This window comes from Galactobacter valiniphilus (genome assembly GCF_003575975.1).
GTDB classification, from domain to species: domain Bacteria; phylum Actinomycetota; class Actinomycetes; order Actinomycetales; family Micrococcaceae; genus Galactobacter; species Galactobacter valiniphilus.
Window position 1 is genome coordinate 55,509 of sequence record NZ_QQXK01000012.1, and the last position, 47,285, is coordinate 102,793.

Annotated in this window: 38 protein-coding genes and 1 pseudogene (1 of these 39 only partly in view); 19 read left to right on the top strand and 20 right to left on the bottom strand. The window is 71.0% G+C overall.

The genetic code is table 11. The annotated features are described in order from the left end of the window. Positions 1–366, top strand: partial view of a sigma-70 family RNA polymerase sigma factor gene (locus tag DWB68_RS07525; protein ID WP_119424526.1) — the 3' portion only. 231 nt of this gene lie to the left of the window's left edge; 366 of the gene's 597 nt are visible here — the last part of the coding sequence; its start codon lies beyond the left edge, outside the window; the stop codon is at positions 364–366. A gap of 1 nt (position 367) precedes the next feature. Beyond that, positions 368–1,171 (top strand): anti-sigma factor, encoded by an 804-nt coding sequence (locus DWB68_RS07530; RefSeq protein WP_119424527.1) that lies wholly within the window; start codon positions 368–370, stop codon positions 1,169–1,171. 2 nt (positions 1,172–1,173) lie between these two features. On the opposite strand, the gene DWB68_RS07535 is transcribed toward DWB68_RS07530, so the two are convergent. The 4 genes from DWB68_RS07535 to DWB68_RS07550 all read right to left on the bottom strand — a co-directional run bounded on the left by DWB68_RS07535 (position 1,174) and on the right by DWB68_RS07550 (position 7,741). Further along, positions 1,174–1,962, bottom strand: a complete 789-nt coding sequence (locus tag DWB68_RS07535; protein ID WP_119424528.1) for a heme ABC transporter ATP-binding protein — start codon at positions 1,960–1,962, stop codon at positions 1,174–1,176. Then, positions 1,959–3,122: a FecCD family ABC transporter permease gene (locus DWB68_RS07540; RefSeq protein WP_233548672.1), complete on the bottom strand. Its 1,164-nt coding sequence runs from the start codon at positions 3,120–3,122 to the stop codon at positions 1,959–1,961. The genes DWB68_RS07535 and DWB68_RS07540 overlap by 4 nt, the downstream gene beginning before the upstream one ends. Beyond that, entirely contained in the window at positions 3,119–4,237 is a 1,119-nt protein-coding gene (locus tag DWB68_RS07545; protein WP_158588247.1) for a heme/hemin ABC transporter substrate-binding protein, read from the bottom strand. The genes DWB68_RS07540 and DWB68_RS07545 overlap by 4 nt, the downstream gene beginning before the upstream one ends. A gap of 105 nt (positions 4,238–4,342) precedes the next feature. Continuing rightward, positions 4,343–7,741, bottom strand: a complete 3,399-nt coding sequence (locus DWB68_RS07550; RefSeq protein ID WP_119424530.1) for an HtaA domain-containing protein — start codon at positions 7,739–7,741, stop codon at positions 4,343–4,345. Between the two features lie 158 nt (positions 7,742–7,899). Here DWB68_RS07550 and DWB68_RS07555 point away from each other — a divergent pair, with 158 nt between their 5' ends. Next, positions 7,900–8,568: a biliverdin-producing heme oxygenase gene (locus DWB68_RS07555; protein ID WP_119424531.1), complete on the top strand. Its 669-nt coding sequence runs from the start codon at positions 7,900–7,902 to the stop codon at positions 8,566–8,568. Next, entirely contained in the window at positions 8,568–9,188 is a 621-nt protein-coding gene (locus DWB68_RS07560; RefSeq protein ID WP_119424532.1) for an HtaA domain-containing protein, read from the top strand. Before DWB68_RS07555 ends, DWB68_RS07560 begins: the two co-directional genes overlap by 1 nt. Positions 9,189–9,299: 111 nt before the next feature. Here the strand turns inward: DWB68_RS07560 and DWB68_RS07565 are convergent, their stop codons facing one another. From DWB68_RS07565 to DWB68_RS07580, 4 genes are all read right to left on the bottom strand, one after another. Beyond that, a complete protein-coding gene (locus DWB68_RS07565; protein ID WP_325048552.1) occupies positions 9,300–9,686 on the bottom strand; it encodes a hypothetical protein in 387 nt (128 codons plus the stop codon). Between the two features lie 10 nt (positions 9,687–9,696). Next, the gene (locus DWB68_RS07570; RefSeq protein ID WP_147391619.1) at positions 9,697–10,869 is read right to left on the bottom strand and encodes a YihY/virulence factor BrkB family protein; all 1,173 of its coding nucleotides are present in this window, start codon (positions 10,867–10,869) and stop codon (positions 9,697–9,699) included. Between the two features lie 118 nt (positions 10,870–10,987). Continuing rightward, the gene (locus tag DWB68_RS07575) at positions 10,988–12,121 is read right to left on the bottom strand and encodes a VanZ family protein (RefSeq protein ID WP_119424534.1); all 1,134 of its coding nucleotides are present in this window, start codon (positions 12,119–12,121) and stop codon (positions 10,988–10,990) included. A 23-nt stretch (positions 12,122–12,144) separates the two neighbouring features. After that, entirely contained in the window at positions 12,145–13,734 is a 1,590-nt protein-coding gene (locus tag DWB68_RS07580) for a PucR family transcriptional regulator (RefSeq protein WP_158588248.1), read from the bottom strand. 118 nt (positions 13,735–13,852) lie between these two features. Here DWB68_RS07580 and DWB68_RS07585 point away from each other — a divergent pair, with 118 nt between their 5' ends. The 5 genes from DWB68_RS07585 (at position 13,853) to purN (ending at position 19,774) form a co-directional block, all read left to right on the top strand. After that, the gene (locus tag DWB68_RS07585) at positions 13,853–15,355 is read left to right on the top strand and encodes a CoA-acylating methylmalonate-semialdehyde dehydrogenase (protein ID WP_119424536.1); all 1,503 of its coding nucleotides are present in this window, start codon (positions 13,853–13,855) and stop codon (positions 15,353–15,355) included. Between the two features lie 22 nt (positions 15,356–15,377). Beyond that, complete coding sequence (locus DWB68_RS07590) at positions 15,378–16,748, top strand: aspartate aminotransferase family protein (protein ID WP_119424537.1); 1,371 nt, start codon at positions 15,378–15,380, stop codon at positions 16,746–16,748. 109 nt (positions 16,749–16,857) lie between these two features. Beyond that, positions 16,858–17,616 carry a sulfite exporter TauE/SafE family protein gene (locus DWB68_RS07595; protein WP_119424538.1) on the top strand — a complete coding sequence of 253 codons (759 nt, stop codon included), beginning with the start codon at positions 16,858–16,860 and terminating at the stop codon, positions 17,614–17,616. Positions 17,617–17,721: 105 nt separating this feature from the next. Then, a complete protein-coding gene (locus tag DWB68_RS07600) occupies positions 17,722–19,140 on the top strand; it encodes a cell division protein PerM (protein WP_233548673.1) in 1,419 nt (472 codons plus the stop codon). Between the two features lie 49 nt (positions 19,141–19,189). Next, positions 19,190–19,774, top strand: coding sequence for a phosphoribosylglycinamide formyltransferase (purN, locus tag DWB68_RS07605; RefSeq protein ID WP_119424539.1), 585 nt, complete (start codon positions 19,190–19,192; stop codon positions 19,772–19,774). Positions 19,775–19,871: 97 nt separating this feature from the next. On the opposite strand, the gene DWB68_RS07610 is transcribed toward purN, so the two are convergent. Beyond that, a complete protein-coding gene (locus DWB68_RS07610) occupies positions 19,872–21,221 on the bottom strand; it encodes an MFS transporter (RefSeq protein ID WP_233548674.1) in 1,350 nt (449 codons plus the stop codon). A gap of 114 nt (positions 21,222–21,335) precedes the next feature. Between DWB68_RS07610 and DWB68_RS07615 the strand changes: the two genes are divergently transcribed. The 4 genes from DWB68_RS07615 (at position 21,336) to DWB68_RS07630 (ending at position 25,563) form a co-directional block, all read left to right on the top strand. Further along, positions 21,336–22,658, top strand: coding sequence for an Nramp family divalent metal transporter (locus DWB68_RS07615; RefSeq protein ID WP_119424540.1), 1,323 nt, complete (start codon positions 21,336–21,338; stop codon positions 22,656–22,658). A gap of 55 nt (positions 22,659–22,713) precedes the next feature. Next, complete coding sequence (locus DWB68_RS07620) at positions 22,714–23,400, top strand: DUF4303 domain-containing protein (RefSeq protein ID WP_119424541.1); 687 nt, start codon at positions 22,714–22,716, stop codon at positions 23,398–23,400. A 93-nt stretch (positions 23,401–23,493) separates the two neighbouring features. After that, positions 23,494–25,164: a bifunctional phosphoribosylaminoimidazolecarboxamide formyltransferase/IMP cyclohydrolase gene (gene purH / locus DWB68_RS07625; RefSeq protein WP_119424542.1), complete on the top strand. Its 1,671-nt coding sequence runs from the start codon at positions 23,494–23,496 to the stop codon at positions 25,162–25,164. A 192-nt stretch (positions 25,165–25,356) separates the two neighbouring features. After that, a complete protein-coding gene (locus DWB68_RS07630) occupies positions 25,357–25,563 on the top strand; it encodes a hypothetical protein (RefSeq protein WP_119424543.1) in 207 nt (68 codons plus the stop codon). A gap of 3 nt (positions 25,564–25,566) precedes the next feature. Here DWB68_RS07630 and DWB68_RS07635 read toward each other — a convergent pair whose 3' ends face one another. Further along, positions 25,567–26,499, bottom strand: a complete 933-nt coding sequence (locus DWB68_RS07635; RefSeq protein ID WP_119424544.1) for an N-acetylglucosamine kinase — start codon at positions 26,497–26,499, stop codon at positions 25,567–25,569. Between DWB68_RS07635 and DWB68_RS16190 the strand changes: the two genes are divergently transcribed. Beyond that, the gene (locus DWB68_RS16190) at positions 26,498–26,665 is read left to right on the top strand and encodes a hypothetical protein (RefSeq protein WP_158588249.1); all 168 of its coding nucleotides are present in this window, start codon (positions 26,498–26,500) and stop codon (positions 26,663–26,665) included. The genes DWB68_RS07635 and DWB68_RS16190 overlap by 2 nt on opposite strands. 29 nt (positions 26,666–26,694) lie before the next feature. On the opposite strand, the gene DWB68_RS07645 is transcribed toward DWB68_RS16190, so the two are convergent. After that, positions 26,695–27,321, bottom strand: coding sequence for a LysE/ArgO family amino acid transporter (locus DWB68_RS07645; RefSeq protein ID WP_233548675.1), 627 nt, complete (start codon positions 27,319–27,321; stop codon positions 26,695–26,697). A 97-nt stretch (positions 27,322–27,418) separates the two neighbouring features. On the opposite strand from DWB68_RS07645, the gene DWB68_RS07650 reads away from it, so the two are divergent. Then, positions 27,419–28,318 carry an ArgP/LysG family DNA-binding transcriptional regulator gene (locus tag DWB68_RS07650; RefSeq protein ID WP_119424546.1) on the top strand — a complete coding sequence of 300 codons (900 nt, stop codon included), beginning with the start codon at positions 27,419–27,421 and terminating at the stop codon, positions 28,316–28,318. Between the two features lie 6 nt (positions 28,319–28,324). Here DWB68_RS07650 and DWB68_RS07655 read toward each other — a convergent pair whose 3' ends face one another. After that, positions 28,325–28,834 (bottom strand): GNAT family N-acetyltransferase, encoded by a 510-nt coding sequence (locus DWB68_RS07655; protein ID WP_119424547.1) that lies wholly within the window; start codon positions 28,832–28,834, stop codon positions 28,325–28,327. A 147-nt stretch (positions 28,835–28,981) separates the two neighbouring features. Here DWB68_RS07655 and DWB68_RS07660 point away from each other — a divergent pair, with 147 nt between their 5' ends. The 3 genes from DWB68_RS07660 to DWB68_RS07670 all read left to right on the top strand — a co-directional run bounded on the left by DWB68_RS07660 (position 28,982) and on the right by DWB68_RS07670 (position 36,185). Beyond that, complete coding sequence (locus DWB68_RS07660; RefSeq protein ID WP_119424548.1) at positions 28,982–31,201, top strand: NADP-dependent isocitrate dehydrogenase; 2,220 nt, start codon at positions 28,982–28,984, stop codon at positions 31,199–31,201. 145 nt (positions 31,202–31,346) lie between these two features. Continuing rightward, positions 31,347–33,173: an HSP90 family protein gene (locus DWB68_RS07665; protein WP_325048553.1), complete on the top strand. Its 1,827-nt coding sequence runs from the start codon at positions 31,347–31,349 to the stop codon at positions 33,171–33,173. Positions 33,174–33,353: 180 nt separating this feature from the next. Continuing rightward, entirely contained in the window at positions 33,354–36,185 is a 2,832-nt protein-coding gene (locus tag DWB68_RS07670; RefSeq protein WP_119424549.1) for a tetratricopeptide repeat protein, read from the top strand. A gap of 41 nt (positions 36,186–36,226) precedes the next feature. Here DWB68_RS07670 and DWB68_RS07675 read toward each other — a convergent pair whose 3' ends face one another. The 6 genes from DWB68_RS07675 to DWB68_RS07700 all read right to left on the bottom strand — a co-directional run bounded on the left by DWB68_RS07675 (position 36,227) and on the right by DWB68_RS07700 (position 43,945). Beyond that, positions 36,227–37,693: a glutamate--cysteine ligase gene (locus tag DWB68_RS07675; RefSeq protein ID WP_119424569.1), complete on the bottom strand. Its 1,467-nt coding sequence runs from the start codon at positions 37,691–37,693 to the stop codon at positions 36,227–36,229. Between the two features lie 202 nt (positions 37,694–37,895). Then, complete coding sequence (locus tag DWB68_RS07680) at positions 37,896–38,990, bottom strand: substrate-binding domain-containing protein (RefSeq protein WP_119424550.1); 1,095 nt, start codon at positions 38,988–38,990, stop codon at positions 37,896–37,898. A gap of 65 nt (positions 38,991–39,055) precedes the next feature. Then, positions 39,056–40,402, bottom strand: coding sequence for a multiple monosaccharide ABC transporter permease (mmsB, locus tag DWB68_RS07685; protein ID WP_119424551.1), 1,347 nt, complete (start codon positions 40,400–40,402; stop codon positions 39,056–39,058). 43 nt (positions 40,403–40,445) lie between these two features. Further along, entirely contained in the window at positions 40,446–41,996 is a 1,551-nt protein-coding gene (gene mmsA, locus DWB68_RS07690; protein ID WP_119424552.1) for a multiple monosaccharide ABC transporter ATP-binding protein, read from the bottom strand. An 86-nt stretch (positions 41,997–42,082) separates the two neighbouring features. Next, complete coding sequence (locus DWB68_RS07695; RefSeq protein ID WP_119424570.1) at positions 42,083–43,318, bottom strand: ROK family transcriptional regulator; 1,236 nt, start codon at positions 43,316–43,318, stop codon at positions 42,083–42,085. 105 nt (positions 43,319–43,423) lie between these two features. After that, positions 43,424–43,945 carry a gamma carbonic anhydrase family protein gene (locus DWB68_RS07700; RefSeq protein ID WP_119424553.1) on the bottom strand — a complete coding sequence of 174 codons (522 nt, stop codon included), beginning with the start codon at positions 43,943–43,945 and terminating at the stop codon, positions 43,424–43,426. A gap of 57 nt (positions 43,946–44,002) precedes the next feature. On the opposite strand from DWB68_RS07700, the gene rlmC reads away from it, so the two are divergent. Then, positions 44,003–45,136: a 23S rRNA (uracil(747)-C(5))-methyltransferase RlmC gene (rlmC, locus tag DWB68_RS07705; protein ID WP_119424554.1), complete on the top strand. Its 1,134-nt coding sequence runs from the start codon at positions 44,003–44,005 to the stop codon at positions 45,134–45,136. A gap of 126 nt (positions 45,137–45,262) precedes the next feature. On the opposite strand, the gene DWB68_RS07710 is transcribed toward rlmC, so the two are convergent. Next, positions 45,263–46,720, bottom strand: coding sequence for an ArnT family glycosyltransferase (locus DWB68_RS07710; RefSeq protein WP_147391621.1), 1,458 nt, complete (start codon positions 46,718–46,720; stop codon positions 45,263–45,265). A gap of 36 nt (positions 46,721–46,756) precedes the next feature. Continuing rightward, positions 46,757–47,285, bottom strand: a pseudogene (locus tag DWB68_RS16195) (hypothetical protein); the annotation flags it as partial.

Consider the following 47,285-nt stretch of genomic DNA (forward strand, 5'->3'; position numbering starts at 1 on the left):
TCCAAGTCGGCTGGGTACCGGCCGGAGCGGGGCACCGTCTTCGCGTGGGCCGCCACGGTGGCCCACCGACGCTCCGTCGATAGGGTGCGCAGCGAGGTCTCGAGGCGGCGCCGCGAGGCGGCGCTCCCCGAGGAACGTGAGCTGGACGGCACCGACGAGGCGCTCTTGCGCGAGGAGGACGGGCGGCGGGTGCGTGACTGCCTCGAAACCCTCACGGAGCTCGAAAGCCAGGCCGTGGTCCACGCCTACTACGACGGGCTCAGCTACACCGAGGTGGCTACGCGGCTCGCTTCGCCCCTGCCCACCGTCAAGAGCCGCATCAGATCGGGATTGATCCGCCTACGAGGATGTTTGGAGGGGAACTGACATGAGCGCCATGAGCAATGAACGCCGCGACGAGCTCCTCGTCGGCCTGGCCCTCGACGCCCTCGACACCCCGGAAGAGGTAGCGGAGGCCCGCCGCCTGCTCCACCAGGACCCGACGGCCGCCGCCGAGGTGACGCGCTTCCGCGAGGCAGCGGCGGAGCTGGCGCGGCTGAGCGCCGTGCCCCCGCCGGCGGGCGGCCTGGACGACGCGCTGCGACGCATCGACGCCCTCGAGGAGGGCGCCGATGCGTCGCCCGGCTCGGCACAGCCCGGCAGCTCATCCGCGCCGCCCGAGGCTGGCACCGCCCGGGCCGAGGACCCCACCGCGGTGCCAGAGGGCGTGCTTGCCTTCCGGCCCCGCCGCAGGCTGGCCCCGTGGATCGCCGCGGCGGCCGCCATCGCCATCGCCGTGCCGTCCATCGGCCTCGCCGTCGCGCAGCACCAGCGCGCGGCCGTGGCGGAGGCCGGCACCGCGCGCATCATGGAGCTGCTCAGCCAGCCGGGGGCCAAGCTCTCGAGCGCCACCCTGGCCTCGGGGCAGGGCAGCCTGATCGTGGTCTCCGGCGGCAACGGCACCGACATCATCACGCGCGAGCTGCCGGACGCCGGCACCGACCGCACGTATCAGCTGTGGACCATCCAGGCCGGCGGGGACCCCGTGTCCGCGGGACTCGTGGGCGGGGGAGACGCCGTGAACAGCGCTGGCTCCCAGTCCGCAGGGACCGTCGTCGCCATCACGCTCGAACCGGCCGGCGGTTCCCAGCAGCCCACGCAGAAGCCGATCGCGGCGGTGACGCTGGGCTAGCCTCAGGCCGCCCGCGCGGGGCGGACCGGGCCCACGCGAAGCCGCCCGGCGACGTCGAGCACCTCCACGGGGGTGCCGTAGACCTCGCTGAGCACCCCGGCGTCGCACACGGTGGAGACCGCGCCGGAGGCGCGGACCCGGCCGCGCTCCAGCAGCACGAGCGAGTCGGCGTAGGAGGCGGCGGCGTCGAGGTCGTGCAGCACCACGCCGACCGCCGCGCCGCGCGAGGCGAGCGTGCGCATGAGCCCGAGCGTCGCCTCGGCGTGCGCCACGTCCATCGCGGAGGTCGGCTCGTCGAGCAGGATGACCGAGCCCTCGGCCACGGGGGTGGCCTGGGCGATCACGCGGGCGAGCGCCGCGCGCTGTCGCTCGCCGCCGGAGAGGGTCGTGATGTCGCGCTCGGCCAGGGCCGTGAGGCCCGTCAGCTCCAGCGCGTCGTCCACGGCGGCGGCGTGATCCGAGCGGACCTTGCGCCACGGCGTGCGGCCCATCTCCACGACCTCGCGGACGGTGAAGGCGAAGGCCACACCGGAGTCCTGCGGCATGACGGCCCGGCGCCGGGCCGCCTCGGCCGCCGGCACGCGGTGGGACTCGCGGGTGCCCAGGTGCACGGTCCCGGAGCTGGGCTTGAGCTGGCCGGAGGCCACGGCCAGGAGCGTCGACTTGCCCGCACCGTTGGGGCCGATCACGGCCGTCACGGTGCCGGAATCGAGGCGGAGGTCCACGGCGTCGATGAGCTTGCGCCCCTCGATCGCCACGGTCGCGGAGGAGACGGTCAGTGCGGTGCTCATGCTGCGGCTCCCGGTCGCTTGAGGGTCCGGCGCAGGAGCACCAGGAACAGGGGACCGCCCACGAGGGCGGTGAAGATGCCCACCGGCAGGTCGCCGAAGGGGATGACGGTGCGGGCGGCGATGTCGGCCAGGCCCAGCAGCACGGCGCCGCCGAGCGCCGAGAGCGGCACGAGGTAGCGGTGCGACGGGCCGACGATGAGGCGCAGGGCGTGGGGGACGATCAGGCCCACGAACGCGATGACGCCGGCGAAGGCCACGGCCACGCCCGTCATGAAGCACACGAGCAAGATGGCGACGACGCGCAGCTTCTCCACGTCGATGCCGGAGGCGGCGGCGGAGCGATCGCCGAGTGCCAGCACATCGAGGCGGGAGCGCAGCGCGAGACAGCCGATGAAGCCGAGCGCAAAGACCGCCGCTGTCACGCCGACGCCCTCCCACGTGGCCCCGGAGAGGGTGCCCATCTGCCAGAAGATGATCTGCTCACGCGAGCTCGTGTCGCCCATGAAGACGAGGAAGCTCGTGGCGGCGCCGGCCACGGCGTTGATGGCGATGCCGGTCAGGACCAAGGTGAGGACCACGGCACGCCCGCCGGAGCGGGAGAGCGCCCAGACCACGCCGGTGATGACGAGGGCGCCGGCAAACGCGCCGGCGGGGAGCGTCCACGGCGCGGCGGCGGAGAAGCCGAAGACGATGGCGACGCACGCGCCCACGGACGCGCCGGAGCTCACGCCGATGATGCTCGGCTCGGCCAGGGGGTTGGCGAAGAGGCCCTGCATCACGGTGCCGGCCACGGCCAGGCACGCGCCGACGAGGAGCGCCAGGAGCGTGCGCGGGAAGCGGATGGTCCACAGCGCCGCGTCGACGCGGTTCTGAAGCGGATCGGCCCCGCCGAAGAGGACGCGGCCGATCGATTCGATGACCTGGGCCGGGGTGGTGGAGAACTGGCCGAGCGAGGCCGAGACGAGCACGACAGCAAGCAGCGCGGCGGTCAGGGCGCCGGCCGCGATGGCCGCACGCAGGCCGCGGCGGGAGCGCCGGGCCGGAGCCGAGGACCCAGCGCCCGACGGCGCGGGGGAACCTTCCCCGGCCCCGGCGGAGGCCGGCGCGGGGCCGGAACCCGGCCCCGCGGCGTCGGGCACCGTGGCCTGGGCCGCGGTCACTGGCCGCCGTCCTTCGTGTAGATGGCCTGAGCGAGGGCAACCAGGTTGCCCGGCGTGCGCGGACCGTAGGCGAGGAGCTGGCCGTCGGCGGCGGTGATGACGCGCTGCGTGGAGCCGGCCGTCGTCGCGGCCATGCCCGGGCGCTTGAGCAGGCCCTCCACGCCGCCGGCGGACTTCACGCCGTCCTCCATGGCGAGCACGATCTGCGGGTCGAGGCTCACGAGCGCCTCGGCGTTGGCGGGCTTGAGCTGTGTGATGCCGTTCTCGGCGGCGGAGTCCGCGAGGCCCAGGGCGCCGATGATGTCGGAGGCGCCGTAGTCCTTGCCCAGGATGAAGAAGACGCCGGCGGTGCCGCGCACGTAGAGGACCACGGCGCGCGGGGCCTGCGGCGTGTTGGCCTTCAGGGCGTTGACGGTGGCCTTGGCCTCCTCGAGCTCGGCGTCGGTCCGCTCGGCGAGGGTGTCGGCGGCCTCGGGCAGGCCCACGGCGTCGCCGACCTCCTCGATCGTGTCGTCGATGGAGTCCAGCGACGGGGTCTGCTCGAAGCGGACCACGGTCACGCCGGCGTTCTCCAGCTGCGCGTACTTCTCCTCCGAGCCGATCGTGGTGTTGGTCAGGATCAGCGTGGGGTTGAGATTCAGCACGGCCTCGGTATTGAGGTCGTGGCCCGACTGCGTGACGACGGGCAGGTCCTTGATGGCCGCCTGCGTGTCCGAGTTGGAGCGGCCCACGAGGTTCTTTTCGAGGCCCAGGCCGATCACGGTGTCCGTGAGGGTGCCGTAGAGGTCCAGCGCCAGGATGCGGTCGGTCGATGCCACGGTGATGGTCTTGCCGTTGGAGTCGGTGACCTTGGCCGGCAGCTGCGGCCTCGGGTCCTTCACGGCGGCCGTGACATCGGGAACGGTCGCGGCCTGCGCGGGGCCGCTGAGGCCCAGGGCGTCGACGCCGGCCGGACCGGCCGCGGTGCCAGCGGTGCCGGCGGTGGCCGGGGCGGGAGACGACGATGCCGTCGTCGGGTTCTGCGACGACGGCGCGGTGCTGGCCCCCGCACAGGAAGCGAGCGAGAGGGCGGCCACGAGGGCCACGGCAAGGGTGGCTGGCTTGCGATACAACACGATGACTACTTGCTCTCTGTGTGGGTCAGCGAAGGCAAAACGAGGGTGAGGGAGAACGGGGGCGACGGCGCCCGCTCGAGGTGAGCGGGCGCCGTCGGGCCGTGACTAGCGCTGGTCTGCCGCGGACTTGCGGCGGGCGGCGAGGGTGATCGCCGCGGCGCCGAGCAGGGCCAGCAGGCCGGCGGTGCCGACCAGGTTGGCCGTGTTGTCCACGCCGGTGGCTGCCAGATCGCCGCAGACAACCTGGGTGGTCGCGGCGGAGGCCTTGCCGACGGACAGGGTCATGGAGTCCATGGCCTGGCCGGCGTTGTAGAAGCCGGCGAAGGCCTTGGCGCCCGCGGCCGTCAGCGTCACCGACGCACCGGAGAAGCCGGAGGCGGAACCGCCGGAGAACTTCACGGTGGCGAAGGTGATGTTGGAGGCCGAGAGGTCCTTGCCCTCCATGTCCTGGCTCTTCACATTGGCGATGAGCGCAGCGGTGCCCGAGCCGGTGACCTGGACCCGCAGACCGGAGAGCGTGGTGTCCAGGAGGCCGTCGTGGCCCGTGAAGTGCACGCTGCCGGGGAAGGACACGGTGCCCGTGCCGTTCGCGGACAGGGAGCCGGAACCGGCGCCCCACGTGAAGCCGGAGCCCGAGGCCGCGGCGCCGTTACCCGTCGTGACCTGGCCCTTGGCGATGCCGCCCTTGACGTAGGAGACGAAGGAGGACTTCACGCCCCAGCTGAGGGACACGCCGCCGGCGGTCGCGGGGACCGTGACCGTGCGGCACTGCTGCTTGGCGGCGCCGGAGTTGGCGGCCGTGTTCCCCGAGGTGGTCTTCTCGCCGTCGGTGGAGCCGGCCGTCGACTCGTTGTCGGCCTCGTCGTCGCCTGCCGTGGTGGTGCCGCTGTTCTTGGCGTCGGCGTTGACCGACACGGCGTCGAGGACGGTGCCCGCCTCGTAGAAGCCGGCCAGGGCCGGGACACCGGCCTTGGTCAGCGTGGCCTTGGCGTCGCTCAGGACGAGCAGCTTGGAGGCGGAGACGGCGGCCTTGAAGCCGAGCGCGGCGTTGTTGAACGTGAGGTTCTTGGCGTCGAAGCTCAGCGACGCCAGCACGACGTCCTTCAGGTTGATGGCGTCCGTCATGGACGTCTTCGGCGCCGTGACGCTCGCGATCAGTTCGGCCTTCGTGGGGCCCGTAACCTTGACGCGCAGCTGGGAGAAGGTCAGGTCCATCTCGCCCTCGTGGCCCGTGACGTTCACCGTGCCGTTGAAGGAGATGGTGCCGAGGCCGTTCTTGAGCGTGCCGGAGCCGCCCGTGAAGGAGAACACGCCGTTCTTGGCGGCCTGCTTCGCGCCGTCTGAAACGGTCAACTTGCCGCCGCCGATCGGGCCGACCACGTAGTCGCGGAAGGACTTCTTGAGGCCCCAGTTCAGGGTGGCGTTGGAGATCGTCAGTTCCTCGTCGGACCCGTTGTCGGTGCCGGGAGTCTCCGGGTCGACCGGGGTTTCCGGGCCCTCCGGGTCAACGGGCGCCGGCTTGCCGGGACCGGTCAGGGCCACGGAGGTGGCGGTGGCGGGCAGGGCCTGGCGGTCGATGACCGTGGCGGCGGTGGCCTTGCCGTGGGCTGACCAGGTGATGACCTCGAGCGCCTCGGCGGCCTTGACCGCGGGAACCGTCAGCGTGGTGACGAAACCGCCGTCCTTGATCCGGGAACCCATGATCCAGTCCTGGGCCACGGTGGTGCCGTCGGCGATGTCCTCGGCCTTGGTGCCCTGGGGAACGATGGCCACGTACAGGCCGTTGGCGGTGCCGCCCATGGTGGGGGAGGGCAGGCCCGTGAACTTGGTGCCGGTGATGGAGATCTTGCGGTCCTTGGCCTCCGGAGTTTCGGGATCCGTGGTGCCCGTGCCGAAGAGGGCGGTCTTCTGGGCGTCGGTGAGGTTGATGCCCACGCGGCTGATGATCGTTGCCTCCGTCGCCGAACCGTGTGCAGCCCAGGTCAGGACCTCGTAGTCCGTTCCCTTGACGAGCTGCGCCGTGCTCAAGCCGAGGCTCGTGGAGAAGCTGCCCGTGGCGATGGCGGACTGGCCCAGCCATTGCGTGCCCGGGGCGGAGCTCGACACGGCGGAGCCGGCGCCCTTGACGACGATCGCGGCATAGATGCCGTCGGCCATAGGCGAGGAGGGCTTCGGCAGGTTGGTGTAGTTGCTGCCGTCGACCTGCAGGGCGAGACCGTCGGTGGCGGTGGCCTTCGTGACCTGCACCTTGGTGTCCGGGGCGGTGAGCTCGGGCGTCTCGGGCTCGCCGGGGCCGGTGAGGGTGATGCTCGTTGCGTCCTGGGCGAGGGCCTGCTTGTTCACGACGATGGCGTCGCCGACGGGGAGTCCGTGCGCGGTCCAGACGGTGACCTCGAGGTCCTGCGCGGCGGCTGCCGCGGGGATGGTGACCTTGCTCGTGAAGTTGCCCTTGGTGTCGATCGAGGCTGCGGCGACGTAGGCGGTGGCGACGGCCTTGGTGCCCAGATTGGCCTGGGTGACGGTGCTGAGGTCGGTGCCCTTGGGGAAGAAGCCGACGTAGGCGCCCTTGCCGTTGTAGCCCATGGAGGAGGCGGGGAGGTTGATGAAGTCCTTGCCGGTGACCGTGATCGTGCGATCAACAGGGGACGGGAAGAGGGCTTCCTTCTGCGCGTCCGTGAACTCGAGGTTGGCACGGTAGGCAACGTTGGCGGCGCTCGGGTTGGTGCGGCGCGGCCAGACGATGACGTCGTAGTCCTTCGACTTGTCGAGCGCCGTGGCGGCGATGGCCAAGGTGGAGACCGAGAAATCGGTGGCGACGCTCGCCACGGAACCGGTGCCGAGGTACGAGGACTGCGGCGGGGTCGGGCTGTAGGCGAGCTCGCGGTCGATCACGGCCACGTGCACGCCGGCCGGGTACTTCGTGGTGTCGTAGTCGCTGCCGGCCACGTTGACCGTGAGGCCGGCGGCTGCGTCCACCTTGATCGAGTGCGAGGACTCGTTCTTTGGCGGGAAGAGCGCATTGACGTTGGCGGCGGTGAGCTTGATGGGCTCGAGGTCCATGACAGCGTCGCCCACGGCGAGGCCGTGGGCGCGCCACACGACGATGTCGTAGTCCGTGCCCTTGCTGAGCACGCTCGTGGGAACCGTGAGCTCGGTGCTCCACGCACCATCCGTGATGGCGGCGGTCTTCACAAAGGACGACGGGGCGCCCTGGGCCAGCGCGCTCGGGTCGGAACCGTGCACGATCGGCGCCACGTAGAGGCCGGCGTTGTAGCCGATCGAGGAGTTCGGCATGTCGAGATAGCCGGTGCCGGAGATGTTGAGCTTGAGGCCGTCGGCAGCGGAGGCCGAGACGACCGAAACGGCCGTGGCCGGGGCGAAGTTTTCGCCTCCGGCGGCGTGGGCCGGGGCGGCGGTGCCGGCGAGACCGAGGCCGGCGACGGCCAGGGCCGTCAGGGCACTCAGGGCGCGGCGCCAGCCCTTGCGGGGCGGGGTGGATGACATGACGAACTGCTCCCACTATCGATAAAAAGACGTGCGCGGTTTGCGACGCTCACAGCACACCCTAAGATGTAGCCAAGCAATAAAGCAAAGCGAGTGTGACCTAAAGCCAGCGAGGCGACTTAGACACACCTCAATGACTACGGAAAGGTCACCCTGCCGTGAATACCGACCTCTCGACCTTCTCGGCGCGGCTGCGCCAGGCCACGCGCCTCGACCATGGTGAGGCGGAGACCTCCGCCTTCATCACCGAGCTGATGCAGGGTGAGCGCACGGGGGCCGACTACGTCCTGCTGCTGGCGCAGTACCGCCCGCTCTACGCCGCGTTGGAGGCCGCCACGGCCGCCCGCCGCGACGAGGCCTGCGTGGCCGAGCTGTTCGACCCGGCGCTTGACCGCCTCGCGGCGATCGACGCCGATCTGCCCCGGCTCGTCGAATGGGCCGGGCTCGAGGAGATCCCGGCGGTCGTGAACTCGACGCTCGCCTACGCCCGTCGGATCGAGGAGGTGGGCCGTCACGAGGATCCCTCGCGTCTCGTGGCGCACCACTACCTGCGCTACCTGGGCGACCTCTCCGGCGGCCTGGCCATCGGTTCCCTCGTGGCCCGCCACTACGGCGTCCCCACCGAGATGCTCTCCATGTGGTCCTTCCCGCAGATCGAGAAGCCCAAGGTCTACAAGGATCGCTACCGCGAGCTCCTGGACCAGTTCGCGGAGCCTTCCCGCGAGGACGCCGTGGTGGAGGAGGCCTCGCTCGGCTTCCGCCTGAACCGCGAGGTCTTCGGTGATCTGGGTCGTGTCTCGCCGATGCCCGTGGTGGAGCTCGCCTGATGCGCGCGTCCAAGCCCTTCAAGGCGCTGACTGCCCTCGCCGCGGCCGGCGCGCTCTTCGTCTCCGGCCTCGTTGCGGCTCCCTCCGCGCAGGCGGCCCCGGTGGTTAACGGGAAGGTCAGCTCCGCCACGTTGAGCTGGGGTGTCAAGAAGTCGTTCCGCACCTACGTCAAGGGCGGCATCGCCAAGGGCTCGATCAAGGTCACCGGCGGCGCCAAACAGGCAGCCAAGAACGGTGCCTTCAGCTTCACGTCGGGCACCGGCACTTTGCGTTCCGGCAAGGGCACGATCACCTTCAAGGGTGCCGTGAACTTCAAGGGCCACGGCGGCAAGATGAACCTGACCTTGAGCGACATCAAGGTGCAGAAGACCTCGGCGAGTGCTGGCTACCTGGTCGCGGACGCGAAGGCGCCCGCGTTCCTGGGCAAGAAGGCGATCTCGCTCAATAACAAGCGCATCGCGACCGTCAAGATCACCACCACCAAGGCCTCCGGCGGCAAGGTCCAGCTCAAGATCAGCAATGTGAAGCTGACGGCCGACGGCTCCAAGGCCCTGGGCAACTTCTACCCGAAGGGCACGGTCATGGACACTGCCTCGGTGAACGGCAAGCTCAAGAAGTAGCTTCCCGCCGTCGGGCACAGTCATGGATGCGCGACGGCGCGTGAAACGCCAGGTGCCCCGGTTCGTCTCCCGTGAGGGAGGCGAACCGGGGCACCTGTGCGTGAGCAGAAATCAGACGCGGGCGGCCGCGGCTGCCGCCTTCAGCGCCTGCTTCTCGGCCTTCTTGGCAGCGCGCTTGGCGCCCTGGACGGCGCGGCTCGTGTCGGAGCCGCCGAGCAGGAGGGCCAGGCCTGACATGCCGGCGGTCACGACGCCCACGGACTCCCAGGCGCCGATCTTCTTGGCCAGCGGGTGGGAGCCGCCGAAGGCGCCGACATAGGCCGCAGTCAGGGCGACGGCGCGGGCCGTACCGGCGTTGCGCTTCCACACGGCAAAGGCGGCGGTGCCGGCGGCGGCCAGGACGGCGCCGCCGAGCTGGCGATTGCCGGTCTGGCGGGCCGTGGCGTAGCCGCCGACGAGGCCGGCGGCGGACAGGATTGCGGTGGACGGCGAGGCCATGTCCCACTCCTCAGTGATCGTTGGGGGCCTGGTTCCCAGACTCGTTCTTCAGCCTAGCCTCCCTGCGGCGCAGCGCCGTCAGGGCGGCAATGCCCGCACCCAGGCCGAAGACCCAGCGCCAGGGATGCCGATCGGGGACGTCGTCGTAGGTGATGGGGTTGGCCAGCGCGCGCAACTGACGCCCGGTCAGGACATCCTCCTCGAGCTTCTCCTGCTTCTTGGTCGACGCCGCCACGGAACGGGCGGGGAGCTGTAGCTCGCGCTCGGCAGGAAGGCCGCTCTGCAGTTGCTTGGCGCGTTCCGTCTCCGCGTCGATCTCGGCCCCGAAGAGCAGCACGGAGTTCGCGATCCAAATCCAAAGGAGGAGCGCAATGAGACCGCCGATGATCCCATAGGTGGCGTTGTACTTCGCGAAGTTCGAGAGGTACCAAGCGAAGCCGGCCGTAGTCACGGCCAGGGTGATGAGAGCCACCACCGCTCCGACCGAGAGCCACGGGAAGCGATCCCGGCGCACGTTGGGAGTGAAGTAGTACAGGCTCGCGATCATGAGCACCACGATGATCACGAGGACCGGCCACTTGGCGATGTTCCAGACGGTCACCGACGCCTGGCCGAGGCCCACGAGGTCGCCGATCCAGTGGGCGACGGAGCCAGAGACGACCAGGAGCACCACGCACAGCAGCACACCGACGAGCAGGGCGAGGGTGAGGAGGTACATCGCCGGTCGCAGGACGAGGGCCGGGCGTCCTTCCTCCACGTCGTAGATCCGGTTCATGGCGCGGCCGAAGGAGGTGACGTAGTTCGAGGCCGTCCAGACGGCACCGAGCACGCCGATGAGGAACGCCCAGCCCGCCCCCGAACCGTTGGTGAGCTGCTCAATGGGATTCTTCAAGACCGCCGCGAGGTCGGCGGAACCGTACTTCGCGACGGTGTCGAGGATCCATTGAGCAGTGGTGTCGCCCGCCCGGCCCTGGCCCACCATGCCAAGGATGGAGAAGAGCGCCAGGAGCGCGGGGAAGATCGCGAAGACGGAGCGGTAGGTCAGGGCCGCGGCGAGGTCCATGCAGTTATCGCGTGAGAACTCGCGCACGGCGCGGCCGAAAAGGTAGCGCCATGCGGTTCCGGGTAGCCTGCGGACGGGCTCGATGTCGTCAGCGTCCGTCGGATCCTTTGTAGCGCTCACGCGTTCGTCCCCCTTCGCGTCCGGGGCCCGGTGGTGCCCCGCTTGCCGCCAGGGTATCCGAGCCGAGGTGGCAGCGGCAGGCGACGGCCCGGAACGACGACGGCGCGGTTGGAACGATTCAGCGCGGTGCGGGCTCGTTGCGGGAGGCCCGCGGCGAGGGCATCAGGGCGGCCACGCGGTAGGAGAGGCCGCGCGCCGAGCGGTCGAAGAGCAGGAAGAGCAACGTCGCGAGGATCCAGACGCTCGTGGCGGTGTCCATCCACGCCGGTGCTTGCGGGTCCGCGGCTTGCGCGCACACGAGTGCCGTGTACCCGCCCAGGCCAAAGAGCACGCGCAGAAGCGCCTGCCAGAGCGGGGCGCGGGAGCCGTCCAGGCGCGCGGCGTCGAGCCACACGCAGCGCTGGCCCAGGGTGGTGCGGCGCGGGCCCAGGACGGGAAGCACCGCCACGAGCAAGGGCAACAGCCAGGCGAACTCGGACACGAGCCGCAGCGCGGGGGCGGCGGGGGAGAGGACCCGCAGCACGAAGGGGTCGACCGCGAACTGGGCCAGGAGCGAGGCCACCAGGGAGGCCGCGCCGATGAAGGCCAGGTCGAACACCATGCCCCAGAGCCGCCGCCCGCGCGTGACGGGGCGGCGCTGGGCCAGGCTCTCCAGCTGCCGCGGCGTCTTGATCCAGCCGAAGAGTGGGGTGAGCGCCAGCAGCACACCGATCAGCGCGCCGAGGGTGTTGGTCTCGAGGTCGCCGACGTCCGCCACGCGGTAGCGGCAGAACAGCCCGAAGATCCCCGAGTATTGCGTCGCCTCGATGGCGAGCGAGACGCCGAAGCCGAAGAGCACCGTCGCGACGGGGTGCCAACCCAGCAGGCGCACGCCCAGGATGCCGAGCGGGATGAACAGGACCACGTTGAGGACCAGCTGCCAGAACTCGCCCGAGTGCAGGGCCCCGGAGGCGCCCTGGGCGAAGGCCGTGCGCAGATCGTGCAGCGGCCCGAGCGGATCCAGGGCCAGGCCCCCCGTTCCCGCAGCGCAGGACGCCGCCTTGGAGGTGGGGAGGGGCAACATGGTGTAGGCGCCCACGGCCGCCGCGTAGATCACGAGCGCCCCCGTCGCGAGCGTGCGCGGCAGGCTCAAACGGCCGAAGCGACGATACTGCAGCGCCAGGAGGAAGACGCCTCCCACGGCCAGGGCCAGGCCGCCGAACAGGACGGCGATGAGGGCGGGCCAGAGCACTGACGAGTTCAGAAGATCCATCGCCCGCCAGTGTATGCGGCGCGTCAGCCGAGGTCGTTGACCAGCAGCGCCACGGCGAGCGAGGTGAGCGAGGCGGGGTCCTGCAGGCTCACCCCGAGCTCCTCCTCGAGCCGGGAGATGCGGTGATACACCGCCGGCCGGGAGAGGAAGAGCCGCTGGGCCACCCTGGCCTTCGCCCCGCCCGTATCCACCATGGCCCGAAGCAGCTCGAGGTCGCCCTCCCGTCCGGGGGACGTCAGCGCGCCGAGCTCGGAGGCGGCGAAGCGCCGCACGCGGGCGTCCTCCGCGAGCACGGCGACGAGGCCGGGCAAGCGCACATCTGCCGCGGTGAACCACGGGCGGCCGGGATGGGCGCCGCGCCCCAGGCGCTGAGCAGCGGCCGCGACGTGCGAGGCCTCGGCGAGCCCGGCCACGGCCTCGAGCACGCCGGCCCCGGCCGGGCCCACGCCGATGAAGCGCCCGTGGGCGCCGCCATCCGCCCCGGCCGCCCCGGCCGCCCCAGCCGCCGTGCGCCCGCCGGCCAAGGCGCTCGCCACCCGGTCCAAGGTGGCGCCGCGCTGGGCCTTGGCGGAGGGGGCGAGGAGGACGGCAAGGGCGTCCACGCCGGCGTGGCCCACCAGGGCGGTGGCCCCGGCCTGCCCGACGGCGTGACTCAGCTCCGCGCGCAGCTCGCGTTCGAGCCGCGAGAGGGCAAGCGGATCGCCGTCGGCGCCCTCCATGCGAATGACGAGGGGGACCACGCGCCCGGCGGAGGCGAGCCCGAGGGAGGCGGCGCGCTGCTCGGCCGCGTCCTCGCCGGCGCTCCACGAGGCGAGCTCCGTGAGGAAGGCGGATTGCGCCAGTTGGGCCAGGTCGCGGGCGTCGCGCTCGGCCATGAGGTGCAGGGCGAGGGCCTGCGCCGCGCGCTGGGCCACGTGCCGGGCGGAGGCGTCCTCGCGGCCGGGCACCACGAGGCGGCCCCACGCGCTTTCCCGCACCGAGACCAGCTCGCGCACGCCCACGCCGTCGCGCCGTGCCAGGGCCGCCGTTACGGCGGCGGGGGCCGACCCGGCCCCGGGAACGTGGACGTGGAGCACCCGCCCGCTCGGGTCCTCCAGGAGCACGGCGGCGTCGAGCTCGCTTGCCGCGGCCCTGACGATGTCCTCGGCCGAGGCGTCGTTGAGCACCAGATCGGTGAAGAGCTCGTGAATGCGCCGGCTCGCCTCGAGCTGTTCCATCTGCTCGGCCACGATCAGGCGGTGGACCGCCTCGGTCAGCTCCACGAAGCGCACGCGCTGGTGCAGGATCACGACGGGCAGGGCGGCACCGGCGGTCGCACGGCGCAGGGCGGCCTGCGTGGGTTCGCGCCCCGGCGGCAGCTCGACGATGACGCCGGCGGCGCCGGCCCGCTCGAGGTCCCGCAGCTGGGTCTCGGCCGCCTGCGGGTCGGCGCCGACGAGCAGGCCCGTGCTGAGGATGAGCTCCCCGCCCTGGAGAAGATCCGTGAGCTCGAGCTGCTCCGAGACGTGCACCCACCGCACGGGGGTCTCGAGGGCCTCGGCACCCGCGATGATCTCGGGGGCGCCGGCCCGGACCACGGGGAGTTCAAGGATGGAGGCGACCGTGATGAGCATGAGCACACTGTAAAGGAGAGAGGGGTAAGAGGTGGCACTGTGCACGTGGCAGGCCTGTGGCCCAGGCCACCAAGATGGAGGCAAGAACCCCGATTCCCCCTTCAGGAGTGAACCAAACATGAGCACCACGCAGCACTGGATCGACGGCGCCGAGGCCTCCGAGGCCGGCGCCCGTCTGGCCGACGTCACCAACCCGGCCACGGGCCGCGTCACGGGCCAGGTGGCCCTCGCGACCACGGATCTTGTGAACACCGCCGTGGCCTCCTCCGTGAAGGCCTTCCAGACCTGGGGCACCACGTCCCTGGCCAAGCGCACCTCGATCATGTTCAAGTTCCGCGAGCTGCTGAACGAGCGCAAGCCCGAGCTGGCCGCCATCATCACCGCCGAGCACGGCAAGGTCCTCGACGACGCCCTCGGCGAGATCTCCCGCGGCCAGGAGGTCGTGGAGGTTGCCTGCGGCGCCCCGCACCTGCTCAAGGGCGGCTACACCGAGAACGCCTCCACGAACGTCGACGTGCACTCCAAGCGTCAGGCCCTGGGCCCCGTCGCCATCATCTCGCCCTTCAACTTCCCGGCCATGGTGCCGATGTGGTTCTTCCCCGTCGCCATCGCCGCGGGCAACACCGTCATCCTAAAGCCCTCCGAGAAGGATCCCTCCGCCGCCATCTGGATGGCCGAGCTGTGGAAGGAGGCCGGCCTGCCCGACGGCGTCTTCAACGTCGTCAACGGCGACAAGGAGTCGGTCGACGCCCTCCTGGATCACCCCGACGTGCAGTCGGTCTCCTTCGTGGGCTCCACCCCGATCGCCCAGTACGTCTACGAGCGCGGCACCGCCGCCGGCAAGCGCGTGCAGGCCCTCGGCGGCGCCAAGAACCACATGCTGGTGCTCCCGGACGCCGACCTGGACCTCGCCGCCGACTCCGCGATCAACGCCGGCTTCGGCGCCGCTGGCGAGCGCTGCATGGCCATCTCGGCCGTCGTCGCCGTGGGCGATGTGGCCGACGAACTCGTCGCCAAGATCGCCGAGCGCGTCAAGAAGCTGCGCACGGGCGACGGCACCCGCGGCTGCGACATGGGCCCGCTCGTGACCTCCGCGCACCGCGACAAGGTCGCCGGCTACATCGACGCCGGCATCGCCTCCGGCGCCACCCTCGTGGTGGACGGCCGCCCGGGCCAGGGCGCCGGTCAGTTCGACGCCGACGGCGAGGGCTTCTTCGTTGGCCCCACCCTCTTCGACAACGTCACCGAGGACATGAGCATCTACCAGGACGAGATCTTCGGTCCCGTGCTGTCGGTTGTCCGCGTTGACTCCTACGATGAGGGTCTGGACCTGATCAACCGCAACAAGTACGGCAACGGCACCGCCATCTTCACCAACGACGGTGGCGCCGCGCGCCGCTTCGAGGCCGAGGTGAAGGTCGGCATGATCGGCATCAACGTGCCGATCCCCGTGCCGATGGCCTACTACTCGTTCGGCGGCTGGAAGGCCTCGCTGTTCGGCGACACCCACGCCCACGGCACCGAGGGCTTCCACTTCTTCACCCGCGGCAAGGTCGTGACCACCCGCTGGGCCGACCCGAGCCACGGCGGCATCAACCTCGGCTTCCCCCAGAACGACTGAGCGCACGGAAGGCACCCACACCATGACGGCATCGATCGACACCGGCGTCAGCGAGGAACTCCTCGCCGAGGGCCGCCGCGCCTACGAGCTGGACCGCGAGCACGTGTTCCACTCCTGGCAGGCTCAGGGCCCGTTCAAGCCCATGACCATCGTCAAGACGGAGGGCTCCTTCGTCTGGGACGGCGAGGGGCGCAAGCTCATCGACCTCTCCTCGCAGCTGGTCAACACCAACATCGGCCACCAGCACCCCAAGGTCGTCGAGGCGATCCAGGAGCAGGCAGCGCAGATCTGCACCATCGCCCCGCAGCACGTGAACGCCGCGCGCTCCGAGGCGGCCCGCCTCATCGCCGAGCGCACCCCGGGCGACCTCAACCACATCTTCTTCACCAACGGTGGCGCGGATGCGGTGGAGCACGCCGTGCGCATGGCCCGCCTGCACACGGGCCGCCAGAAGGTGCTCTCGGCCTACCGCAGCTACCACGGTGGCACGCAGCTGGCCGTGAACATCACGGGCGACCCGCGCCGCTTCGACTCGGACTACTCCTCCGAGGGCGTGGTGCACTTCATGCCGGCGTACACCTACCGTTCCTACTTCGGCTCGGAGACCCCCGAGCAGGAGACCGAGCGCGCGCTGCGCCACCTGGAGGACATGATTACGCTCGAGGGCCCGCGCAACATCGCGGCGCTGATCCTCGAGTCCGTGCCGGGCACCGCGGGCATCTACGCCCCGCCGCCGGGCTACCTGGAGGGCGTGCGCGAGCTCACCGCCAAGTACGGCATCGTCTACATCGCCGACGAGGTCATGGCCGGCTTCGGCCGCACGGGCACCTGGTTCGCGGTGGAGAACTTCAACGTGACCCCGGACCTCATGACCTTCGCGAAGGGCGTGAACTCTGGCTACGTGCCGCTGGGCGGCGTGGCCATCTCGGACGCCATCTTCGAGACCTTCCGCGACCGCGTCTACCAGGGCGGCCTGACCTACTCGGGTCACCCGCTCGCCTCGGCCGCCGCCGTCGCCACCATCAACGCGATGGAGGACGAAGGCATGGTCGCCAACGCGCAGCGCCTCGGTCGCGACATCATCGGCCCGCGCCTGCAGGAGATGAAGGCCAAGCACCCGAGCATCGGCGACGTCCGCGGCCTGGGCTGCTTCTGGGCCATCGAGCTCGTCAAGAACGCCGAGACCAAGGAGCCCATGGCTGCTTACGGCGGTTCCTCCCCGGAGATGAACGAGCTCGTGGGCGCCATCAAGGCCGCCGGCGTGCTGCCGTTCGCCAACTTCAACCGCATCCACGTGGTGCCGGCGCTGAACATCTCGGACGAGCTGCTGATCCAGGCCCTCGACGTCATCGACGAGGCCCTGACCATCACCGACGGTTACGTCACCGCCTGAGTCGCTCTTCAGCACGACGACGCCCGCCCCAGGTGAGCCTTGATGCTCACCTGGGACGGGCGTCGTCGTACGCTCCGTGCCGCCGGGACGGCGGCGCTACGCTGGCTGGGTGTCGCTCTCCCTGTTGCTCCTCACCCTCGCGCTGCTGATCACCGGCGCGCTGGCCCAGCGCATCGCCGGGCTTGGCTTTGCCATGGTGGTCTCCCCGTTCCTGGTGCTCGTCATGGGACCGCACCACGGGATCGTGCTCGTGAACCTCTGCGGCGTCTTCTCCTCGCTGCTGATCATTCATCACGTGTGGAAGGACATCCGCTGGCGGCCCTTCATCTGGCTCATCGTGCCGGCGCTGATCGGTTCGCTACCCGGTTCCTTCCTCGCCAACGCCCTGCCCTCCGGGCCACTCAGCATCATCGTGGGCGGCATGGTGCTGCTCGCGCTGGGCGTCACGGCGGTGCTGACCCGCAAGGGCCACGTCCTGGGGGACACGGGCCCGCATCGCGGCGTGGCCGGGCTCTTTGCCGGCTTCACGAACTCCCTCTCCGGCGTGGGTGGGCCCGTGTTGACGGCCTACGCGGAGCTCACGCGCTGGCCCCAGCGCGACTTCGCCGCGACGCTGCAGCCCTTCTTCATCATCACGGGTTCCTTCTCCGCCGCGACCAAGGTCATCGCCGATCCCAGCACCATGCCGGTGTTCGACTGGTGGCAATGGTTGTTGCTCGCCGTCGCGATCGTGCTCGGCGTGCAGATCGGTAACCGTTTGGCCCCCAAGGTCCACGACAAGCTCGCGCGCCAGCTGGTCCTGCTGATGGCCGTGATCGGTGCGGTGACCGCCGTCGTCAAGGGCGTCTTCGACATCGTGGGCGGCTAGCGCCCTCCGCCGTGCCTGCCGCGCCAGCGGCCCGGGCGGTGGCACCATAAGGGGACGCGGCGCGAGCCGCCCACCCCACCCCAGCCCCACACGAGAGCGTTCTTCATGACCCCGCTGCGCCCCCGCCGACCCGCTGCCTCCTCCGAGGCGGACGCGGAGCAGGCCAGGCACGCCCCCGCGTCGGCCGAGGCCGCCGCGGAGCCCCCGGCGGAGGCCGAACGCCCCTCGTTCACGACCCGCACGCGCGAGCGGCTCCTGGCCTTTCGCGCTGGCCTGCAAGAGGGGCTGCCGTTCCCGCTGTGGTGCCAGGGTGCCCTCGAGGCCGTCCAGGTCCTCTTCATCACGGTGCTCGTGACGCTGGTGCCCGCCCTCGCCGCGTGGGCGAGCGGGGCGTGGGCCGAGGCGAGCTGGGTGGACGCGAGCGTCATCGGCGGCCAGTGGTGGCTCAGTGCCCACGGCGTGCCGCTGGAGCGCTCGGCCGACGCCGCCGGTGGACCCGGCATCCTGTGGTTCGTGCCGCTCGGCCTGAGCCTGCTCACCCTCTTGCTCTCCTGGCGAGCCGGGCGCCGTTTGGCCCGGGCCTCCTGGTCCCATCAGCTCTGGCAGGGCATCGCCGGCGCGGCGATCGTGTACGCCGTGGGAGGCGCGGTGATCGCGTTGCTGGCCCGCTCGGCCGCCTCCTCCGCTGCGTGGTGGTGGGGCGCTCTCGTCCCGCTGGTGCCGGTGCTCCTCGGCCTCGTGGCCGGCGCCCGGCGCGAGGCCGGCTCCTTCGGGCGGCTCATCGGAGTGGACGCCGCCGACCGCATCCGCCGCGCGAGCCAGTACTCCCGCTGGGCCGGCTCCTACGTCTGGGCCGTGGTGCGGGCCGGCCTGCTCGGCTGGGTCTGCGCGTTCGCGCTGTCCGCCGTGCTGCTCGTCATCCGGCTCGCGCTGCACTGGGTCGACGTCATCAACGTGGCCCTCGAGCTCGCCCCGGGGGCCGTCGGCGGCGCCGTCTTGGCCGCCGGGCAGGCCGTGTACCTGCCCAACTTCGCCCTGTGGACGCTGTCCTGGGTGAGCGGCGGCGGCTTCAGCGTGGGCACGTCGGCCTCCTTCTCGCCCTTTGAGGCGCACGCCGGCCCCATGCCCTCGTTCCCGCTCGCGGCGGCCCTGCCAGCGGATCTCGTCGGCGCCTGGTGGCTCCTGGCCGTGCCCGTGGTGGCCGGCATCGTGGCCGGCTGGTGGTTCCTGCGCGAAGGTGAGAACCACCTCGAGGAGTCGCTGCAGCTGCGCTTCGGCCCCCGCTGGCTGGCGCTCTCGGCGTCGACCCTGCTGCTCGGCGTGTTCGTCGGTGCCGTGGCCGGACTGCTCTCGGTCGTGGCCTCGCTCCTGGCCTCGGGCTCGTGGGGGATCGGTTCCTACACCGACCTCGGTCCGCATGTGTGGCTCACGGCCCTGCTCCTGACGCTCGAGATCGGCGTGGGCACCACGCTCGGCTACCTCGTGGCCCCGCTCTTCGAGCGCGATCCGGTCCTGGACGCCTGAGCGTTCACCGACGTCGGGCGGCGCCGCGCCCGCCGATAGACTGAGGCCCATGCGCGTAGTTGCCCTCGTCTCCGGTGGTGGGACCAATCTGCAGGCCGTACTCGACGCCGTCGCCGACGGCTCCCTGACCGGGGTGGAGGTCGTGGCCGTCGGCGCCGATCTTCCCGGGACCGGGGGAGTTCAGCGCGGCGAGGCGCACGGCGCCGCAGGTTTTGTGGTCGCGCCGGGCGACTTCGCCTCGCGCGCCGATTGGGACGCGGCGCTGGCCGAGGCCGTGGCCGGCTTCGAGCCGGACCTGGTGCTCTCGAGCGGCTTCATGCGCATCCTGGGCGAGCCCTTCCTGAACCGCTTCGGCGGGCGCACCATGAACACCCACCCGGCCCTGTTGCCCTCCTTCCCCGGCGCCCACGGCGTGCGCGACGCCCTCGCCTACGGTGTCAAGGTCACGGGCTGCACCGTGCACTGGGTGGACGCGGGCGTCGACACGGGCCCCATCGTGGCCCAGCGCGCCGTCGAGATCTTTGAGGGCGAGACCGAGGAGGCGCTGCACGAGCGCATCAAGGTCGCCGAGCGCGAGCTGCTCGTCGCGACCCTCGGCCGCCTCGCGGCGGGCGAGCTTCCCTTCCCCGCCTGAGCACTCGCAGTGCAGCGCCGCCCGCGCCTCCTGACCAGGAGGCGCGGGCGGCGCTGTTGGAGGGGGTGTCGGCAGTGCCCGACGGCGGGTGGCCGGCTCAGGCGAGGTCGGTGCCCTTGGTCTCGGGGGCCTTGAGCAGCATCGCCGCGATGGCGAGCGCCACGAGCACGAGGGCCGCGACGAAGCACGCGGTGAGGCCGAACACGGGCCAGGCCCAGGCGAACACGAGCGGGCCCACGCCGGCGCCCACGCGGGACATCGTGGAGGCCCAACCGAAGCCCGAGGCACGAAGCTCGGTGGGGTAGAGCTCCGAGGCGTAGGCGTACAGCACGGGAATGGCGACCTGGATGATGGCGCCGAACACCAAGAGCCAGATCACCGCGACCTTGGGGTCATCCAGGGTGGCGGCGACGAGCACGAGGGTGAGGGCGGCGAGGGGAGCGGAGATGCTCAGCAGCAGCTTGCGCCCGGCCACCTCCACGAGCAGGGCCGCCACGACCACGCCGATCAGCCCCGCCAGCGCCATGCCGGCGCCGGAGATGAGTGCCGCCGTCTGGGCGAGGCCGGCCTCCTTCAGGATGGTGGGCATCCAGGTCAGCGCGAGGTAATAGACGAGCAGGACGGTGAGGAAGAGCGCCCACGTGATCGCGGTGACGGCCGGCGCCTCGCGCCAGAGCCGCGCGAGCTGCGCGAGCCAGGCGGGCACCCGGCTGGACGTGGCGGCGGGAGGCGCCGCCACGACGTCGTACTCCACCGGCGTGGCGCCCGTGCGGCGCACCAGCTCATCCACCACGGCGCGGGCCTCCGCCTCGCGGCCGCGGGCGGCGAGGAAGAGCGGGGACTCCGGCACGTGCCGGCGCACCCAGAAGATGAGCAGGGCCGGAAGGATCATGATGGCCAGGCTCCAGCGCCACGAGCCAGTCGCGGCCAGCAGCCACGCCGAGACGAAGAAGGAGAGCGCGGCGCCCACGGGCCACCAGCCGTCCATCGCGGTGAGGATCTTGCCGCGTGCAGTGCGGGGCGTGAACTCCCCGACGAGGGCGTAGTCAACGGGGATGCAGCCGCCGAGGCCCACGCCGGCCAGGAAGCGGAAGAGCGCGAAGAGCGCGAAGTTCGGGGCGAGCGCGCCGAGGGCCGTGAAGACGGCGAAGACCAGGAGGGTCCAGGTGAAGGCGCGCTTGCGGCCCATGCGGTCGGCGACCGTGCCCCACACCACCGCCCCCACGGCCATGCCGATGAGGTTGGCGGTGCTCAGGAGCGCGGCGGTGGGGCGGTCGAGGCCCCACTCGTTCATGACGGCGGGGATGAGCGCGCCGTTGAGGGTCACGTCCCAGGCGTCGAACATGAAGCCCAAGCCGCCGATGATGAAGATGCGGCCCTGGATGCCCCACTTGAAGGGCAGTCCCTGGACCACAGCGTCCGAGGTCGGGCGAGCGAGTGTTGGCACGATGCCTCCGTGCTCAGTGCTGTAACAGCGTTTGGTTATCCTGGTCACACGCGCAACCCAGAACGGGGCGCGCGCTGACCATTGTGCACTCGCGCAAGGGGAGAGAGGCACACCATGTCGCAACCGCCCACATCTCACGCCACGAACCAGGCTTTTGGCGAGCAGCAGCCGCCGCCGAAGTGGCGCATCATCGGCCCCGGCTTGGTGGTCGCCGCCACGGGCGTGGGCGCCGCCGACATGGTGGCCACCCTCGTGGCCGGCTCCAACTTCGGCTACGGCCTGCTCTGGGCCGTCATCGTCGGCATCATCCTCAAGATCGTGCTCGTGGAGGGGGCCGGGCGCTTCTCCCTCGCAACGGGGCGCACGATCTTCGAGGGCTGGGCCAGCCTGGGGCGGTGGGCCACGTGGTACTTCGGGATCTACATCATCGTCTGGGGCTTCTCGTACGGGGCCGCGGCGATGGCCTCCACCGCGATGCCGTTGCACGCGCTCTTCCCCGGCGTTGACCTCAAGGTCTTCGCGGTCCTGACCGGCCTGGTGGGCCTGGCCCTCGTCTGGTTCAACCGCTACGCCGTGTTCGAGAAGATCACGGCCGTCCTCGTCGGCATCATGTTTGTGGTGATCGTGGGCCTGGCGATCATCGCGGTGCCCAACGTGCCGGAGATGCTCAAGGGCCTCATCCCGATGATCCCGCGCGGCCCGGACGGCAGCCTGGAGATCGCCAAGACCCTCGCGCTGGCCGGCGGCGTGGGCGGCACCATCACGCTCGCGGCCTACGGCTATTGGCTGCGCGAGAAGGGCTGGAGCACCCCGCGCTTCATGCGGGTCATGCGCATCGACAACACCATGGCGTACGTCATGACCGGCATCTTCGTCATCTCCATGTTGATCGTGGGAGCCGAGGTGGTGGCCACGGCTGGCGTGAAGCTGGGGAACGGAGACAAGGGTCTGCTCGACCTCGTCCCGGTGCTGCAGGCGAAGTATGGCGAGTGGGTGGGCCCGGCGTTCCTGTGGGGCTTCTTCGCCGCCGCCTTCTCCTCCGTGCTCGGCGTCTGGAACGGCGTGGCGCTCATGTTTGCCGACTTCTGGGCCAACGCACGCGGCAAGGGCTCGGACGCACCCGAGGCCAAGCTGGACGGGCCCTACGCCCGGTTCTACATGCTCTGGCTGACCTTCCCGCCCATGATCCTCATCCTGACGGGGCAGGATCCGGTGGGCCTCGTTCTCATCTACGCCGTGCTCGGGGCGTTGTTCATGCCGTTCCTGGCGCTCACGCTGCTTCCGCTGATGAACCTGCCGCGCTTCGGCGTGCCCAAGGAGTGGCGCAACGGCTGGTTCGGCAATCTCGCCCTGGCCATCACGGCCGTGCTCTTCGTCTGGCTCGGCGCCCAGCAGCTCGTGGACTCGGTGTCCAAGTTCCTCGCGCAACTGGCATAAGCGGGCGGTTCCCACAAGCCTTTTGTCCCGGGCTGGAGCGAAGTAGTGTCTGGCCATGGGACTCGATTGGGCAGCCCTGGAGCAGGGCTTACACCGCGTGGCATTGCAGAAGACCGTGGCCATCATGGCCGAACACCCCGGTCATTCTTTCTACGGCCTGGCCCTGCACGGCGTGCCGACCGAGGAGGACGGCGAGCTGATCCTCCCCGTCCTGGCCCTCAACTCGCAGCAGGCCCTGGCCAGGGACCTCTCGGACGACGTCGACGATGACGACGACGAAGACGAGGACGACTGGACCGAGGAGGAGGGCGGCGACTACCGCCCGCCGCCGCTGGACGGCTCCGACCCCGAGGACGACGACGGGGACGACGAGGATGAGGACAGCGACGAGGACGACGACGACCCGGAGGACGCCGACGAGGACGACGGCGACGGCTTCTACTCACGACGCTGGGACCCCACCGAGTGGCACTGGAGCGCCGTCCCGCTCGTGGACGACGCCGCGGCGGGGGTCTGGGAGCGGGCCTTCGCCGCCGAGGTGCAGGCCGAGGGCTGGGAAGCCACGGCGCAGCGCTACTACGAGCTCATGATCAGGGTGATCAAGGATCTGCGGCAGGAACTCGTGGCAACCAAGGGGGTGGAGCTCGTGTGTTTCGTGGCCGACGACGACCACGCCGAGCGCCTGCTCAAGGCGAGCCTGAGCCCGCATCAGCTGGCCCAGCACTTCCCGGAACTCGTCTGAGGCGGGGCGACGTCACGGGCGCGGCTCCCGTGCGTCCTCCGCCGTAGACTGGTGCGCGTTCCCCGATCTCCCGCCCTACAGGAGCAAGATCCAGTGAGCCAGACCGCGCTCGACCGCGTGCCGCTGAAGCGTGCACTCATTTCCGTCTACGACAAGACCGGCCTGGAAGAGCTTGCTCTCGGCCTGCACGAGGCGGGGGTGTCCATCGTTTCGACCGGCTCCACCGCGTCGAAGATCGCCGCCGCCGGCGTTCCGGTCACCGAGGTCGCCGACCTGACCGGCTTCCCCGAGTGCCTCGAGGGCCGCGTGAAGACGCTGCACCCGCGCGTGCACGCCGGCATCCTCGCCGATCGCCGCAAGGCCGATCACGTGGACCAGCTGGCCCAGCTGGAGATCCAGCCCTTCGATCTGGTGGTCGTGAACCTGTACCCCTTCGTGGAGACCGTGCGCTCCGGCGCCGGCCAGGACGCCGTCGTGGAGCAGATCGACATCGGCGGCCCCTCGATGGTGCGCGCCGCCGCCAAGAACCACCCCTCCGTGGCGATCGTGGTTGACCCGGCCAAGTACGGCGAGGTCGTCGAGGCCGCCAAGGCCGGCGGCTTCAACCTGAAGACGCGCCAGCGCCTGGCCTCCCTGGCCTTTGCGCACACCGCGGCCTACGACACGGCCGTGGCCACGTGGACCGCCGCGCAGTTCGGCGACGACGAGGCCGAGGACGTTCCGGCCTTCCCGCCGTACGCCGGCCTGGCCCTGGAGCGCAGCGAGATCCTGCGCTACGGCGAGAACCCGCACCAGGCCGCCGCCCTCTACGTCGAGGTGGGTGCCGCCCCGGGCATCGCCCAGGCCGAGCAGCTGCACGGCAAGGCGATGAGCTACAACAACTACCAGGACGCCGACGCCGCCGTGCGGGCCGCCTACGACTTCGCCGAGCCGGCCGTGGCCGTCATCAAGCACGCGAACCCGTGCGGCGTGGCCGTGGCCACCCCCGGTGCCGCCGACCCGATCGCCGATGCCCACCTGAAGGCGCACAACACCGATCCGGTGTCCGCCTTCGGTGGCGTGATCGCCGCCAACCGCACCGTCACGCGCGGCATGGCCGAGACCGTGAAGGGCATCTTCACCGAGGTCGTCGTGGCCCCGGGCTTCGAGCCCGAGGCCGTGGAGATCCTCTCCGCCAAGAAGAACATCCGCCTGATCCAGCTGCCCGAGGGCTTCGCCCGCGACACGGTGGACATCAAGCAGGTCTCCGGCGGCGCGCTGCTGCAGCAGTCCGACGCGATCGACGCCAAGGGTGACGATCCGGCGAACTGGACCCTGGCCGCCGGCGAGGCCGCCGATGAGCAGACCCTCGCCGACCTCGTCTTCGCCTGGCGTGCGGTGCGCGCCGCGAAGTCCAACGCGATCCTGCTGGCCAAGGACGGCGCCGCCGTCGGCATCGGCATGGGCCAGGTCAACCGCGTCGACTCCTGCCGCCTCGCGGTGGAGCGCGCCAACACCCTGGGCGTGAAGGTCGAGTCCGACGTCGACGCCGCCGGCGGTGCCGAGGCCGCGGCCGACGCCGTCTCCGAGCAGCGCGCCGTGGGCTCCGTTGCAGCCTCGGATGCTTTCTTCCCGTTTGCCGATGGCCCGACCGTCCTCATCGAGGCCGGCGTGAAGGCGATCGTGCAGCCGGGCGGCTCCGTCCGCGACGAGGAGACCATCGCCGCGGCCAACGCCGCGGGCGTCACGATGTACTTCACGGGCGAGCGTCACTTCTTCCACTGACGCGACCCGCGCCAGCGCACAGCGGCCCCCTCCGGCTCTTGCCGGGCGGGGGCCGCTGTCGTCTGCGTGGTCTGGGACCGCGAGCGGCGCCGAGGGATCATCCGGACGAGCGACGCGACGCGGCGCGCTGCGGCGGGAGGATGGGCTCAGGCGGAAGGGCCGCCTGGAGCAAGGGCTTCCGGAGGAGGCGTCATGTGGTGGGTCTACGCGATCGGGTTTGTGGTGGTGCTGGGAGGCCTGGCGCTCGCTCTGACGTTGCGCGCTCGGCGCACGCGCAACGGGCCCAGTGACTTCGTCGGGGAACCCGATGCAGGGGTTCAGGGCGATGCGGCGGCGGCCCGCGCCTACGCCGCGCACCAGCTTCCCTACGCGGACCGCCGGGGGATGCAGCGCAACTAGCCCCTAGGCGTAGGCGACGGCGGAGCGCAGCGCCGAACCCTCGGCGAGGCGCGTGAGGAGCGCGGCGCCGTCGAGCCCCGAGCCCGCGGGCTCGGTGAGCACGGCGCCCGGCACGACGGCGGCGAGCCGGGTCTGGAACGCGGCGTGGACGGTGGGGTCGGTGAGGACACGGCCCAGGCGGGCCACGGGGACGCTGGCGGCGAGCCCCACGCGGGCGGCGGCTGCCGCCACGGAATCGGCGAGCTCGGTGCCCGCCCACTCGGCGATCTCGCGGGCCACCGGATCGGTGGCGGCGTGCGCCGTCACGCGGCGCGAGTAGGAGGCAACACGGCGCACGCGGTCGGGGTCGGCCTGGATCTCGACGTAGGCGGCCTCGAGGTCCGGGAACTCCTCGCGGAAGACCTCGAGCAGCGCCGTGGCGGGGCCGCGGCCATCGTGCGCGCGCATCACGGCGCGCCAGCCGCGGGCACCCACGGAGAAGCCCGAGCCGTCGTCGCCCATGAGGTAGCCCCAACCGTCCACGCGGGCCGTGGCCGTGGGGCCGACGCCGAAGATGATCGCGCCCGTGCCGGCCGCGACGACCACGCCGGCGCGCTCGCCCAGGGCCCCCAGGTACGAGGAGACGGAGTCGTGCGCCACGGCGATGGTGGCGGGGGCGTGCCCGAGGCCCTCGAAGTGTGCGCGCAGATCGCGGGCGAGCCCCGGGACGTCGGCGACGCCCGAGGTGCCGATCGCGACGTCGACCGCTTCGGTGGCCGCCCCGGCCGCCTCGAGGACGCGGGCGGCGTAGCCGCCCAGCTGCGGCGCGAGCGGCTCGGCCGTCCGCACGCCCGGGAACTCCGTGACCTCGCTCGAGCCCTGCGCCCCGTCCAATCGCAAGCGCACGCCGGTCTGGCCGGCGTCGATGGCGAGGACGGTGGGGGACGAGGGGGACATGGGTCACCTTTCGCGCGCGCGGCTCGGTGCCGCAACAAACATGGAAGCCCTCATCTTCTCACCCCGCGGGCGGGCGCGGGAGATCATCGGCTCGCGCGACCCCAGCCTGCACCAGGGCGTCACAGCGCTGCCGGAGCGACCCACGGGCCCCGGCGCCCACTACTGATCTTTCTTGCCCGACGGCGCCGTCTCCCCTCAGGCGTGGGAGAACAGCTCCACGATGAGCCCCACGGCGAGGGCAAACATGATGAGCGCGATGAGCCCGTCGAGGACGCGCCAGGTCCAGGCCTTGGCGAAGAGCGGGCGCAGCTTCCTGGCTCCGATCCCCAAGGCGAAGAACCACAGCCAGCTGGCCACGCACGCGCCCAGGGCGAAGAACCAGCGGTTCTCGCCGTAGTTGCCGGCCAGCGAGCCGAGGAAGAGCACGGTGTCCAGGTAGACGTGCGGGTTCAGCCACGTGAAGGCCAGGACGGTCGCGAGCGCGGCGCCGAGTCCAGGCGCGGCGGCCGATTGCGCCTCGAGCCCGCCGCCGGGCCCGAGCGCCCGGCGCAACGAGAGCGCGCCGTAGACGAGCAGGAACAGCAGGGCAGCGACGCGCAGGAGGGTGAGCACCCACGGCGCGGCCGAGCTGAGGAAGCCGATCCCGGCCACGCCGGCGACGATGAGCACGGTGTCGGAGAGGGCGCAGACGAGGCTCACGACGAGCACCACCGAGCGCTTGGCGCTGAGCCCCGTGCGCAGGACGTAGGCGTTCTGCGCGCCGATGGCGACGATGAGGGCGAGTCCGGAGAGCATCCCGGTGAACACGATGGAGAGGGGCACGGCTCCACGCTAAGCGGGGCGTCGATGGTGGATGAGGAATCCGAAAGAGTCCTCATGCAACATTAGCTTTGCTTATCTAGGCGACTAGCCTGGGCGTATGAGCGACCCGCTTCCCCTGCACCAGCTCGCGACCTTCGCCGCCGTCATCGACGAGGGCGGCTTCGAGGCCGCGGCCCGCTCGCTCAACGTCAGCCCGCCGGCGATCTCCCAGCGGCTCAAGGCACTCGAACGCACCGTGGGCCGCTCGCTCGTGGAGCGCACGGTGCCGCCGCTGCCCACCGCGGCGGGGGAGCGCCTGCTCCCGCGCGCCCGCCGGCTCGTCGGCATGGCCGCGGAGGCAGCCCTGTCCGTGGGCCTGGGCGCAGGAACCGGCGCGCGCCCCACCCTGCACCTCGCGGTCAACGCCGACTCCCTCGACACCTGGTTCCTCGAGGCGCTCGCCACGGCACCAGGCGCCCACCGCACCCAGGTGCTGCTCGAGCGCGCCGATCAGGACGACACCCACCGGCTGCTGCTCAGCGGCCAGGTTCAGGCCGCGGTCACCACCGCCTCCACGCCGGTCCCCGGCTGCACGAGCGAACTGCTCGGCGTGATGCGTTACCTCCCGGTCGCCGCCCCGCGCCTCCTCGACGCGGGGGAGGAACTGGCCCGCCTGCCCATGGTGGACTTCGACGACGCCGATGATCTCCAGCGCTCCTCGCTGACCGCCTGGCTGGGCCACGCGGCGACGCCCCCGCGCCACAAGGTGCCTAGCTCCACGGCGTTCGCGCGCGCCGTCGAGGCCGGGCTCGGCTGGGGGATGCTCCCCGAGGAACAGGCGCAGCCCGCCCTGCGGCGCGGCACCCTGGTGCCGCTGCCGCAGGGGCTGCCACACGACGTCGTGCTCTCCTGGCAGTCCTGGGACCCGCCCACCCCGGCGCTCGCCGAGCTCAGCGCCCACCTGCTGGGCTTCGCGGCCCGGCGTTTGCGGCGCCCGGACGCGGGTGACGCGGCCTAGTGGTTCCTAGTCCCGCAGGCGCTTGACCATCTGCAATTCCCACTCGCCCTCGGCGAGCGGGTAGGGGATGCGCACGCCGTCGGCCACGAAGCCGCGGCGCTCGTAGAAGGCGATGGCGCGCGGGTTCTCCTCGTGCACGTGCAGCGTGAGCGCGTCGCCGCGGGTCCGCGCCCAGGCCTCGATCCCGTCCAGCAGCGCGTCGGCCACGCCGGCCCCGCGCCCCCGCGCGGAGGGATCCACGAACACGCCAACGAGGAGCGGGCCCACCGCCTCGTCCGGGACAAAACCGCCCATGCCGCCGAGCCAGCGCCCGTGCTCGTCCTCCGCGATGAGCGAGGTTCCGTGGTCGTTCACCCCACGGGCCGCCCGCATGCGCCACTCCGCCTCGTCGTGGTGGTAGGCCTCTTCGAGCGTCTCGAGGTAGGCCTTGGGGGTGTCGGCGAGGGCGCGCATGCGCAGCTCACGGACCAGCTCCCAGTCGTCCTCGGTGGTGGGTCGAACGTTCATTAAGGTCATGGGCCGCAAGCCTAGCCGCGTCCGCGGTAGCAGGGTGTGGCGCACGTGACGACACCGGAGCGGGAGAGGGGCGGCGCAGACAGTAGACTCGGGACGATGGGCCTTCATAGGGCCCTAAGTCGATCCGATGAGGGAGACACCCTTTCCATGGCAAAGATCATTTACACGCACACCGACGAAGCGCCGATGCTCGCGACGCACTCGTTCCTGCCGATGGTTGAGGCTTTCGCCTCCCAGGCCGGCGTGGACATCGAGACGCGCGACATCTCGCTCGCGGGGCGCATCATCGCGACGTTCCCGGACCACCTCTCCGAGGAACAGCGCACCGCAGACGCCCTGGCCGAGCTGGGGGAGCTCGCCAAGACGCCCGAGGCAAACATCGTCAAGCTCCCCAACATCTCGGCCTCCGTGCCGCAGCTGAAGGCCGCCATCGCGGAGCTGCAGGCCCAGGGCTTCGACGTCCCCGACTACCCGGATGACCCGTCCGGCGACGTTGAGACGGACGTGCGCGCCCGCTACGACAAGATCAAGGGTTCCGCCGTGAACCCGGTGCTGCGCGAGGGCAACTCCGACCGCCGCGCCCCGCTGAGCGTGAAGAACTACGCCCGCAAGCACCCCCACTCCATGGGTGCCTGGAGCCAGGACTCCAAGACCAACGTCGCCACGATGGGCGCCGATGACTTCCGCTCCAACGAGAAGTCCGTGACCATGCCGGCCGCCGACACGCTCTCCATCCGCTTCGTGGCCGAGGACGGCTCCACCAAGGTCCTGAAGGACAAGCTGGCCGTGCTCGAGGGCGAGGTCATCGACGGCACCGTCATGCACGTCGCCGAGCTGGACGAGTTCCTGCGCGCGCAGGTCGCCCGCGCCAAGGCCGAGGGCGTCCTGTTCTCCGCCCACCTCAAGGCCACCATGATGAAGGTCTCCGACCCGATCATCTTCGGCCACGTCGTGAAGGCGTACTTCTCCGAGCTGTTCGACACCTACGGCCAGCAGCTCGCCGCCGCCGGCCTCTCGCCGAACAACGGCCTGGCCGCCATCGAGGCCGGCCTGGACGAGCTGCCCGAGGACGTCCGCGAGGGCGTCAAGGCGCTCATCAAGAAGGGCTACGAGGACGGCCCGGCCCTGGCCATGGTGAACTCCGATAAGGGCATCACCAACCTGCACGTCCCCTCCGACGTCATCGTGGACGCCTCCATGCCGGCCATGATCCGCACCTCGGGCCAGATGTGGAACGCCGCCGGCGAGCAGCAGGACACCCTCGCGGTGATCCCCGACTCCTCCTACGCGGGCGTCTACCAGGCCGTCATCGACGACTGCCGCGCCAACGGCGCCTACGACCCGGCCACCATGGGCGACGTGCCGAACGTCGGCCTCATGGCGCAGAAGGCCGAGGAGTACGGCTCCCACGACAAGACCTTCGAACTGCCCACGGCCGGCCACGTGCAGATCGTTGACTCCAAGGGCTCCGTGCTCATGGAGCACCAGGTCTTCGCCGGCGACATCTGGCGCGCCTGCCAGACCAAGGACATTCCGGTGCGCAACTGGGTCTCCCTGGCCGTGGAGCGTGCCCGCGAGTCCAACACCCCCGCCATCTTCTGGCTTGACGAGTCCCGCGGCCACGACGCCGAGCTCATCAAGAAGGTCAACACCTACCTGGCCGAGGAAGACACCGAGGGCTTGGACATCCGCATCCTCTCGCCGATCGAGGCCACCAAGGTCTCCATCGAGCGCATCCGCCGCGGCGAGGACACCATCTCGGTGACCGGCAACGTCCTGCGTGACTACAACACGGACCTCTTCCCGATCCTCGAGCTGGGCACCTCCGCCAAGATGCTCTCCGTGGTCCCGCTGCTCGCGGGCGGCGGCCTCTTCGAGACCGGCGCCGGCGGCTCCGCCCCGAAGCACGTGCAGCAGCTCGTGGAGGAGAACCACCTGCGCTGGGATTCGCTCGGCGAGTTCCTGGCCCTGGCCGTCTCCTTCGAGAAGGCGGCCAAGCAGGGCAACAACCCGCAGGCCAAGATCCTCGGCGTGACCCTGGACGCCGCCACGGGTCGCTTCCTCGACGAGGACAAGTCGCCCTCCCGCAAGGTCGGCGAGCTGGATAACCGCGGCAGCCACTACTACCTCACCCGTTACTGGGCCGAGGAGCTGGCCAAGCAGACCGAGGACGCCGCGCTGGCCGCGACGTTTGCCCCGATCGCCGAGGCCCTCGTGGCCGGCGAGGAGACCATCGTCTCCGAGCTCAACGGCGCCCAGGGTGTGGCCGTGGAGTTGGGCGGCTACTACCGCCCGGACGCCGCCAAGGCCGCCGCCGCGATGCGCCCCTCGGCCACGCTGAACGCCATCATCGACGGCATCAAGTGATCCGGCGCGGCCAAGCGGCCGCCTGAGATCCACCCGCCCGACGGCGGGGTGAGACTCCCACGGGAGCCTCGCCCCGCCGTCGGGCCTTTTCATGCCCGACGGCGCGTGGCCGGGCCGGGTGCCCGGCCCCGGTAGGGTGAGGCGCGTGAGCGAGCAACAGATGGAGTCGACCCCCTTCCAGGTGCACCTGCGCGGCGTCGTGGAGCTGCTCAGCCGCAGCATCTACTCGGGTCCCGCCGTGTACCTGCGCGAGCTGATCCAGAATGCCGCCGACGCGATCGCTGCGCGCCGCGACGAGGGGTACACCGGCGGACTCATCACCATCACGCCCGTGGGCCCGCGCAGCCGCGAGCTCATCGTGAGCGACAACGGCATCGGCCTGGATCGCGGCGAGGTCGCCGAGCTGCTGGCTACGGTGGGCCGCTCCTCCAAACGCGATCTGCTGGACATGCCCCGTAGCGACCGCCTGGGCCAGTTCGGCATCGGCCTGCTGTCCTGCTTCATGATCGCCGACGAGATCCGCGTGCTGACCCGTTCGGCGCGCGGCGGCGACCCCGTCGAGTGGCTCGGCCGGGCGGACGGCACCTTCTCCGTGCGGCCCTTGAGCGGGCCGGAGGCCGACGCCGTGCCCGTGGGCACCCAGGTGGTGCTGGCGCCGCGCGCCGACGACGCGCCGCTCGCGAGCGAGGAGAGCGTCCTCTCGCTCGCCCGCGACTACGCCGAATACCTCCCCGTGCAGATTGACGTGATCCGGGCCGACGGGCGCGCCACGCGCATCAACGAGACCCCGGTGTTTGTCGATCCGCAGCGCCGCACCGCCGAGGAGCTCCTTGACTACGGTCGCGAGCTGCTCGGGACGGAGCCCTTCGAGGCCATCCCGCTCGCGGTCCCCGTCACGGGCACCACGGGCGTGGCCTACGTGCTGCCCTACGCCCCGCCGCCCGGGGCCCGCCAGGCGAGCCGCGTCTACCTCGGCGGCATGCTGCTCAGCCCTGCGCTGGACGAGCTGCTGCCCGAGTGGGGCTTCTTTGTGCGCTGCGTTGTCAACACGACCGGCCTGCACCCCACCGCCTCGCGCGAGGCACTGATCGACGACTCGGCGCTCGAGGAGACCCGTGACGGGCTCGGTGCGGCGCTGCGCCACTGGGTGCTGCAGCTCGCCGCCACCCGGCCGGCGACCCTCAACCGCTTCCTGGCCGTTCACCACCTGGGGCTGCGCTCCGTTGCAGTGCACGACGACGAGCTGGCGGCCCTGATCCTGCCGCACCTGCGCTTCGAGACGAGCGCAGGCACAGCCACCCTCCGCGAGCTCGCCGCCGCGCATCCGCACCTGCGCTACGCCGCCACGGTCGACGAGTTCCGCCAGCTCGCGCCGCTGGCCAGGCCCGACGCCCCGATCGTCAACGCCGGGCACGTGTACGACGAACCGCTCCTGCGCCGAGCGCAGGAGTTCCTCGAGATGGTCGTGGAACGGGCCGACGCGAGCGAGCTCATGGACGCGCTGGCCGAGCCGCCCCTGGCCGAACGCGAGGCGGTGACGCGCCTCGAACGCCGCGCGGACGCGGCCCTGGCCGATCTGCAGTGCGCCGCCACGGTGCGCGGCTTTGCCCCGCCCGAGGTGCCGGCGCTCTACGTCACCGACCAGGACGTCCTGGGCGCCCAGCGTCGCCGCGACGTCGCCGAGGGGGCGGGCGGGCTGTGGGGCGGGCTGCTCTCGCGCCTCGACAGCCCCGCCGCCGATGCGCCACGCGGCAAGCTGTGCCTGAACTGGAACAACCGGCTGGTGCGCACCCTGGCGGGGCAGGAGCAGGAGGGCGCTGGCTTCACCCCCGCCGTGCGCGTGCTCTATGTGCAGGCGCTGCTGGCCGGGCAGCACGCCCTGACCCGCGCCGACCGCGGGGCGCTGACCGAGGCCATGGGGCGGATCGTGCACCTCGCCGTGGGCCTCGAGCCGGGGGAGACCTCCGCCTGAGCCCTGCGTGGGTCCGGCCGCGGCCCGGTGCGGCGGGATGGGCACGCCGGACGGGTGCGCCGCTCGGCCCGAAGCGAACGCCGAGCCGGGGCGCAGACGCGGGACCTGGCCGCATGGGAGGATCGGAGCCACGGCGGTGGCGCTGGCCACGCCGCGGGGACGAGAACCACGAGGAGCATCATGGCGCACGGCGAGACCCAGATCCAGGAGCTGTTGGGGCGGGCCGACCTCCTGCCATACGGTCCCGAGTCGAGGGCCGTGCTCGACGAGGCGCTCGCGTTGGCGCTGGAGGCCGGGAACCAGGAGCTCGAGTACGCCGTGCGGCTGCGCCTCGTGGCGGACGCCGAGATGGCGGGTCACACCGACGCCGTGCTCTCCAACTTTGCGTGGTGCGCCGCCCGCAACGACGAGGACCCGCAGCGGTTCCCCACCCAAATCGAGGGCAATGACCTGCTCTGGTTCTACAAGTGGATTCCCGCCACGCTCGCCGCCAACCCCCGCTTCGCGCGCGCCGACGTGATCCAGGCGCTCGACGCGATGGAGGCCCGCTACCGCCGCGAGGGCGTGGGCGTGCACGGCGTGTTGCAGGCCCGCTTCAGCGAGGCCTACCGCTCGGGTCACCCCGAGGAGGCCGAGCGCTGGCGGCAGGCACTGCTCACCACGCCGGAGGATGACTACAGCCACTGCGAAGCCTGCTCCCGCTCGGAGCAGGTCGACTACCTGCTGGGGCGCGGGCAGAACGAGGAGGCGCTTGCCTTCTTCGACGAGATCATGAGCCAGAACCTCTCCTGCGGAGAGGAGCCGGAGACGGTCATGTCCACTGTGCTGGTGCCGCTGCTGCGCGCCGAGCGGCTCGAGGATGCCGAGCGCGCACACCGCCTGGCCTACCGCCTGGTGCGCAACAACCCGGCGCTCATGCCAAGCATCGCCAAGCACATCGAGTTCTGCGCCATCACGGGCAACTACGCGCGCGCCCTGCGCCTGCTCGAGCGCCACCTGCCGTGGCTTGCCCACGACGAGCTGGACGCCGAGGCTCACTTCTCCACGCTGCTGTCAGTGGCGACGGCCCTCGAACTGGTGGACGCGGCGGGCCACGGTGGGCTCACCGTGCACGGCAGCGACGACCGCCGCCTGATTCCCGTGCTGGGGGAGCACGAGGGGCCGTACACCGTGCGCGAGTTCGCCGCTGCGGCCCGCGCCGCGGCCGAGGCGCTCGGCCGGGCCTTCGACGAGCGCGACGGAAGCGAGGCCCACCACGACCGCCTCGAGGAGGGAAGCCTGCGGGCCGCCTCCACCGTGGCCCTGCCGCTCGGGGAGACCGAGGCCCCGCTCGAGCTCGGGGGAGCCACGGAGCCGGAGGCCACCGACGTGGCCGGCTGGATCGATGCCGCCGTCTGGGCCGGGGTGGCCGAAGACGAGGAGGCGGTGGACGCCGCGATCGCCCACGGCCTGCTCGCCTCGCCCACCCCGCGCGAACGCCTGAGCCTCTGGGGGCTGCGCGCCGCCATGCGCGAGGACGCCGCCCGCTCCGAGGCCGTGGCCCAGCGCGCCCAGGCCTACCGGGAGCTCGGGCTGCAGGAGGAGGCGCAGTTCGAGAGCGAGTACGGAACGCTCGTGGCCGGCGTGCTGGACGAGGCGGACGTCGCCACCCTGCAGTCCCTCCTGCCGCGCCTCGAGTCCTTCGAACTGCGCGCCCGCGTCAACCTGGAGCTCGCGCTGTTCTTCCTCTCCAACGGCGACCCGGGGCAGGCCATGGGCCACTTCCTCGAGGGTGCCGAGGAGGCCGACAAGTCGGGGGAGCAGGAGCTCCTGCGACGCTGCGTCATCGGCGCCGCCTGGGCCGTGCCGCTGGACGAGGAGAACGGCGAGCTGCAGACCCGCCTGCTCGACATGGCCGAGGAGGCCGGGCCGCGGGCCAACCAGATCTACGACGTGCTCTACCTGCGCAGCGTCGAGGCCGTGGCGATCCTCGGGGACCCGGAGCGGGCGCTTCGGCTCTCCCGCGAGGCCACCGATCTGGTGCTGCGCCACCGCGCCGGGGCCCCGCTCGTGCAGATCTCTCGCTTCCGCACCGATCTGTTCACCGAGCTCGGCCGCCACGGGGAGGCGGCGGCGACGCTCGAACTGCTCGGCGACGCGCTGGTGCAGCTCGGCCGCGCCCCGGAGGCGAGCTTCATGATTGGCCGCGGTCGCTCGCTGCTGCGCGCTGGCCAGGTGCAGGCGGCGCTCGAGGTGCTCGGCGACGCCACGATGGTGGCCCGCGACGCCGAACGCCCGAACCCCGCCGAGCAGGCGGCGGCCGACCACTGGTACGGCGAGGCGGCCGAGGCGGCCGAGTACTTCGGCACGGCCCTCGAGGTCTGGGCCAGGGCACTCGAGACGGGCGAACGCGCCCTGGCCGAGGCCCCTGGCGAGGAGGTGTCGCGGGCGGCGGCCCTCGAGGGGACGCAGGCCGGGCGCTCGCTCGTCATGCTGGCCGGGCGCGCCGAGCATGGGGACGATGTGGCGGCCTACGGCCCGCGCGCCGTCGCCCTCGCCCGACGCTTGCGGGACACCGAGCACGGCCTGCTGCCCCTGACCTTGCAGGCCGTGGGCCGCGCCATGGTGCAGGTGGGGGACGAGGCCGGCCTGGAGCTGCTCCAGGAGGCCGAGGACCTCGGCCGGGCCGACGGCGCCGCCTGGTTCTCGGCCGACGCCCTCGACGCACGCGGGCGGGCCCTCCTGGGGCTCGGGCGGGTCGACGAGGCGCTCCCGGCCCTGCTACGCGCCGCCGACGAATATGGCGAGGCAGGCGACCCGCAGAACGCGGCGCTGGCGGAGTACGCGGTGGCGCGCGTCCTGGGTGATCTCGAACGCCCGGACGAGGCACTCTCGGTCTTCGAGAGCGCCCTGGGCCGCGTCGAGGACACCCCGGGCGACCTGCGCAACGGCGTGGCCGGCGCCTACGGCGATCTGCTGGAGGAGCAGGGACGCACGGCGGACGCCGAGCGGGTCCGCGGCCTCATTTCCTAGCCGGAGACCCCCCAACACAAAAGTTTGCGTGTGCGGGCGGCCTACAGCGGCCAGAGGTGCACGGGCGTGCCCACGTTCATGTGGTGCGCGTACTCCTTGACCATGGCGGCCAGCGCCTCGGGCCGCTCCAGTCCCGTGTCCTCGAGCGCGTGGAGGCGCTTGACCTGCCACGCGGCGCCCGTCTGCTCGGAGACCACGCGGTCGTGGAGCACGCCGAGGAAGCGCGTGATCTCGTCCTCCGCCACGCCGAGGTCGCGCAGGCCGGAGGCGGCCAGCGGGAGCAGGTGGCGCTCGATGAGCTCGACGACCGGCAGCTCGCCGAGGCCCGGCCAGTACACCGTGGCCTCGAGCCCGTGCTTGGCGCACTCGAGGAAGTTCTCCGTGGCGGTGCTGAAGGCCATGCGGGACCACAAAGGCCGGTCGGCCGTGCGCAGCGCGCGGACCAGGCCGAAGAACAGGGCGGCGTTGGCCACGGTGTCCACCACGGTGGGTCCGGCGGGCAGCAAGCGGTTCTCGAGGCGCAGGTGCGGCACGGCGCCGGAGGGGTCGTAGATGGGCCGGTTCCAGCGGTAGACCGTGCCGTTGTGCAGGCGCAGCTCGTCAAGAGACGGGTGCCCGTCGGGGCTCAGGCGTGCGGGGTCCTCGGAGAGCTCGGGGAGCAACGCAGGGAAGTAGCGCACGTTCTCCTCGAAGAGGTCCATGATCGAGGTGATCCAGCGCTCGCCGAACCACACCCGCGGGCGCACGCCCTGGGTCTTGAGCTCGGGGGCGCGCGTGTCGATCGCCTGCTTGAAGACCTCGATCCGCGACTCCTGCCACAGCACCTTCTCCATGAAGATGGGGGAGTTGGCGGCGAGGGCCACCTGCGGCGCGGCGATGATCTGGGCCGCGTTCCACGTGGCGGCGAAGTGCTCCGGCGAGACCTGCACGTGCAGCTGCACCGAGGTGCAGGCGGCCTCCGGCGCGATGTTCTCGGCGTGGAAGCGCAGGCGTTCGGGGCCTGCGATGTCGATGAGCACGTCCTCGCCGCGGGCCTCGAGCACCTGCGAGTTCAGCGCGGCGTAGCGCTGCCCGGGGGAGATCCAGTCCTCCGTGGTGCCGAAGCTGCGCCCCAGGGTCGGAAGGATGCCCACGGCCACGATCTCCGTGCCGGCGTCCCCTGCCCGCTCCTGCGCGTGGTTGAGCTCGGCGCACAGCGAGTCCTCGAGCTGCTTGAGGCCCAGGCCCTCGATCTGGAGGGCCGGGTGGTTGAACTCGATGTTGAACGCGCCGATCTCCGTCTGGAAGGCAGGATCGGCGATGTGCTCGAGCACCTTGAGGTTGCGCAGCGCCGGCTTGGCGTCCGTGTCGACGAGGTTCAGCTCGAGCTCCAGCCCGATCGTCGTGCCTTCGTCGAACTCGCCCCGGCGCAGCAACGCGCCCAGCATCTCGAGGTGTTCCACCAGGCGCTCGCGATACAGACGTCGCTCTTCGCGGGTGAAGGATCGGTTCTTGAGTTCAGCCCCCATGGCGTGAGAGTACAAGCCGTTGCCCTCCCGCGGGAGAAGGCGCGGAAAAAAGACGCGGCCGCGTTCGTGCGTGACGTCCGTCACGGCCCGGCCGTGCGTCGTCGTGCCTTCGAGGGAACGACGGCGGGCCCTGGTTCCCTTCCGTGAGGAAGGGAACCAGGGCCCGCGCGAGGTACCGCTGCCGGTCAGCGACCGGACGCGATCAGGGGTTGACGATCTTGTTCAGAGCCTCGTCGTTCTTGTAGGCGTCCTTGATGTTCTCCTTGGTCACGAGGACCGGCTCCAGGTACTGGGTGGGAACGTCGATGGTGCCGTTGTTGGTCTTGGCCGTGGTGGTGGGCTCCTTGCCCGCCTGCAGGTCCTTGACCATCTGGACGGTCGCCTTCACCAGGTTGGTGGTGTCCTTGTTGATGGTGGAGTACTGCTCACCGGCAAGGATGGACTTGAGCGACTCGACCTCGGAGTCCTGGCCGGTCACGACCGGGACCTCCTGGCCGGCATCCTTGGCCGAGCGCATCGCGGCGCGGGCCAGGGTGTCGTTCGGGGAGAGCACGCCGTCAAGCTTGGCCGAGCCGTACTTGGAGGACAGGATCGAGTCCATGCGGGTCTGGACGTTCTTGGGGTCCCAGCCCTGCGTGGCGACCTGGTCCTGCGTGGTCTGGCCGGAGAGCACCTTCAGCGTGCCGTCGTCGATCTTCGGCTGCAGCACCTTCATGGCGCCCTCGAAGAACGGCTTGGAGTTGGCATCGTCGTTGGAACCGGCGATGAGCTCGATGTTGTACGGGCCGGAACCCTTGCGGGCCTTCAGGCCGTCCAGGAGGGCCTGACCCTGCAGCTCGCCGACCTTGAAGTTGTCGTAGGCGACGTAGTAGTCGACGTCCTTGGTGGACTGCAGGTTGCGGTCGTACGCGATGACCTTGATGCCCGCGGCCTTGGCGGCGGCGAGCTGCGTGTTCAGCTGCTTGCCGTCGACAGCGCCGATGACGAGCACCTTGACGCCGGAGGAGATCATGGCGTCGATCTGCTGCTGCTGGGCCGGGGCGCCACCGTCGCCGGCGAACTGGACGGTCGGCTGGAAGCCGGCGGCCTTGAGGTCGGAGTTGAAGAGGTTCTCGGCGAGGACCCAGTTCTCCGAGGTCTTGGCCGGGAGGGAGACGCCGATCTTGGCGTCCGCCGGGAAGCCGGCGGCGGCCGAGGACGAGGACGCTCCGGTGTCGGAACGGCCACAGCCCGTGAGGGCGAGGGCAGCAGCGGCCGTGATGGCCGCGGCGGAGGTGAGCAGCTTGCGCCTGCGCATGTGGTTCTCCTTGTGTGTGCGATTCGGCCGGAGGGCCAAACCTTGCGGGGTGTGGGTGATGCTGGTCAGTTGGTCTTGTCGGCCTCGGCCGCGGGGTTCTTCAGGCCGGGCGTCTCGGCGTCGGCCGCGCCGCCCACGGGGGCGGGGGCCGGGACGGCGGGATCGGAGGTCTTGTTGCCGGCGATCGCCTTCTGCATGGCCCCGATCAGCGAGGGCTTGCCCTGGCGCTTGCTCCACACGTCGAAGGCGACGGCGAGCAGGAGGACGAGGCCCTTGACGACGTAGGTCGTGGAGGTCGGCGCGGACATGAGCTGCAGGCCGTTGTTCAGCACGGCCATGACGAGCGCTCCGATGATGGAGCCCATCACGGTGCCGACGCCGCCGGAGACCGCAGCGCCGCCGATGAAGACGGCCGCGATGGCGTCGAGCTCCCAGCTCGTTCCGTCCAGCGGGCCGGAGCCCTGGGAGCGGGCCACGAACATCATGCCGGCCACGGCGGCGAGCATCGACATGTTCATCATGACGAAGAAGTCGACCTTCTTGTCGTCGATGCCGGAGAGGCGGGCCGCCTGGCGGTTGCCACCCACGGCGTAGATGGCGCGACCGGCCACGGTCTTGGAGGTGACGAACTGGTAGATGATCACGAGGACCACCACGATGATGCCGGCGACCGGGAAGGAGGTGCCAGGGCGGCCCGTCGCGAAGAGGTACATCACGGCGAGGATGACCACGGACATGATGATCACGCGGGTCATATCGGCCCACATCGGCGCGTTGGCGCTGCCGCTACGGGAATTGCGGGAGCGGCGGCGGAAGGTCGAGAAGATCAGGAAGGCGACGGCGATCAGGCCGAGCGCGATCGTGGGCAGGTTGAACGGCGCGTTGGCCATGCCATCGGGCAGGTAGCCGTTGCCGATGAAGGTGAATTCCTGCGGCACGGAGATGGTGTTCTGCTTGCCGAAGACCTGGTTCAGGCCGCGGAAGATCATCATGCCGGCGAGGGTCGTGATGAACGCGGGGATGCCGACGTAGGCCACCCAGAAGCCCTGCCACGCGCCGGCGAGGGCGCCCACCGCGAGGCCGAGGACGATGCCGACCCACCACGGGATGCCCCAGTCACGCATGGCCAGGGCCACGACGATGCCGACGAACGCGGCAACCGAACCGACGGAGAGGTCGATGTGGCCCATGATGATGACCATGACCATGCCGATGGCCAGCACCAGCACGTACGCGTAGCCGTTGACCAGGTTCTGGAAGTTCGACGGCGAGAGCACGCTGCCGTCGGTCCAGAACTGCCCGCCGCCCTTCAGCGACGTGGAGATCTGGAAGAAGATGATCAGCGCAACGAGCGCGAACACCATCCCGAATTGGCGGATGTTCCCGCCAAACAGCTGTTTCAGGGAATTCACGGCGTTCTTTCTCCTCGTGGGTGTTGTGGTGGTGCGGTGAAGGTCAGGCGGCGGTCGCCGGGCGGGGGCTCGCGGAGGTCATCATGCGCATCAGGTTTTCCTGTGTCGCATCCTCGCGCGTGACCTCGCCCGTGATGGCGCCTTCGAAGATGGTGTAGACGCGGTCGGAGAGACCGAGCAGCTCGGGGAGCTCGGAGGAGACGACGATGACGGCCTTGCCCTGATCGGCCAGGGCCTGGATGACGCCGTAGATCTCGTACTTGGCGCCCACGTCGATGCCGCGCGTCGGCTCGTCAAGGATGAGGACGTCCGGGTCGGTGAAGAGCCACTTGGACAGGACAACCTTCTGCTGGTTGCCGCCGGAGAGCTTGGCGACGCCCTCGTCGACCGAGGGGGTCTTGGTGCGCAGGCGGGCGCGGAAGTCCTCGGCCACCATGTTTTCGAGGTGGTTGTCGACGACGCCGCGCTTGGAGATCTTGCCGAGGGCGGCCGACACGTTGGTGCGCTTGATGGAGTCGAGCAGGTTCAGGCCAAGCACCTTGCGGTCCTCGGTGACGTAGCCCAGGCCGGCCTTGATGGCCTTGCGCACCGTGGAGAGGTCGACCCGCTTGCCTCGGACGAGGGCCTCGCCGGAGAGCTTGCGGCCATAGGTCTCGCCAAACAGCGAGCGCATGAGCTCGGTGCGGCCGGCACCCATGAGGCCGGCGAAGCCGACGATCTCGCCCGCACGCACGGTGAAGGAGGCGTGCTTCGTGGAGAGGCGATCGGCGATGCGCGGATCCTGCACCGTCCAGTCGCGGACCTCGAAGAGCACCTCGCCGATCTTCGGCTCGTGATCGGGGAAGCGGGACTCGAGCGAGCGCCCCACCATCGCCTTGATGATGGTGTCCTCGTTGAAGCCCTCCTCGCGGTTCATGGTCGTGATGGTCTTGCCGTCACGAATGACCGTCAGCGAGTCGGAGATCTGCTCGATCTCGTTGAGCTTGTGGCTGATCATGATGCAGGTGATCCCGCGGCTGCGCAGGCCGTCCATGAGCCGCAGGAGCTCCTGGGAGTCGTTCTCGTTGAGGGCCGCGGTGGGCTCGTCGAGGATGAGCAGCTTGACGTTCTTGGCCAGGGCCTTGGCGATCTCGACGAGCTGCTGCTTGCCGACGCCCAGGTCCTTGATCTTGGTGGTGGGATCCTCCGCGAGGCCCACGCGCTCCATGAGCTCGCGCGCCTCGCGGCGGGTGGTGTCCCAGTCAACGACGCCGGCCTTGGCGCGCTCGTTGCCGAGGAAGATGTTCTCGGCGATGGAGAGCTCGGGGATGAGCGCGAGCTCCTGGTGCACGATCACGATGCCGGCGTCCTCGGACTGGCGCGTGCCGTTGAACTGGACCTCCGCGCCGTCGAAGACGATCTGACCCTCGTAGCTGCCGTGCGGGTACACGCCGGAGAGCACCTTCATGAGCGTGGACTTGCCCGCGCCGTTCTCGCCGCAGATGGCGTGGATCTCGCCGCGGCGCACTGACAGGTTGACGTCATCGAGCGCCACCACGCCGGGAAAGCGCTTGGTGATGTGGCGCATCTCGAGGAGCGCGTCCTGGGTCGGCATGAGGTGACCTCTCGTGTGTGGCGGGCGTCACGCCCGGTGTGTGTAAAAAGTGAAGCGCTTGACGCCCTTGGCGTCAAGTCTTGAAATCAAACTGTTGAGGAAGCGTCCGACGGCGCGGCGAGCGGACCGTAGAGATCGGCGGGGTCGGCGCGGTTCAGCACGGAGACGACGCCGCCGAGCGCCTCGGCCCGGTCGCGCAGGGCCGAGACGCGCACCGTGGTGGCGACGGCGATGTCCGGGACGGTGTGCCGCTTGAGGCTGCGCCTGATGGGCTCCAAGAGGAGTTCGCCGAGGTCGGACAGCGGGCCGCCGAGAAGGATCGTCTCGGGGTTAAGGAGGCTCGCGAGCTGCCCGAGCACCTGGCCGATGGAGAGGCCCGCGTCCTCGACCACGCGGCGCGTGACGGTGTCCCCGGCCAGTGCCGCGGAGACGAGCTCATCGGTGGTGGTGGGAGGGTTGGGCGCCGCCGCGAGGGCCCGAAGCATGGACGAGGTCGAGGCCACGGTTTCGAGGCAGCCGCGGTTGCCGCAGCGGCACACGAGGCCCTGGTCGACCACGATGGTGTGGCCGATCTCGCCGGCCAGGCCGCGGTGCCCGGCGTACAGCTGGCCGTCGATGACGACGCCCGTGCCGATGCCCGTGCCAATCTTCACGAAGACGAAGTTCTGCCCGGGTGGGGTCTCGCTCCAGGAGAGGTGGGCGAGCGCTCCGAGGTTAGCGTCGTTGTTCACGAGCACCGGCACGTCGAGGACGTCGGAGAGACGCGAGGCGACCTCCATGCCGATCCATTCGGGAAGAATCGCCCCCGATCCAACGCGACCGGTCACGGGATCGAAGGGACCGGGGATGCCCACGCCCGCGCCGAGCACCTGTTCGCGGCTGCGGTGGGCGGCCTCGAGGGCCTCCTCCATGGCCCGCTTGGCCGCGGTCATGCCGGTGACGGCGTCGTGGCCGAGGGGAAGGATGCGCTGCACATCCGCGAGGATGCGGCGCGAGGGGGTGGCCACGATGGCCCGCACGTGCCGGCGGCCGATGTCCAGGCCAACGGCCACCCGCCCCGTGTCCACGAGGTGAATGTTCAGGGCGCGGCGCCCGGAGGAGGTGGTGCGCTCGAGGCGGACGCGGCCGGCGTCGTCCAGGTCGCGAACGATGCTCGCGACGGTGCCGGCCGAGAGGCCCGTGTGACGGGTCAGCTGGGCCTGCGTCGAGGGGCCGGCGGTGGCCAGCTCCTCGAGGACCCTGCGCACATTGTCTCGGCGCAGCGATGACTGCGAACCGGGCCCCGCGTGGTTCATGGAGCCGCCATTGGCTTCAGAAGGCATGGGCATACCATGCGTCATTCGCGGTTTGATGTCAAGAAGTGAAGACGGCGGTCAAGAAGCGAGCCCCGCCACGGTCGTGACGGGGCTCGCGGGGCGCGGGGTGGTTCAGCCCTGGGTCGCCTCGCGGTGCCTGGCCGCCAGCTCGACGTAGTGCGCGGCGTTGCCGGCCAGCTTGGCGACCTCCTCGTCGGAGAGCTCGCGGCGCACCTTGGCCGGGGCGCCGGCCACGAGCGAGCGCGGCGGGATCTGCGTGCCCTCCAGGACCAGCGCGCCGGCGGCGACGAGGCTCTGCTCGCCGATCACGGCGCCGTTCATGATGGTGGCCGACATGCCGACGAGGCTGCCGTCGCCGATCGTGCAGCCGTGCACCACGGCCGAGTGCCCGATCGAGACGTCCTCTCCGACGGTGCACGGGAAGCCGGCGTCGGCGTGCAGCACCACATTGTCTTGAAGGTTGCTCCGTGCCCCCACGCGGATGGGGGCGCTGTCCCCGCGCACCGAGACGCCGTAGAAGGCGCTCGAATCCTCGGCGAGCTGGGCATCGCCGGAGAGCACGGCCGTGGGGGCCAGGAAGGCTGAAGGGTGGGCGGACGGGACGGCGTCCCCGAGCGAGATGAGATGTGCCATGCAGGCCACTCTAGTGAGGGCGGTCACAGCGCGCTCACTCACTAGACTGGGTGGGCCATGGAATGCTCCTACTTCGACGCCGGCCGTTGCCGCTCCTGCACGCTCATGGGTCAGCCCCATCCAGTGCAGCTGGGCCGCAAGGACGCCCACACGCGCGAGCTCTTGGGCCCCGTGCCCGGGCTCGAGTGGCTCGCGCCCTTCGCCGGCGCCGAACGCGGCTTCCGCAACCGCGCCAAGATGGTGGTCGGCGGCAGCTGGCGCAGGCCCACCTTGGGCATCCTCGATGCCGAGGGCCACGGCGTGGATCTGCGCGGCTGCGGCGTGATCGACCCCGCCATCACAGCGGCCCTGCCGGCGGTGGCCTCGTTCATCACCGCCGCCCGCTTGGTGCCGTACAGCGTCCCCATGCGCAGCGGCGAGCTCAAGCACGTTCTCGTCACGTGCAATCCCGACGGCCAGTTGCTGCTGCGCTTCGTGGTGCGCAGCGAGGCCGCCGTGGAGGCGGTGCGCAAGCACCTGCCCGCGTTGCTGCGCCGCCTGCCGCAGGCGCTGATCGTCACGGCCAACCTCCTGCCGGAGCACAAGGCTGCCCTCGAGGGGGAGACCGAGGTGCACCTGCACGGCCCCGAGACCCTGCCCATGCCCGTGGGACCGTTGCGTCTGCGGCTGCGCCCGCAGGGCTTCTTCCAGACCAACACCGAGGTCGCCGACGCCCTCTACCGCCAGGGCGCCGCCTGGGTCGACGAGCTGGCGCCGGCCTCCGTGTGGGACCTGTACAGCGGCGTGGGCGGCTTCGCCCTCTCCAGCGCCGGGCCCGGCCGCACCGTGGTGGGCGTGGAGATCTCCCCGCAGGCCGTCGAGGGTGCCAAGGCCGCCGCGCTGGACAGCGGCGTGAGCGGCGTCGACTTCCTCGCGGCGGACGCCACGGCCTTCGCCGAGGGGTCGTCCCCGCGGGAGCAACCCGAGCTCGTGATCGTGAACCCGCCGCGCCGCGGCCTGGGGGAGCGGCTGTGCTCGTGGCTCGAGTCCAGCTCGGTGGGCGCCATCCTCTACTCGAGCTGCAACGCAGAGACGCTGGCCGAGGACCTGCGCCGCATGCCGGGCTGGCGCCCCGTGCGGGCCCGGGTCATGGACATGTTCCCGCAGACGGAGCACTACGAGGTCATCACGCTGCTCGAGCGCGCAGCGTAGCCGGACCTCGCGGCGCCCCGAGGGGGGAACTCGCACCCCGCGGTCGACGGCCCGCGTCGAGCTGGAGCTAGCCCGTCACGCGCCGCACGCTCCACGCGCCGAAACTGGCCACGGCCTCGGAGTGCTTCACGGCCGCTCCGGCCCCGTGAGGCCGAGATGCTCGATGTTCTGCGTGACGATCGGACCCACGACGACCCACGTCACGCCGCGCCAGCCCTGCGGGTGGTGCGTCGCGAACGCCGAGTCCAGGTCCAGCTTTTCCGTCGCAATGACGCGCCACGGGTCGTTGCCGCGCGTGAACGCCACGTCCTGCCACATGGAATACGGGACCAACACGGTGTCTTCGGTCGGGACCTGGGTCTGCACATACTCCAGGGCCCGGCGCCAATCCGCGTTGGCGTCCTCGCTCAGGCGCTGCGTGAGCGCCGGCGCCCAGTGCTGCGAGGTCACCGAGAGCGCCGTGAGGCAGGCGAGCGCCCCGAGAGCGCGGCGGACGCGTGCCTGCTTGGCCCCGTCCAAGGCGAGGCGGCGCCGCGCGAGGCCCCACGCGGCGTCGGCCCCCGCCGCCGCCCCGAGCGCCAGGAAGGGGAGCGAAGCAATGATGTACATCGCCGGGAGGTAGCCGGAGCCGAGCACCAGCGGGGCGGCGGCGAACACGAGGTACACGAGGATCCAGCGGCGGCTGCGCCGCGCGAGGGCGATCAACGCTCCGAGCAGTTCGAGGCCCAGGAGCCACGGATCCTGTGCCCACCAGGAGCCCAGCAGTTCCTGCCGCGCAGAACCCGCTTCGAAGAGGCCGACCGAGCCGGAACGGGTGAGGAATTGGTAGGCCAGCGCGTCCTGCAAGGAGACCTTGTCGGAGCTGTGGAGGAGCTCTCCGCGCAGCAACGCCATGAGCGGGTAGAAGCTCAGGGCGAGGGCCCCGGCGGCCAGGAAGCCCACCACGGAGAAGGTGCAGGTGGACCAGCGTTTGCGGTGCATGAGCGCCACGAGCAGGGCGGGGCCTGCGAGGGCGGTGGTCTCCTTGGTCAGGACGGCCAGGGCGAAGCAGACCCCCGCGAGGATGTGCGGCCGGAGCGCGCTGCGCGGCGGGAAGAGCAGCACGAAGGTGCCGAGCAGCCAAGGCAGGGCGATGACGTCGAGGTAGGCCTGGCGCAGCAGGGCGCCGGAGAGCGGCGAGAGCACGAGGAGCAGGCAGCCAAGGATCGCCGCGCCGCGGCGCAGCCGCAGGAGCCGCGAGAGCCGGTAGAGCAGGACGACGCTGAGGGCCGTGGCCAGCACGGCCACACCGCGTGCCGCCCCAATGAAGGTGCCGTCTGGGAGACCGACGGCGTGCAGGAGCCAGGCAGGCAACGCCATGCTGAGCCAGCCAACGGGCGGGTGGTCGTACCAGTAGGTGTACGGGGCGAGCCGTCCGTCGAAGGCGGCGAAGGCCTGGGCCGTGTAGGTTCCCTCGTCCTCGGCCAGGCCGGGGGAACCGGTCAGGTTGGCCAAGCCGAGCACGGCGCTGGCCAACGCCAGGCCCAGGCCGATGCACGTGTCGAGCTGCTGACGGCCGAGGTGGGGAAGGAAACGGAGCGGCACGGGAGGGACGGGGGCGACAAGGGCCACGGCGCGGCCTTAGCCGCGCTCGCCCGTGCCCACCGTGGAGGGCAGGGCCGCGGCGAGGGCGTGGGCGGAGACGGGCGAGGCGGCCTCGGCGACGGGGCCCTGCCCGACGGCGCCGGTGAGGCGGAGGTGGGACCCAGCGTGGCTGGTCTTCTCCCACGCGAAATCGGTGCGCCAATACTTCAGGCACGCGCGCAGCGCGGCCCAGAGCAGGAGCGATTGGTACAGGGGCGTGAGCAGCACGAGCAGGACGTAGTCGCGGACCCGCAGGGGGAAGGCGTGATCGCGGGAGAACTCGCTCAGCATGCACACATCGAAGACCACCGAGGCGACGGTGGGCGCGAGCGGGACGAAGGCGAGCATCGTGGCCCACAGCGGCAGCCCGCCCCAGAGCGCCAGGGCCAGGTTGACGGGGAGGAAGCCGCCCGCCAGGGCCATCGAGTGGTGCTGGGTGAGGGTCCAGCAGTTGAGTCCCGCATAGTGGTGTAGCGCGCGGTGGTCCGGCTCGTCGTTGCTGACGTAGACGCGGTCACCGTGTGAT

Bases quoted from the DNA above. Each gene is read 5' to 3' on its own strand.
- DWB68_RS07635 (WP_119424544.1), bottom strand. From the start codon at position 26,499: ATGTCCCCCTCGTCCCCCACCGTCCTCGCCATCGACGCCGGCCAGACC.
- DWB68_RS07695 (WP_119424570.1), bottom strand. From the start codon at position 43,318: ATGCCTTCTGAAGCCAATGGCGGCTCCATGAACCACGCGGGGCCCGGT.
- DWB68_RS07590 (WP_119424537.1), top strand. From the start codon at position 15,378: ATGACGGCATCGATCGACACCGGCGTCAGCGAGGAACTCCTCGCCGAG.
- DWB68_RS07670 (WP_119424549.1), top strand. From the start codon at position 33,354: ATGGCGCACGGCGAGACCCAGATCCAGGAGCTGTTGGGGCGGGCCGAC.
- DWB68_RS07680 (WP_119424550.1), bottom strand. From the start codon at position 38,990: ATGCGCAGGCGCAAGCTGCTCACCTCCGCCGCGGCCATCACGGCCGCT.
- DWB68_RS07700 (WP_119424553.1), bottom strand. From the start codon at position 43,945: ATGGCACATCTCATCTCGCTCGGGGACGCCGTCCCGTCCGCCCACCCT.
- DWB68_RS07655 (WP_119424547.1), bottom strand. From the start codon at position 28,834: ATGACCTTAATGAACGTTCGACCCACCACCGAGGACGACTGGGAGCTG.
- rlmC (WP_119424554.1), top strand. From the start codon at position 44,003: ATGGAATGCTCCTACTTCGACGCCGGCCGTTGCCGCTCCTGCACGCTC.
- mmsA (WP_119424552.1), bottom strand. From the start codon at position 41,996: ATGCCGACCCAGGACGCGCTCCTCGAGATGCGCCACATCACCAAGCGC.
- DWB68_RS07535 (WP_119424528.1), bottom strand. From the start codon at position 1,962: ATGAGCACCGCACTGACCGTCTCCTCCGCGACCGTGGCGATCGAGGGG.
- DWB68_RS07600 (WP_233548673.1), top strand. From the start codon at position 17,722: ATGACCCCGCTGCGCCCCCGCCGACCCGCTGCCTCCTCCGAGGCGGAC.
- DWB68_RS07550 (WP_119424530.1), bottom strand. From the start codon at position 7,741: ATGTCATCCACCCCGCCCCGCAAGGGCTGGCGCCGCGCCCTGAGTGCC.
- DWB68_RS07530 (WP_119424527.1), top strand. From the start codon at position 368: ATGAGCGCCATGAGCAATGAACGCCGCGACGAGCTCCTCGTCGGCCTG.
- DWB68_RS07575 (WP_119424534.1), bottom strand. From the start codon at position 12,121: ATGGATCTTCTGAACTCGTCAGTGCTCTGGCCCGCCCTCATCGCCGTC.
- DWB68_RS07650 (WP_119424546.1), top strand. From the start codon at position 27,419: ATGAGCGACCCGCTTCCCCTGCACCAGCTCGCGACCTTCGCCGCCGTC.
- DWB68_RS07615 (WP_119424540.1), top strand. From the start codon at position 21,336: ATGTCGCAACCGCCCACATCTCACGCCACGAACCAGGCTTTTGGCGAG.
- DWB68_RS07630 (WP_119424543.1), top strand. From the start codon at position 25,357: ATGTGGTGGGTCTACGCGATCGGGTTTGTGGTGGTGCTGGGAGGCCTG.
- purN (WP_119424539.1), top strand. From the start codon at position 19,190: ATGCGCGTAGTTGCCCTCGTCTCCGGTGGTGGGACCAATCTGCAGGCC.
- DWB68_RS07580 (WP_158588248.1), bottom strand. From the start codon at position 13,734: ATGCTCATCACGGTCGCCTCCATCCTTGAACTCCCCGTGGTCCGGGCC.
- DWB68_RS07585 (WP_119424536.1), top strand. From the start codon at position 13,853: ATGAGCACCACGCAGCACTGGATCGACGGCGCCGAGGCCTCCGAGGCC.
- DWB68_RS07620 (WP_119424541.1), top strand. From the start codon at position 22,714: ATGGGACTCGATTGGGCAGCCCTGGAGCAGGGCTTACACCGCGTGGCA.
- DWB68_RS07660 (WP_119424548.1), top strand. From the start codon at position 28,982: ATGGCAAAGATCATTTACACGCACACCGACGAAGCGCCGATGCTCGCG.
- DWB68_RS07560 (WP_119424532.1), top strand. From the start codon at position 8,568: ATGCGCGCGTCCAAGCCCTTCAAGGCGCTGACTGCCCTCGCCGCGGCC.
- DWB68_RS07565 (WP_325048552.1), bottom strand. From the start codon at position 9,686: ATGGCCTCGCCGTCCACCGCAATCCTGTCCGCCGCCGGCCTCGTCGGC.
- DWB68_RS07675 (WP_119424569.1), bottom strand. From the start codon at position 37,693: ATGGGGGCTGAACTCAAGAACCGATCCTTCACCCGCGAAGAGCGACGT.
- DWB68_RS16190 (WP_158588249.1), top strand. From the start codon at position 26,498: ATGGGTCACCTTTCGCGCGCGCGGCTCGGTGCCGCAACAAACATGGAA.